49 protein-coding genes, 1 tRNA gene and 1 pseudogene (1 of these 51 running past the window's edge) are annotated in these 57,671 nt (G+C 45.8%); 22 read left to right on the plus strand and 29 right to left on the minus strand.

The features are described 5' to 3' along the window. Nucleotides 1–62 precede the first annotated feature (62 nt). The 3 genes from QUA44_RS18320 to rfaE2 all read right to left on the minus strand — a co-directional run bounded on the left by QUA44_RS18320 (nucleotide 63) and on the right by rfaE2 (nucleotide 2,013). Complete coding sequence (locus QUA44_RS18320) at nucleotides 63–452, minus strand: STAS domain-containing protein (protein ID WP_333253015.1); 390 nt, start codon at nucleotides 450–452, stop codon at nucleotides 63–65. A 55-nt stretch (nucleotides 453–507) separates the two neighbouring features. After that, entirely contained in the window at nucleotides 508–1,377 is an 870-nt protein-coding gene (locus tag QUA44_RS18325) for an STAS domain-containing protein (RefSeq protein WP_333253017.1), read from the minus strand. Between the two features lie 141 nt (nucleotides 1,378–1,518). Then, the gene (gene rfaE2 / locus QUA44_RS18330; protein WP_445243682.1) at nucleotides 1,519–2,013 is read right to left on the minus strand and encodes a D-glycero-beta-D-manno-heptose 1-phosphate adenylyltransferase; all 495 of its coding nucleotides are present in this window, start codon (nucleotides 2,011–2,013) and stop codon (nucleotides 1,519–1,521) included. 792 nt (nucleotides 2,014–2,805) lie between these two features. Between rfaE2 and hpsJ-B the strand changes: the two genes are divergently transcribed. Together hpsJ-B and QUA44_RS18340 are read left to right on the plus strand one after the other, a co-directional pair. Beyond that, the gene (gene hpsJ-B / locus QUA44_RS18335; RefSeq protein WP_333253021.1) at nucleotides 2,806–3,636 is read left to right on the plus strand and encodes a hormogonium polysaccharide biosynthesis protein HpsJ; all 831 of its coding nucleotides are present in this window, start codon (nucleotides 2,806–2,808) and stop codon (nucleotides 3,634–3,636) included. A gap of 86 nt (nucleotides 3,637–3,722) precedes the next feature. Next, complete coding sequence (locus QUA44_RS18340) at nucleotides 3,723–4,640, plus strand: glycosyltransferase family 2 protein (RefSeq protein ID WP_333253023.1); 918 nt, start codon at nucleotides 3,723–3,725, stop codon at nucleotides 4,638–4,640. Nucleotides 4,641–5,330: 690 nt separating this feature from the next. Here the strand turns inward: QUA44_RS18340 and glgB are convergent. Together glgB and QUA44_RS18350 are read right to left on the minus strand one after the other, a co-directional pair. Further along, a complete protein-coding gene (glgB, locus tag QUA44_RS18345; RefSeq protein WP_333253025.1) occupies nucleotides 5,331–7,625 on the minus strand; it encodes a 1,4-alpha-glucan branching enzyme in 2,295 nt (764 codons plus the stop codon). A gap of 839 nt (nucleotides 7,626–8,464) precedes the next feature. Continuing rightward, nucleotides 8,465–8,665 (minus strand): serine protease, encoded by a 201-nt coding sequence (locus tag QUA44_RS18350; RefSeq protein ID WP_333210036.1) that lies wholly within the window; start codon nucleotides 8,663–8,665, stop codon nucleotides 8,465–8,467. A gap of 337 nt (nucleotides 8,666–9,002) precedes the next feature. Here QUA44_RS18350 and QUA44_RS18355 point away from each other — a divergent pair, with 337 nt between their 5' ends. Both QUA44_RS18355 and QUA44_RS18360 read left to right on the plus strand, forming a co-directional pair. Next, nucleotides 9,003–9,578, plus strand: coding sequence for a hypothetical protein (locus tag QUA44_RS18355; protein WP_333253027.1), 576 nt, complete (start codon nucleotides 9,003–9,005; stop codon nucleotides 9,576–9,578). Between the two features lie 297 nt (nucleotides 9,579–9,875). Further along, nucleotides 9,876–11,801 (plus strand): penicillin-binding protein 2, encoded by a 1,926-nt coding sequence (locus QUA44_RS18360; RefSeq protein ID WP_333253029.1) that lies wholly within the window; start codon nucleotides 9,876–9,878, stop codon nucleotides 11,799–11,801. 61 nt (nucleotides 11,802–11,862) lie between these two features. On the opposite strand, the gene QUA44_RS18365 is transcribed toward QUA44_RS18360, so the two are convergent. The 3 genes from QUA44_RS18365 to QUA44_RS18375 form a co-directional block, all read right to left on the minus strand. Further along, nucleotides 11,863–12,093, minus strand: coding sequence for a hypothetical protein (locus QUA44_RS18365; RefSeq protein ID WP_333253031.1), 231 nt, complete (start codon nucleotides 12,091–12,093; stop codon nucleotides 11,863–11,865). 14 nt (nucleotides 12,094–12,107) lie between these two features. After that, the gene (locus tag QUA44_RS18370; RefSeq protein ID WP_333276653.1) at nucleotides 12,108–12,671 is read right to left on the minus strand and encodes a transcriptional regulator; all 564 of its coding nucleotides are present in this window, start codon (nucleotides 12,669–12,671) and stop codon (nucleotides 12,108–12,110) included. A gap of 318 nt (nucleotides 12,672–12,989) precedes the next feature. Beyond that, nucleotides 12,990–14,068 (minus strand): ISKra4 family transposase gene (locus QUA44_RS18375; RefSeq protein ID WP_333253035.1). Its coding sequence is split into 2 segments (ribosomal slippage): nucleotides 12,990–13,897 and nucleotides 13,897–14,068, totalling 1,080 coding nucleotides; the frame shifts between segments, so codons are not numbered across the junction. 566 nt (nucleotides 14,069–14,634) lie between these two features. Here QUA44_RS18375 and QUA44_RS18380 point away from each other — a divergent pair. Both QUA44_RS18380 and QUA44_RS18385 read left to right on the plus strand, forming a co-directional pair. After that, nucleotides 14,635–14,889, plus strand: a pseudogene (locus QUA44_RS18380) (precorrin-6A/cobalt-precorrin-6A reductase); the annotation flags it as partial. A gap of 411 nt (nucleotides 14,890–15,300) precedes the next feature. Next, nucleotides 15,301–16,836, plus strand: a complete 1,536-nt coding sequence (locus QUA44_RS18385; protein ID WP_333253039.1) for an NAD(P)/FAD-dependent oxidoreductase — start codon at nucleotides 15,301–15,303, stop codon at nucleotides 16,834–16,836. 427 nt (nucleotides 16,837–17,263) lie between these two features. Here the strand turns inward: QUA44_RS18385 and QUA44_RS18390 are convergent, their stop codons facing one another. Next, entirely contained in the window at nucleotides 17,264–18,460 is a 1,197-nt protein-coding gene (locus QUA44_RS18390) for a CapA family protein (RefSeq protein WP_333253041.1), read from the minus strand. Nucleotides 18,461–18,523: 63 nt separating this feature from the next. Between QUA44_RS18390 and QUA44_RS18395 the strand changes: the two genes are divergently transcribed. Together QUA44_RS18395 and QUA44_RS18400 are read left to right on the plus strand one after the other, a co-directional pair. Continuing rightward, nucleotides 18,524–19,501, plus strand: coding sequence for a hypothetical protein (locus QUA44_RS18395; protein ID WP_333253043.1), 978 nt, complete (start codon nucleotides 18,524–18,526; stop codon nucleotides 19,499–19,501). 79 nt (nucleotides 19,502–19,580) lie between these two features. Next, nucleotides 19,581–19,931: a Uma2 family endonuclease gene (locus QUA44_RS18400; protein WP_333253045.1), complete on the plus strand. Its 351-nt coding sequence runs from the start codon at nucleotides 19,581–19,583 to the stop codon at nucleotides 19,929–19,931. A gap of 322 nt (nucleotides 19,932–20,253) precedes the next feature. On the opposite strand, the gene QUA44_RS18405 is transcribed toward QUA44_RS18400, so the two are convergent. From QUA44_RS18405 to QUA44_RS18415, 3 genes are all read right to left on the minus strand, one after another. After that, nucleotides 20,254–20,649, minus strand: coding sequence for an SH3 domain-containing protein (locus QUA44_RS18405; protein WP_333253047.1), 396 nt, complete (start codon nucleotides 20,647–20,649; stop codon nucleotides 20,254–20,256). Nucleotides 20,650–20,698: 49 nt separating this feature from the next. Beyond that, entirely contained in the window at nucleotides 20,699–22,492 is a 1,794-nt protein-coding gene (locus tag QUA44_RS18410) for an N-acetylmuramoyl-L-alanine amidase (RefSeq protein ID WP_333253049.1), read from the minus strand. A 189-nt stretch (nucleotides 22,493–22,681) separates the two neighbouring features. After that, nucleotides 22,682–24,364 carry an NAD(P)-binding protein gene (locus QUA44_RS18415; protein ID WP_333253051.1) on the minus strand — a complete coding sequence of 561 codons (1,683 nt, stop codon included), beginning with the start codon at nucleotides 24,362–24,364 and terminating at the stop codon, nucleotides 22,682–22,684. A 367-nt stretch (nucleotides 24,365–24,731) separates the two neighbouring features. Here QUA44_RS18415 and QUA44_RS18420 point away from each other — a divergent pair, with 367 nt between their 5' ends. After that, a complete protein-coding gene (locus QUA44_RS18420) occupies nucleotides 24,732–25,346 on the plus strand; it encodes a COP23 domain-containing protein (protein WP_333253053.1) in 615 nt (204 codons plus the stop codon). Between the two features lie 100 nt (nucleotides 25,347–25,446). On the opposite strand, the gene QUA44_RS18425 is transcribed toward QUA44_RS18420, so the two are convergent. Further along, a complete protein-coding gene (locus tag QUA44_RS18425; RefSeq protein WP_333253054.1) occupies nucleotides 25,447–29,370 on the minus strand; it encodes a cobaltochelatase subunit CobN in 3,924 nt (1,307 codons plus the stop codon). 231 nt (nucleotides 29,371–29,601) lie between these two features. Between QUA44_RS18425 and cobJ the strand changes: the two genes are divergently transcribed. Both cobJ and QUA44_RS18435 read left to right on the plus strand, forming a co-directional pair. Continuing rightward, nucleotides 29,602–31,431 carry a precorrin-3B C(17)-methyltransferase gene (gene cobJ, locus QUA44_RS18430; protein ID WP_333253057.1) on the plus strand — a complete coding sequence of 610 codons (1,830 nt, stop codon included), beginning with the start codon at nucleotides 29,602–29,604 and terminating at the stop codon, nucleotides 31,429–31,431. 557 nt (nucleotides 31,432–31,988) lie between these two features. Next, complete coding sequence (locus tag QUA44_RS18435) at nucleotides 31,989–32,777, plus strand: hypothetical protein (RefSeq protein ID WP_333253059.1); 789 nt, start codon at nucleotides 31,989–31,991, stop codon at nucleotides 32,775–32,777. Nucleotides 32,778–32,957: 180 nt separating this feature from the next. Here the strand turns inward: QUA44_RS18435 and QUA44_RS18440 are convergent, their stop codons facing one another. Continuing rightward, nucleotides 32,958–33,719, minus strand: a complete 762-nt coding sequence (locus tag QUA44_RS18440) for a nucleotidyltransferase domain-containing protein (protein ID WP_333253061.1) — start codon at nucleotides 33,717–33,719, stop codon at nucleotides 32,958–32,960. Between the two features lie 31 nt (nucleotides 33,720–33,750). Then, a complete protein-coding gene (locus QUA44_RS18445; RefSeq protein WP_333253063.1) occupies nucleotides 33,751–34,692 on the minus strand; it encodes a DNA polymerase beta superfamily protein in 942 nt (313 codons plus the stop codon). A gap of 257 nt (nucleotides 34,693–34,949) precedes the next feature. On the opposite strand from QUA44_RS18445, the gene QUA44_RS18450 reads away from it, so the two are divergent. Beyond that, the gene (locus tag QUA44_RS18450) at nucleotides 34,950–35,144 is read left to right on the plus strand and encodes a type II toxin-antitoxin system HicA family toxin (protein WP_333253065.1); all 195 of its coding nucleotides are present in this window, start codon (nucleotides 34,950–34,952) and stop codon (nucleotides 35,142–35,144) included. Further along, nucleotides 35,144–35,350, plus strand: coding sequence for a type II toxin-antitoxin system HicB family antitoxin (locus QUA44_RS18455; RefSeq protein WP_236506884.1), 207 nt, complete (start codon nucleotides 35,144–35,146; stop codon nucleotides 35,348–35,350). The genes QUA44_RS18450 and QUA44_RS18455 overlap by 1 nt, the downstream gene beginning before the upstream one ends. A gap of 37 nt (nucleotides 35,351–35,387) precedes the next feature. Here QUA44_RS18455 and QUA44_RS18460 read toward each other — a convergent pair whose 3' ends face one another. From QUA44_RS18460 to QUA44_RS18490, 7 genes are all read right to left on the minus strand, one after another. After that, complete coding sequence (locus tag QUA44_RS18460; protein WP_333309837.1) at nucleotides 35,388–35,609, minus strand: hypothetical protein; 222 nt, start codon at nucleotides 35,607–35,609, stop codon at nucleotides 35,388–35,390. A 52-nt stretch (nucleotides 35,610–35,661) separates the two neighbouring features. Continuing rightward, a tRNA-Val gene (locus QUA44_RS18465) sits at nucleotides 35,662–35,733 on the minus strand. Between the two features lie 126 nt (nucleotides 35,734–35,859). Further along, complete coding sequence (locus QUA44_RS18470; RefSeq protein WP_332970082.1) at nucleotides 35,860–36,072, minus strand: DUF2839 domain-containing protein; 213 nt, start codon at nucleotides 36,070–36,072, stop codon at nucleotides 35,860–35,862. Between the two features lie 65 nt (nucleotides 36,073–36,137). Next, nucleotides 36,138–37,646 carry a helicase C-terminal domain-containing protein gene (locus QUA44_RS18475; protein ID WP_333253069.1) on the minus strand — a complete coding sequence of 503 codons (1,509 nt, stop codon included), beginning with the start codon at nucleotides 37,644–37,646 and terminating at the stop codon, nucleotides 36,138–36,140. Nucleotides 37,647–37,668: 22 nt separating this feature from the next. Continuing rightward, nucleotides 37,669–39,198: a pentapeptide repeat-containing protein gene (locus tag QUA44_RS18480; protein ID WP_333253071.1), complete on the minus strand. Its 1,530-nt coding sequence runs from the start codon at nucleotides 39,196–39,198 to the stop codon at nucleotides 37,669–37,671. Nucleotides 39,199–39,277: 79 nt separating this feature from the next. Next, the gene (locus QUA44_RS18485; RefSeq protein WP_333253073.1) at nucleotides 39,278–40,840 is read right to left on the minus strand and encodes a pentapeptide repeat-containing protein; all 1,563 of its coding nucleotides are present in this window, start codon (nucleotides 40,838–40,840) and stop codon (nucleotides 39,278–39,280) included. Between the two features lie 96 nt (nucleotides 40,841–40,936). Next, entirely contained in the window at nucleotides 40,937–42,499 is a 1,563-nt protein-coding gene (locus tag QUA44_RS18490) for a pentapeptide repeat-containing protein (RefSeq protein WP_333253075.1), read from the minus strand. Between the two features lie 38 nt (nucleotides 42,500–42,537). Between QUA44_RS18490 and QUA44_RS18495 the strand changes: the two genes are divergently transcribed. From QUA44_RS18495 to ccmS, 3 genes are all read left to right on the plus strand, one after another. After that, nucleotides 42,538–43,377 (plus strand): prephenate/arogenate dehydrogenase, encoded by an 840-nt coding sequence (locus tag QUA44_RS18495; protein ID WP_333253076.1) that lies wholly within the window; start codon nucleotides 42,538–42,540, stop codon nucleotides 43,375–43,377. Nucleotides 43,378–43,584: 207 nt separating this feature from the next. After that, the gene (locus QUA44_RS18500) at nucleotides 43,585–45,381 is read left to right on the plus strand and encodes an ABC transporter ATP-binding protein (protein WP_333253077.1); all 1,797 of its coding nucleotides are present in this window, start codon (nucleotides 43,585–43,587) and stop codon (nucleotides 45,379–45,381) included. 305 nt (nucleotides 45,382–45,686) lie between these two features. Further along, nucleotides 45,687–46,121: a beta-carboxysome assembly chaperone CcmS gene (ccmS, locus tag QUA44_RS18505; protein ID WP_333253078.1), complete on the plus strand. Its 435-nt coding sequence runs from the start codon at nucleotides 45,687–45,689 to the stop codon at nucleotides 46,119–46,121. 92 nt (nucleotides 46,122–46,213) lie between these two features. Here ccmS and QUA44_RS18510 read toward each other — a convergent pair whose 3' ends face one another. The 3 genes from QUA44_RS18510 to QUA44_RS18520 form a co-directional block, all read right to left on the minus strand. Continuing rightward, nucleotides 46,214–47,149 carry a fused MFS/spermidine synthase gene (locus QUA44_RS18510; protein ID WP_333253079.1) on the minus strand — a complete coding sequence of 312 codons (936 nt, stop codon included), beginning with the start codon at nucleotides 47,147–47,149 and terminating at the stop codon, nucleotides 46,214–46,216. A gap of 86 nt (nucleotides 47,150–47,235) precedes the next feature. Continuing rightward, the gene (locus QUA44_RS18515) at nucleotides 47,236–47,844 is read right to left on the minus strand and encodes an adenylate/guanylate cyclase domain-containing protein (RefSeq protein ID WP_333253080.1); all 609 of its coding nucleotides are present in this window, start codon (nucleotides 47,842–47,844) and stop codon (nucleotides 47,236–47,238) included. A gap of 11 nt (nucleotides 47,845–47,855) precedes the next feature. Further along, a complete protein-coding gene (locus QUA44_RS18520) occupies nucleotides 47,856–48,587 on the minus strand; it encodes a response regulator (RefSeq protein ID WP_333253082.1) in 732 nt (243 codons plus the stop codon). Nucleotides 48,588–48,912: 325 nt separating this feature from the next. Here QUA44_RS18520 and QUA44_RS18525 point away from each other — a divergent pair, with 325 nt between their 5' ends. Beyond that, the gene (locus tag QUA44_RS18525; protein WP_333253084.1) at nucleotides 48,913–49,275 is read left to right on the plus strand and encodes a hypothetical protein; all 363 of its coding nucleotides are present in this window, start codon (nucleotides 48,913–48,915) and stop codon (nucleotides 49,273–49,275) included. A 156-nt stretch (nucleotides 49,276–49,431) separates the two neighbouring features. Here QUA44_RS18525 and QUA44_RS18530 read toward each other — a convergent pair whose 3' ends face one another. The 3 genes from QUA44_RS18530 to QUA44_RS18540 form a co-directional block, all read right to left on the minus strand. Continuing rightward, nucleotides 49,432–50,340, minus strand: coding sequence for an ABC transporter substrate-binding protein (locus QUA44_RS18530; RefSeq protein ID WP_333253086.1), 909 nt, complete (start codon nucleotides 50,338–50,340; stop codon nucleotides 49,432–49,434). Between the two features lie 427 nt (nucleotides 50,341–50,767). After that, entirely contained in the window at nucleotides 50,768–51,553 is a 786-nt protein-coding gene (locus QUA44_RS18535) for an ABC transporter ATP-binding protein (RefSeq protein WP_333253088.1), read from the minus strand. A gap of 145 nt (nucleotides 51,554–51,698) precedes the next feature. Beyond that, nucleotides 51,699–52,697: an iron ABC transporter permease gene (locus tag QUA44_RS18540; RefSeq protein ID WP_333253091.1), complete on the minus strand. Its 999-nt coding sequence runs from the start codon at nucleotides 52,695–52,697 to the stop codon at nucleotides 51,699–51,701. A 473-nt stretch (nucleotides 52,698–53,170) separates the two neighbouring features. Here QUA44_RS18540 and QUA44_RS18545 point away from each other — a divergent pair, with 473 nt between their 5' ends. From QUA44_RS18545 to QUA44_RS18565, 5 genes are all read left to right on the plus strand, one after another. Beyond that, nucleotides 53,171–54,214 (plus strand): GTP-binding protein, encoded by a 1,044-nt coding sequence (locus tag QUA44_RS18545; protein ID WP_333253093.1) that lies wholly within the window; start codon nucleotides 53,171–53,173, stop codon nucleotides 54,212–54,214. A 200-nt stretch (nucleotides 54,215–54,414) separates the two neighbouring features. Further along, on the plus strand, nucleotides 54,415–54,861 hold the full coding sequence (locus QUA44_RS18550; RefSeq protein WP_333253095.1) for a SufE family protein: 447 nt from the start codon (nucleotides 54,415–54,417) through the stop codon (nucleotides 54,859–54,861). A 14-nt stretch (nucleotides 54,862–54,875) separates the two neighbouring features. Next, nucleotides 54,876–55,205 (plus strand): alpha/beta fold hydrolase, encoded by a 330-nt coding sequence (locus tag QUA44_RS18555; protein WP_333253097.1) that lies wholly within the window; start codon nucleotides 54,876–54,878, stop codon nucleotides 55,203–55,205. After that, nucleotides 55,183–55,785, plus strand: a complete 603-nt coding sequence (locus QUA44_RS18560) for a hypothetical protein (protein WP_333309840.1) — start codon at nucleotides 55,183–55,185, stop codon at nucleotides 55,783–55,785. The genes QUA44_RS18555 and QUA44_RS18560 overlap by 23 nt, the downstream gene beginning before the upstream one ends. A gap of 68 nt (nucleotides 55,786–55,853) precedes the next feature. After that, entirely contained in the window at nucleotides 55,854–56,810 is a 957-nt protein-coding gene (locus QUA44_RS18565; RefSeq protein WP_333253101.1) for a DUF6282 family protein, read from the plus strand. A gap of 72 nt (nucleotides 56,811–56,882) precedes the next feature. Here QUA44_RS18565 and QUA44_RS18570 read toward each other — a convergent pair whose 3' ends face one another. Continuing rightward, nucleotides 56,883–57,671, minus strand: the 3' portion of a protein-coding gene (locus tag QUA44_RS18570) for a hypothetical protein (RefSeq protein WP_333253103.1). Its footprint extends 144 nt past the window's final position; only the last 789 of its 933 coding nucleotides appear in the window; its start codon lies off the right edge, out of view — the gene reads right to left on this strand; its stop codon occupies nucleotides 56,883–56,885.

The raw sequence follows: 57,671 nt of genomic DNA on the forward strand, positions 1-57,671 counted from the left end.
CAACTGTCAACTGTCAACTGTCAACTGTCAACTGTCAACTGTCAACTGTCAACTGTCAACTGTCAACTGTCAACTGAAGATTGCTTGTCAGGAGAGAAACCCAAGGATTTTCTTAACAAAATCATGCCTTTTTCAACGCTTAAAGCTGTGCGAACTCCTGTCAGGGAAAGCCCCAACTCAACGAGCGTAATAGCAACCGCTGGCTGCATCCCGACCACAACTGTTTCCGCATCTAAAATTCGCGACATACTAGCGATATTGTTGATAATGCGACCGATAAAAGAATCAACAATTTCGAGGGAAGAAATTTCAATTAACACACCTTTAACACCTGTTTTGACGATGCGGTTTGTCAGGTCATCTTGCAGGGTCATTGCTAAGCGATCGTGCATATCTACTTGAATTGTTACTAGCAAAAATTCTCCCATTTGAAGGATCGGTATTCGTTCCACAAATTCACCTACTTGCTAACATTTACTTGAGTTATCATGTCAGAGCGCAATATTTTTATGTTTCCTCTTTAATATTTTTTATAGTTAAACCTTGGCGCTGCAACGCGACTTTAAAAGCATCCGCTAAAGTAGCTTTTGTGAGAATATCCTGCAAGTCTACTCCCAAGTGAACTATGGTTTGAGCTATTTGCGGGCGAATGCCACTGATGATGCACTCAGTACCCATTAAACGGGCGGCTGCGACAGTTTTTAATAAATGTTGAGCAACTAAAGTGTCCACAGTCGGCACGCCTGTAATGTCTAAAATCGCAAATTCTGAGCCAGTTTCCATGATTTCCTGCAACAGAGTTTCCATGACTATTTGAGTGCGGGCACTGTCGAGAGTCCCGATCATGGGTAAAGCGAGAATGCCTTGCCAAAGTTTGACTACGGGTGTTGACAATTCGAGCATTTCTTGCTGCTGGCGTTCGATGACTTCTTCGCGAGCTTTGAGAAAGATTTCTGTCACCCAAAGGCCAAGCTGGTCTAATAAACTGGTGGAAAGCCAAAGTTGTTCGACAAGTGCGTCGCGGTTTTCTGTCAGTTCATGACATAGCCGATCGAACAATGGCTTTTTGAAGCATAAAATGAAACTCGCTATCTCTGAGGGAGTAAAGCCTCTCTGAACGCGCGATCGCGAAACTTCCGCTAGTAGCAGCCGCATATTTTCCCATTCGGGTGTCTGGATGTCGCTAAAGTTACCGTGCCCCACTGCAATGTGGAGCAATTGCAGAAACTCTTGACACTCGGAGCGCAATTCTTTGGCTCTCATCAAGTCGTCCCGCCGCAGCCCGGTATTTTGCAGTTCTTTGAGCCAGTCTGCTAGTAACTCTGCTTTGTGTCTTTGTAGGATTTCCGCGATCGTGTTATTGCTTGTGAGTTCCATTAAAATTATCTCCTGCTTAGCAATTGGGATGAAATTGTACGAGCGATTCCCTACGGGATAGCTTCGCCGCGCGTACCAAGCGTGTTTTTTGATGGGGCAACTTCTGAGTTTAGCTCACTGTTTGCTGTTTGCGATCAAGGGTTAAGTACCTAATTGTAAAATGCGTTTGACGATCGCACTGGTAGAACTCGGAACTTCTATTTCGATCAAGGAAATCTTGCCACCTCCGGCGATAACGGCCGGTGCTTCCGGCAGAGTTTCGACTTGATAGTCGCCTCCTTTAACGTATATATCAGGCTTCAGGATATTTATCAGTTTAGTTGCTGTAATCTCGGAAAAAATTACTACGGCGTCTACTGGTTTGAGGGCGGCTAGCACTTCGGCTCGCTGATTTTCCGGTACGATCGGGCGGGGCGGCAATCCTGGCTGCTGCGGTTTGATAGCTTGCACGCTGGCGTCGCTATTCAAGCCCACCACGAGCGATCGCCCCAAAGCTTTTGCAGCCTGCAAATAGCGAACGTGGCCCGCGTGCAGGATATCGAAGCAGCCGTTAGTAAACACGATCGGACGCCAATTGTCCGGATCGGATGCGATCGATCTTTCAAGTTCTCTCAAAGTGTAAACATCAGAAATCATTGCAGTCATTACCACCCAATTTAAACAGCGCTCAAAATTATCCTACCAAAGAATGTGATGGTTTGCACTTTCGATATTAAAAAATAAATCAGTCAATCTCCCACTAATTAATAGTTGTTTTTGAGCAAATATTAATTAGTAAATGCTAACTTTTAAGCCAGAATGGATAAGTAAAAATTACCGACGGGGAAGCAGACATGGAAAACATAATCCCTCCGTCAAAAACAGCTACTCCTCTATGGGTGACAGCAGTATCCTGCTGTTGGTAACCGGAGGTTAAAAAGGTTGGTAAACAATTATTTATTCCCGCCCTCTCTTATATCAATTACTATAAGACAAGGGATTTAGTTCCACCGCCTCGGGCAGGCGATCGGGTAGTGAGAGCCCTAGGGGGTGAAACCCAACGAAACGCGCTCCTGTGTCTATTATTTCTGACACCGCCGCGCGAGCGAAAGCTAGTTAAAAGCTGGAACCTAAGCGTGCAGAGCTCATCTTTACGCTGGATTCGTCAGACTATAGAAGAAGCCAGCAGTTGCTTGCTGCAGTTTCTAGGCGCTATCTTGACCAAGCTTTACAGCCAACCCAGAAGCGCACAGCCTCCTGTGTCCAACTCTATATAGCTGTGCAGAAACTCGACCTTTTGGCTCGCAACCGCAGCCTGTGAAAACCCAGAGGAAAGTCGAGTTCGGTACCCGAAACAGCTATTTTGGTGGAAAATAGCTTAACTCGTTCAACAAAATCCACTCAACTACCCCCTTAAATCTAACGGTGTAGAATTATCTAACACGAATTATGAAAGCAAGTAATAGCCGTCAATTTTCTTCAGTAGCTGCTCGAACTCTCAAAGTAGTCGGGATTATCTTGATTCTCTCTGCTTTGCTTGACTGCATTGTTCTGTCGCTGCCGGGAGAAACTTCAGACCTTCTCAATCGAGGCTGGCAGTTGACTGCAACAACTCAGATAGTTGACAAGGGCATTATTCCTTTGATCGGTATCGCCCTCCTGATGACTGGCTTTTGGGTTGACAGTAGCAGTGGAGTCTCTATTGAGCGACGCAAGGTTTGGCTGGACTTGCGATTCTGGGCACTGTTGATTTCCAGCTTGTTAGGTTTAGTTTACCTATCTCTGGTTCCCGTTCACCTCAACAATACTCGTTTGGAACTCAAGGATGCTCTGGCTCAAGTCGATCAAGAAGCGGGACAAGCGGAAGGTCAACTTGAGGCACAACTTAAAAGCCCTCAATTTAAAACTCAGGTAGAACAGCTCAAAAGCCAGCGTCGCACCCAGATAGGGGCGCTGCTGGAAGACGAGGGGAAGCTGCAACAAGCACTCAAGAGTCCAGAGGTTCCCAAGGAATTGAAAGCTGTGCTTCAGGAGTCGAAAAATGACCCTAAAGCCCTTGACAAGTTCCTGGAACAGCAAGCTCAAGAACTTCCTACTCAAGCTCGCAACGAGATTCGCACCCGCAAGCAACAAAAAGAGAAAGAGTTAAGAACTCGATCGAGAAATTCGAGTTTGCAGACGGGAATCACCAGTTTGCTGCTAGCGATAGGCTACATTACTGTTGGTTGGACGGGATTGAGAAGTATGGGAATTCTGCGGTTCGGCCGCCGCAAAAATTGACCGGCGCTGGCAGGGATCGCGCCGGTCGAGACATCCCTGAGAAATAGTTTGTTTACCCAATAGTTTGCCCTTACTGAAAGCTGGGAATGTTCTCAATTTATATTCTGACTTACAACGAAGAGATTGATATCGCCGCTTGCATTGAATCGGCACTGCTTTGTGACGATATCATTGTAGTTGATTCTTTCAGCACCGATCGCACCCTTGAGATTGTTCAGAACTATGCCGTGCAAACAGTGCAGCACCGCTTTGAAACTCACGGACGCCAGCGGACTTGGATGCTCCAAGAAGTCCCGTGCAAGTACGAATGGGTTTACATCCTCGAAGCTGACGAGCGGATGACGCCTGCACTGTTTGCTGAATGCTTAAAGGCGATCGAAAGTCAAGAATATATCGGCTATTACGTAGCTGAAAAAGTAATATTTATGGAGCGCTGGATTCGCCGCAGCACTCAATATCCCCGTTATCAAATGCGTCTCTTTCGCAAAGACCGAGTGTGGTTTTCTGACTACGGTCACACTGAACGGGAAGTCTGCAACGGGCCTACTCACTTTTTGAAGGAAACTTACCCTCACTATACTTGCAGCAAAGGTCTTTCCCGCTGGATTGAAAAGCACAACCGCTACTCCACTGACGAGGCGGCTGAAACTCTCCGTCAATTAGAAGCAGGTCAAGTAAATTGGTGGGATTTATTGTTTGGCGCGTCGGAGGTGGAAAGGCGTCGCGCTTTGAAAGATTTTTCTTTGCGCTTGCCTTTGCGGCCTGTGGTGCGCTTTTTCTATATGTATATTTTACTGGGCGGATTTCTTGACGGCCAAGCGGGATTGGCTTGGTGCACGCTGCAAGCTTTTTATGAATATCTAATTTTGCTGAAAGTTTGGGAAATGAAGCATATGCCACTGCCAACTTTAGACGCCGTGGAGGAACCGTCTATTTCGGAAGTAGTAAATGTTGAACCGTCTAAAGTTTCTTATAATCTTGGCGCTTCCGATACTCGGAATTAAAAATTGGGCATTAAAAATTGGCATTGGTAATTAATACAAGTTAAAAAAGAACATGATTTACGCACTTCACTGGATGACAACCCCGTCAAAACATAGATATAATCAAGAACATAGCCCTGATACACATCTGAAAAAATGGTAGTTTATTGCGCCTAATTATCATTAATTGGGCTTGGCACAAATGGAGGATGATTCTTGTGGGGAGTAGGGGTTAAGCGTCCCGCCTGCTGTGAAAATACACGCCTTCGGGCTCATGGGCCCACCCACAAAAAACATCAAAATCATCCCGCTATTATGCCACGTTCCGCCCTCAGTAGGTCTTTTGACGGGTTTGTCACCCCGCCCAGATATTCACCACAACAACAAAAAAAAAAAAAACCGATTTCTTGGAGAAACCGGGTTTCTGAATACCCTAAAATTTTTAGGTTTAATCAAGTTTTGATTCTTCTTAGGATCGCAAATTAAATAATTTACACTCTTGAAAGTGGGATGGGCGGGACGCCCATCCCACAAGAACTATCAAATTGTAAGTTATTTAATTCTCATTCCTTAACTCAAAACTCTCACGACTCATATCAAATCCGTTAGCATCGGAATAGTAAATTCGAGTTGACGGTTGACGGTTCACTGTCAACCGTCAACCGTCAACCGTCAACATCATTCCGGTGTAACCGGAAATGAGATCACAACTTAAAACTGTTGAGATTTGGCTGTTGTTTTTGCCCGATCGAGCTTTAAAATCAACACCCCCAAAGGTGGCAAACACAAGTCGATCGAATAAGCACTGTTGTGGAACCACCACTCCTCAGTCCACTTGCCCCCCAAATTCCCCATATTGCTGCCGCCGTATTCCCGCGCGTCGCTGTTAAACAACTCCGTATAGAAACCTGGTTCCGGCACTCCTACACGATAGTGAGAGTGTGGCTGGGGCGTAAAATTGCACACCGTCACCACAAACTCGTCGCCATCCTTCTCTCGGCGCACAAATGCCACGACACTGTGTCGGTTGTCGCTGCAATCAATCCAATCAAACCCATCCTCAGCAAAATCTTGACTGTAAAGTGCCGTTTCGCTGCGGTATAAATTGTTCAAATCTTTAAAAAACAGCTTCAACTTTTGGTGCGGCTCGAATTCCAGCAACTGCCACTGCAAATCTCCCCAAACGTTCCACTCGTGCCACTGACCAAACTCCATCCCCATAAAGATCGTTTTCTTTCCGGGATGAGTAAACATAAAAGTAAACAAACACCGCACGTTTGCAAACTTTTGCCATTCGTCCCCTGGCATTTTCCCGATGATGTGAGCTTTGCCGTGAACTACCTCATCGTGGGACAAAGCCAGCATGAAATTCTCGCTGTGGTTGTACCACATACTGAAAGTTATGTTGTTCTGGTGGAACTGGCGGAACCACGGGTCCATGTGGTAATAGTCGAGCATATCGTGCATCCAACCCATGTTCCACTTCAGGTTGAAGCCTAAACCCCCTACATAGGTCGGCCAAGATACCATCGGCCAAGAGGTAGATTCTTCGGCGATCGACAACGCACCTGGGAAATAGCTAAAAATGACGTGATTCGCCTGTCGCAGAAAATCTGCCGCCTCGATATTTTCCCGACCCCCGTACTGGTTGGTCAGCCATTCTCCGGGTTCGCGGCAGTAATCCAAATAAAGCATCGAGGCTACGGCATCTACGCGAATCCCGTCGATGTGGTACTTGTCAAACCAGAACAGAGCGTTTGATACTAGGAAATTCCGCACTTCGTTGCGCCCGTAGTTAAATACTAGGGTTCCCCACTCTTTGTGCTCGCCCTTGCGGGGATCGGCGTGTTCGTACAAGTGAGTTCCGTCAAAGAAAGCCAAACCGTGGCCGTCTTTGGGGAAATGTCCCGGTACCCAGTCCACGAGTACGCCAATGCCGTTGGCGTGGCACTGGTCAACAAAATACATGAAATCTTCGGGTGTGCCGTAGCGGGAAGTTGGGGCAAAATAGCCGGTGACTTGATAGCCCCAGGAACCGTCGAAGGGATGTTCGGCGATGGGCAGCATTTCGATGTGGGTGAATCCCAAATCTTTGACGTAGGGTATCAGCCGATCGGCTAATTCCCGGTAAGTCAGAAAGCGCGCCCCGGGATTCAGTTCCGAAACCTGCACAGCGGGTTCTATTTCCCCATTTGGTAGCACGGCGGGTTCGTCAGTAGCTGCGTGCAGCCAAGAACCGATGTGGCATTCGTAAACCGAAACCGGCTGCGTCAGTTGGTCTGTGTGCCGCCGCTTTTCGATCCAAGCGGTGTCGTGCCAAGTGTAGGTGTCTAAGTCGGTGACAATTGATGCTGTTTTAGGCCGCACTTCTTGCTGGAAACCGTAAGGATCGGACTTTTCGTAGGGATGTCCGTCTTGGTTTTTCACTTCGTATTTGTAGGAAGTTCCCACGGATAGTCCCGGAATAAATAATTCCCAGATGCCGTTTTGCGATTTCCGCATTTGATGTTTGCGGCCGTCCCAATAGTTGAAATCTCCTAAAACAGAGACATTGCGAGCATTCGGAGCCCAAACGGCAAAATATACTCCTGTGATGCCGCCTACTTCGGTGAGGTGCGCCCCGAGTTTTTCATAAATGCGGTGGTGGTTGCCTTCTGAGAATAGGTGCTGGTCGAATTCTGTAAGTTTGGGCGATCGAAAGGCGTAGGGATCGTAGATGAAGCGCTCGTGTTCCCCTTCTTTGACCCGCAATTGATAGTTTGCTAGTTCTGGGGTGTCGATCGTACATTCAAAAAAGTGAGGGTGATGCTCTGATTTCATCGGGTATTCGGCCCGGGCCTCCGGCAAAACTACGGATACCGCATCCGCATTCGGCAGATAAGCTCGGACGACCCAGACTTTTTTGCCATTTTCTTCGATCGCGTGAGGGCCTAGCACTTCAAATGGATCGTGGTGCTGATTCCAAACAATACGGTCAATCTGTTCAAAGGGGACGGTCGCGGGCATAAAACTACTTACCTCAATCTTTTAACTAAATGGCTTTCAAAACCTAGAGCGGCGCTGCACTTTACATTTCGATACATTTTTGATCGCTAATCCTACCACTGATTAGCATGATCTTGCCTGCTGCAGCTCCAGCGCGCGGCCTTGCACACACAGCAGGCTGTTGCCTTGCCGGCGGCCGAGCTGGGGGTTTACTGCTAACATCTAAGTATAGAAATATTAAAACAAATTAAAAAATTTATATTTTTTCCTAAATACCCTTGACTTTTTATTTAATATGTGATATGAGATTTTTTTCAACCTGTTGTCGATTTGCCACCGCAAGAGGGTCAACCCTGTAAGTGTTGGGCAGAAGTTAATAGTTTACCTGGAATTTTCAGGCAGGGACATCGCCCGATCGGTAGAATTTCACAGAAAAGCTCGGTAAGTGGGAAGCGAGCGAGACTTTAGTCCTGAGAGGGAAACGACCAGGCGATTTCAATCGCCTTGAATCCCCTTGCGGGGTAGAGGGGTATAGTTGCCCCTCCAGCGAGGATATGGTTGTCCTCAAGTAAACACCCATTACTGGGGTAAAGTTAGCTTCACCAATGTTATAAAGGCTTGAGTTTCAAAACGTGCAGGCCGGGAGTCAAATTTTCTAGTTGAAAGGGAATGCTCTTGTAACGCAGCGAATCAGGGGACTTTGCTGCGGTAACGGGACGTACTGAACTTTAGTAAAAGCAGCAGAGAATCACTAACACCCAACTTGAGACCTAGACCTATGAGATGAAAAAATGCGAGGAGCGAACCATTTTTCACCCCGAGGCTAGGCTCGTTGGGCACCGACTCGGACAGAGCCCTTGTTAGGGCTTTTTAGGAGTAGGGGCAGGGCTAGTAGTGGGAGTGGCCTTTGGAGATGGAGAAGAAGCAGCAGGAGGAGTAGTAGTAGTAGTGCCAGGTCCGCCCGGAGAAGGGCTGGTGGGGCTGGTGGTCTCACCTCCGCAGGCGCCGAGGGCTGCTGCCAAGCCCACTACCAAAGTCAAACGAATTAATCCCTTGTTCATAAAAACTCCTTAACATTGAAAACCCATCGCAAGGAAGGGAATAGTGTACTTGAGAAACAATGCTGGCACGAATAGCTCAACGATTCGCTCGTTGATTACAATACTGCATTTATTAATAAATTTCACATAGATTATCCCTAACCAGCAAAGATTTCTTTTTTTTTGCAAATCCTGAAGTCAAAGAGACCAGTGGTAGGATTGGTTGGTTGGCTTGTGAGGTATCCTTGGTAAGGATAACCGATCGAACGCAGATAGCCACCACTGGCGATCTCGGAGACCAAAAACTTTTAACCTCAATCAAGCTGAAGCTACCCCACTTTACGTATTGGTGAACTCTATGACCGCTGCTATCAGATCCCCCGATTCTCCCCGCTCCCGATCGACCCGCAAGCCCGCTGCTGGCGCTGCCAAAAGCAAAGTTACTTCTATTGCCCGAGCTAGGCGGGCGAAGACAGGCCCGGTATTGCCCAACTACTCACCAGCCGACGAACAGGCTCAGGCTCGGTCGTCCGCATCGGTGCTGAAAGTCCTGCCAACTCGCCAGCAGCAGCCAGTGTGGTTGCGATCGCTCCTGCAGGCACAGCGCGCCTCCTCAGTAGCAGCAGTTATGCTTTTGGGCGGCGCTCTGAGTCTTTACGGCTTGACAGTTTACGGCGAGCAGCGCTGGAGTCAGGATTATCAAACACTGGAAACTCTGCGCCTCCAAGAACAGCAGTTGAGTGCTGCTAGCGAAGTTTTGAAACACCAACTTGCTAAAGAAGCCCAAAATCCCGAAACCGGTTTGGCTCCGCAGAATCCTGGGGACACGATTTTCTTGCAGCCGGCCCCTGAAACTCGATCGCCCGTTGCGGCACCAAATTCTGAGCCCGCTTTCAAGAAGGGAGCCGGTGTGGAAACACCGCTGGGCTATTAAACCTGTGTCAAAGCGGAGAGCGCCCGAGGGCCTGAGTGTCCGAGGGCCTGAGAATTGGAGGCTCTAATTTCCTTTTAGACTTTTTTGCAAGTCGCGATCAATTTTCTGCTTCCCACCGCAAGTTACAGATTAAAAATAATTAAGACCACTTCTTCAAAAAACAGAATGCAACTGTAGATGTGATCCAAACCCTGATAGGGACTGCTCATTCCCAAGTGGTGAATTTTCTATTTTAAGATTTAAGTTATAAATTCTAAATTCTAAAACGCTCTAACTTGCTATTGAATTTTTAATGCCATGAGCTACGACCCCCGTTTTGACCGCTACAGATCGCCGAATTTCAAACGCACAAAACAGGCGGGCGATTCCCTACGAGATAGCTTCGCCGCGCGTACTGGGTGGGAAAAGCCAGCCAAACCTAGATCTTCCGGCAGTTTCGGCCGCTCGCCACAACAGACGGCTTCATCTTGGGGACGACCGGTGGAGCGTTTAAAGCGCAGCAAGTTCCGTTTGTGGGCCGTGTGGGCGGTGTTGATGCTGGGGGGGCTGGGGCTGGCTGTGAATTTGTTTTATTTGCAGGTGACACGAGCTCCGGCGCTACGTAAACAGGCCGAGCAGCAGCAAACTCTCAAAACGAAGCCGTTTGTACCGAGACGCCCGATAATTGACCGCGCAGGAAATGTTTTGGCGATCGACAGACAGGTGTACACGCTCTACGCTCACCCGAAGTTATTTAACCACTCGAAGGCGGAAATTGCTGCTAAGTTGGCTCCGATGCTGGCGATCGAACTGACTCCGGGCACTACGTCGGAAACTGAACTGATACGCAGGTTTAATCTTGCTGAAAGCGGTATTACAATTGCGGAGTCTCTACCTCAAGAGGTTGCCGATCGCGTCGCTGGGATGCAAATTAAAGAGAGTCTGGTGGATGGCTTGGAGTTGCTGCGACAGCAGCAGCGTTTTTACCCGCAGCAGGAGTTGGCGGCGGATATCCTCGGTTATGTGGACGGGGAACGGAAGGGACAAGCTGGGGTGGAATACAGCCAGCAGAATTTGTTGGAACGATCGATGCCGTCGATTCAGTTTAGCAGGTCGAGCAATGGGAATTGGGTTCCCGATCGGCTGACGGCGGGATTTGTGCAGCTTGATGACTTGAAATTGCAATTGACGATCGACACTCGCTTGCAGCGGGCTGCCCGAACTGCGCTTAAGGAAAAAATGAAGCAACACGATGCGAAGCGGGGCACGGTGATTGTAATGGATGCCCGTAACGGGGAATTGCTGTCAGTTGTAGCGGAACCTTCTTATGACCCGAATCAATATTTTAATTTCGATTTGTCGCGCTATAAAAATTGGGCTGTAACTGATGTTTATGAGCCTGGTTCGACTTTTAAAGCGATTAATGTGGCGATCGCCCTGGAAGCGGGTGCGGTGAAACCTAATACTGTGTTTAAGGACGAAGGTCGGATTTACATGGATGGCTGGACTATCCAAAATTCCGATTACAAAGTCGCAGGGGCGCGCGGCCCTTCGACTGTTACTGAGATTTTGAAACATTCTAGTAATGTGGGGATGGTGCACGTAATGAGAAGTATGAAAGCTTCTCTTTACTATCAAGCTTTAGAAAAACTCGGACTCGGACAAACTGCGGGAACAGATTTGCCTTTTGAAGTAACCAGTCAGCTTAAAAATCGAGAGCAATTTATTAACTCTCCGGTGGAAGTTGCTACTACGGCTTTTGGGCAAGGTTTTTCAATTACTCCGATGCAGTTGGTGCAGCTTAATGGAGCTTTGGCTAACGGTGGCAAGTTGGTGACTCCTCACGTTGTGCGGGGACTTTTTGATAGGGACGGTGAAGCTTATTGGAAGCTTCCGAGGCCGGTTCCCAAGCAGGTTTTTTCGCCGGAAACTACTAAACAGGTGTTAGAAATGATGGAAACTGTGGTTGATGGTGGTACGGGGAAAGCTGCACAAATTCCTGGGTATCGGATTGCTGGAAAAACGGGCACGGCTCAAAAAGCTAAGGCTGGTGGGGGTTATTCTGACAAGGCGATTATTACTAGCTTTGTGGGGATCATGCCTGTGGCGGCTCCTCGGTATGTGGTTTTGGCGGTGATTGATGAGCCGAAGGATGGTTCGGGGGGTACGGTGGCGGCGCCGATTGTGGAGTCGGTGATGGAGGCGCTGATTTCTATTGAGAAGATTGCGCCGAGTAAGAAGTAGTTGATTATATCTGAGATGTTGCGTCAGGAATTGACATTGAATATAACGATCGACAACAGGGCTATTGAGGACAGGGCAAGGCCGTTTCCCTACTCCAAAATGATTCGTAGCCCGATCGCATATCAGCATTGACAACAGGGCTATTGAGGACGCGGCAATGCCGTTTTCCTACCCCAAAATGATCGTAGCTTGCCTGGTTCCAGGCGATCGGGCGCTCAGATGTAACGATCGCCCAATTTGTAGGGAAACGGCACGGCGCTGATTTCGGGTAATATCGTTTTGCCTGACGCACCCTAAATCAGTGACTCAGTAACAATATCTTTTGTTTTCGTTGGGTTTTGATTGTCTTTTGGAGGTGCGTTTATGTCCTAAAAGAGTGGAGATGATGATGCAGCGTTGGCTGTTTCTTAAGTTGGGATGATATAGCGTTAGGGTTCCTTTGGCTCTTATACTCGTTAGCGTGCAGTCGTGGTAGCTTCGAGATACCGGGCAGCCTCGGTGGTTGAACATGACTCGCCTGATTGTTCCTTTTTCTTTTTCCTCGTTACTTTCATTGACTTTGAGCACTGTTGTTTCATCTGTATCTATTTGAATTTGCGGTTCTAACTCTTTCCATTGACTGGCTGGTACTTGGGCTGGGGGAATGTCGGCTGGATGAATAGCTATTTGTACATTGTTTCCTACTTCTTTGAAGCTGGCTTGCCATGAAATTTTGGATCGTTTGGCGTTGCTGTGGGCAAGTTCCATTGCCCAATAAGCTCGATCGAGCGATACCTTTAAACGGTGGTTGTTGATGAACATCAGCCAAGACGGGGTGACGATCGCACAAAATATCCCTATGATTAAAATAATTATCAATGTCTCAATCATTGTAAAACCTGCGGCAGGTTTAGTGGCTCTGCCTTTGAGCGTTTTATTTATTGACACGTAGATGCACTCCCTGATATTTAGCTGGCCAAAAAAACAGCTAGGAGGAGCTATTTTTTATTGGGTATATTTTAACTTTTGGGTTGGGTGACTGTGTAGATCGGTATTTACTGAAAATTTATGCGAATTAAAAAAAGCTGCGGGTAAAAACATGGCAGTGGCGTTTCCCTACAGCAATTTTGTCGATCGCCCGATCGCATCAGAGCCCGAAGGTATGGGGAGCATAACAGTTATGCAATCAGTATAAATACTGATGATAATTTAAGCTGCTGCTTTGAGATTGACACCAATCATTCCATTTAAGTAAGCTACTCGATGCGCCAAGACTTGCGGGACATTTTGCTCATTCCATTGTGCGCCAGAAATTTTGATACGACGACCAATTTGTTTGATTGCTGATTCTACAGCACCCGAGCCAATCGAACAAATCTTATTTAACTGGTAATAGTGGTAATTAACAATTCGTTCTTGGTGTTTGTTGAGATATAGGCAGAAATTCTTGGCAGCTTTTTTGGTCAGATTTGCAAAAAGTTGTTTCGCGTTCTCCACCTGTCCCATCCATAAATAAGCTTCGGCCTGATTGATTCTGCGTCTTCGACCGCCAACCTTATTCAGATTTTCGATCAGATGATACCAGTCAAGGATTTCTCGGCGTTGTCCATTAGGGGCGACTAATCCAATAATATTCCAAATTCCATCATGTCCATCTCCCAAGCAGGTAACAATGTTGGCTATCGGTTGACTGTTCACCCAATTAGTCAACCCAATATTATCTTGATAACCCGCGAGCAATCCGATATTGGTCTGAATTGCTTTATAGTCTTTGTAGGTACATTCTAGTCCTAGCGCAGTTCTTAATCTCACTTTTCCTCCATCTACAGATAATTCTTCAATTAGTTCTGTGGCTATCGGCAACTGAAACTCTTGCCGATGAACTAATCTTTGCTGTGACATGGCATTGATTTTGACACCTGTGATGTATTCTAAATCTACCGCCGTTTGCTCATATGACATATTGGCACTTAATCTCAGACAACATTGTTCCAAATGTGGACTAATTCTTGTGCAGGACTTAACTTCGAGTATTTTAGCTTGTTTTTCACTAATTTTTAGTATGCCTAAGGTACTGGTAAGTTTTCTGGTTCTACCGGCAGTTGTTCCGGTTGATTGCTTAAAAAAAAAGCGGCAATTTCGGGACTGACATACGGCTGTTGCTGTGTTTGAATAGTCTTTTCGATAATTTCGAGCGTGAACTGTTGTTCAGATTCAGCTTCTGTATATAAAATCTCAGCAATTGCTATGCTATATTCTTGCAGCTTTCTTTGTTGCTCTGGATTCATGATTTTTCTCTTAGTGGTAAACATATTTAATTATGGACTAATGAGGGGCATAGTATTTGTGAGTATTTGTACTCACTGCATAAGTGTTATGCTCCCGAAGGTATGTAGGGATAATCTCACTTTTGCAGCCAAGCTAGAAATTAGAGTTTTGAGGCAGGAGGCAGAAGGCAGGAGGCAGAAGGAAAGGCTCTCCTGAGTTTATGGCGTAAAATATAGCAATCAATACAGTTAGAGTGATGAATTTTCATTTAGTATGGATTAGACTTGCCTGGAGTTAAGGTGGAAACTTGTACTCAAATTGAGCGTCAAGAATAGTTTGTCATCACTGTGAGAATTATACAGAATAACTCCATCAGAATCTTGCGGAGTTCTGGGCGATCGCGCGATCGGATATAACGATTGCCCGGTTAATGGTAGGGAAACGGCACTGCGGTGTCCTAATTTCGGGTAACGGGTAAAATCAACCGGATCGGATGTAACGATCGCCCGATTTGTAGGGAAACGGCACTGCCGTGCCCTGATTTCGGGTAATATCGTTTTCCCTGACGCACCCTACATCAGTGACTATTTTGTTTTTGATGCGGGCGATCGATCCTCCTGCATTAAATACTCCTGTACCTAACGGTAAATTGTTATTAGCAAGGGGGTTTTTTGATACAATTGTTAGCAAAAACAGCGGCGGCGGTGCTACTTATCCTAAAATTTCTGTGGCTAGGGAACTGGAAATTCCGGTTGTGATGGTGCAGCGGCCGCAGATTCCCGATGTTGAGCAGGTTGCTGATGTTGAAGGGGCGATTTCTTGGCTAGTTGAGCAGTTATGAGTTATTAGTTATTAATTACATCCTTTTGGCGATCGGAATGTGCCAGATTCAGAAACTGAGGTTGTAGCAGCCAGACTGCAAGAATTGCTCTCCCTCTTAGGATCGCGAATTAAATAACTTACAATTTTAATTGTTATTGTGGGATGGGCGTCCCGCCCGTCCTTTTTGGACGGGCGGGACGCTCATCCCACCAACTTGTGGAAGTTATTTAATTCTCATTCCTTAGTGTCTAATCAGCTAGGCTACTATCAGCAGTTGGGGTTAAGGTCGCGGATCTGACGGGGTGACAACGCTTCTGTCTTTTTAAGAGCGATCGATTTAAACTCTTCTAAGTGCAAGGCTTTCCGGTTGCTGGCCACTGCCTCAGTAAAATTATTCTAATACCCATACCAAATAAGGAGACTCAAATATATGCAATACAAAAACGGTATGCCAATTGCCATTATTGGCGCGGGAATATCAGGCATTACGACAGCCCATATTCTCAAGAAAAATGGTTTCCAAGCAGTTGTTTTCGAGAAATCCCAACAGGTTGGCGGAGTATGGGCACTTGCATACCCAAACGTACACCTGCAAAATATCAAGGAACAGTATCATTTATCTGATTTTCCCTGGCCATTCACCCCTGATTTACATCCCACTGGAGAACAAATCCTGAATTATTTGGAGCAAGCGGTCAACCATTTAAATCTTGATCTGCGGTTAAATCACGAAGTTATCGAACTCAAAGAAACAGAAGATGGTTGGCTATTAAAATATAAAAACCAGGATGGCGTTCACGAAGAATTATTTGGATACGTCGTTATCTCAGTTGGGCAATATACAGAAGGAAAGTATCAACCTGAATTTCCAGGTATAGAAAATTTCGGCGGCAAAATCATCACTGAACGGGATGTCCACACCCTTGATATATTCGACAATCAACGAGTTGTAATCCTTGGCTTCGGAAAAAGTGCTTTGGACATGGCGACTTTCGCAGCTAAACAAGGCGCACAAGTAAATCATGTATTTCGTACACCGCGCTGGCTTATCCCAGAATGGATTTTGGGCGTACATTTTACCCACGCATTATTCAGCCGTTTTGGAACAGTGATGATGACAAGTTGGGCACATCCAACCGCCATTGAACGTTTCCTGCACAATCGCCTTGGTTTCATTGTTTCAGGTTTTTGGGATTTGATTGCATCCATCTTCCGCTTTCAAGTTCAGCGAAATGTTTCTGGAAAAGGTCAAGAGGCCCAGCGCCGCATCCAAGCTGTACAACCAGATCACAAACTATTGCCTGATTTACGTTCAGCCACAGCGGTTGCGCCTGAAAATTACTATCCCTTTATTGCAGAAGGAAAAATCTCGCCCCACCGTGCAGAATTATCTGGTTTTTCGCGAGAAGCAGTAAAGTTGAAAAATGGTTGCGAGATTCCATGCGATTTAGTCATTCTATCTTTGGGTTCGCAAGCGCCAATTTTTCCCTTTTTGCCTGATCAATATCGAAAAATGTTGGAAATCGAACCCGATGGCGTGCAGTTATATCGCCACTTGCTTCATCCTCGCATTCCTGGCATTGCCTTTGCCGGGTTCAATCATGGATATATGCACGTACCAGCAGTCGAAATTGCCACACAATGGCTGTGTGCTTACTTGCGTGGTGAACTTGAGTTACCTTCCAGCGAAAATATGGAAAAAAGTATTGAATATATCCGCCAGTGGAAACGCGCAAATATTCAATTTGAACCTTCGCGATCCTGTGCAATTAACACTCGCTTTCAACAATATATTGACATCATGCTTAAAGATATGGGTGTTTCTCCTTACCGAAAATTACCTAACATTTTCGCTGAGATATTCGGCAGATATCAAGCATCCGATTATCTTGGCGTATCGGAAGAATATAATCACAAAAAGAAAAGTCACTCTACTCCACTACACCCTCTTCCGTTGGATACTTGATTGCTTCCAAAGCTTACCAGGGGTCAATTGATATAAATTCCGGTTGCACCGGAATGATTGTTGACTGTTGACTGTTGACTGTTGACTGTCAGTCAACAAACTGAATGATAGTTGAGTATTGACTGTTGGTTCGATTGTACAATTCCGATGCTAGCGGAGTTGATATGACGCGCTATTCTGCTGTCCATTTTGCACTTATTGGAAAGGATATCCAAGCTTGGGTAAATTTATTTGCTGAAGATTCGGCATGATTGTTCGATCGCCAAAATCCAAGTTTTATACCCAAAATTTGAGTAAATTATGAGCATAATTGCTGATTGACAAATGCTTCCCTAGCTTAAGTTGTTAGCTTAGCAATGGACACTGCCTGGGAATATAAATCTCTCGGCTATGCCTTCAATTCCAATCAGCAATTCTAAATACCAAATTACTTTGATTTTTTCTGACTATTCAAAGAATTAAGATGATTGTTCATATCCTGCAAATATTTTGATAAAATTGGATACTGTGAAGTTGCTAGCAGTGCATCTTTTTTCTGGCTGACAGTTGTTTCTAATGGCAAAACGCGATAGTTCGTTTTATTGTTTAGAGTATAGCGGTGCACCCAAGTCGGAATGGTTTTGATGCTGGTAATTTCTGTGGTTTTTTCGGGAAATGTTTTGCGAATATTTACTTGCAAAATTACGCCTAAGTCTGTATATTTTTTATTCTGACCGGAAATGAAGTTTCCCATTGAATAAATTGCTACAGCTTTGCGGGTTTTGCCATTTTTTCCGGGGAATTTAAAAATTTTGTAAGGTTGGACGACGTGGGGATGGCTACCGAGAATGATGTCTGCACCGGCTTTTAATAGGTTTTCCACTAATTGTTTTTGTTGGGGGTTTGGCTGTCGCTGATATTCGTCGCCAAAATGCAGGGAAATTGCGATTATATCTGCTCCTTGTTTGCGGGCTTTGGCTATGTCTTTGACTATTTTTTTTTCGTCGATTAGGGAAACTAAGTAATCTTTGCCTTTGGGTATGGGGATGCCGTTTGTACCGTAGCTGTAGGCTAGCATGGCTAGTGAAATATTGTTTTTGGTGATGATTAAAGTACGTGAAGCCTCGGCGGTAGATGTGGCTGTTCCTGTTGAGGCAATTTTGCGATCGCCCAAATTTGCGATCGTCCTAATTACCCCTTTTTCGCCACGGTCTAAAGCATGATTATTCGCGGTTGTCAAGATATTAAATCCGGCTTTTTTAGCAGCATCTGCTAATTGAGCCGGTGCGTTAAATAGCGGATAGCCCGTATATCCGCCTGCATCTTTGCCCGCTAAAGGTGTTTCGAGATTTCCGATGACCCAATCGCCTGTTGATAGGATACTTTTAACTGGTGCGAAGAAATTGTCAAAATTGTATGTTTGCTTTTTTGCGTCGTAGCCCGATCGCGTTTGGGTACTGTGCATCATGATGTCGCCGACAGCAATTAGTTTTGCTTCTTTGATTTCAGACTGGGGTTTGGCGGGAACAGGTGTTGCTATTGGCGATCGACTTTCTGTAGGCGGTGTGTTGGTTTGTGGCGTTTGAATATTGCAGCCTGCGATCGAAAGCATGGCAATTACTGAGATCAACCGACGAAAATTCATGATTTTTGAGAGTAATTTTTCGGCTTATATGATATCATAACTAATTTAGTTACGGCTCAAAAGATGAAAAAAAATTATCTAATTCTTGCCTTGATTGTTTTTGTAGCAATTATGGGTTTTGGGGTTTTAACTTACGCTCAAACTTCGGGAAATCGACCTTTTGAATTTGCCTTGATTGGCGATTTGCCCTACAGTGCCGAACAGGAAGCACAATTTCCTAGTTTGATTGCAGATATCAATCGATCGCCCGCAGCGTTTGTAGTCCACGACGGCGACATTAAAAACGGTTCTAGTGTCTGCGATGATGCAACTTTTGTCAGCCGCAAGCAGTTATTTAATAATTTTGATATGCCGTTTATTCTCGCCTATGGCGATAATGAATGGACGGATTGCCACCGATCCAAAAACGGCACTTATGATCCAGTCGAAAGACTCGCTAAACTGCGGGAAATATTTAGCAACGGTAATCAAAGTTTGGGAAAGCGCACCTTAACTCTCACCCGTCAAAGCGAAAACCCGAAATTTGCTAAATTCCGCGAAAATGTTCGCTGGATTTATCATGGAGTTGTGTTTTTGGCGATTAATATGCCGGGAAGCAACAACAATTTTGGCCGCACTCCCGAAGCAGATGCAGAATATGCCGATCGCAATTCAGCTAACTTAGCCTGGATCAAAGAATGTTTTGCTTTAGCCAAACGCAGCAACAGCAAAGGAATTGTGTTAGTTGCACAGGCAAATCCGGGATTTGAACTCGATCCGACGGACAAAAGAAGAAGTGGCTACAACGATTTTATCGCAACTCTGGAAACAGAAACAGGCAATTTTCCAGGGCAAGTTGTATTCGTCCACGGCGATACTCACTATTTCCGCATCGATAAACCTTTACCCTATTTTACCGATGAAACTCAACTACCGAGAATGAAAAATTTTACTAGAGTTGAAACTTTTGGTTCTCCTAACGTGCATTGGTTGCGGGCTTTTTATGACCCTACAAATCCTAATTTGTTTGAGTTTAAACAGCAGATTGTTCCGCAAAATTAGGCGATATTACACCAGTTTTATGCAAGATAACTATTTTTTTTGCTTACACTGAAGATAGGTAGCCTTGAGCAATTTATTTATGATGATCGCAATTGAGCGCTTTACCCTCGAAGAATTTCTGAAACTGCCAGAAACCAAACCTGCCAGCGAATACATTCAGGGCGAGATTATCCAAAAACCTATGCCGAACACAAAGCATAGCCTATTGCGATCGAGAGCCTGCAATGCAATTAATCGTGTGACTGAAACTCTCAAGATAGCCTATGCTTTTCCTGAGTTGCGGTGCACCTTTGGCGGGCGATCGATTGTTCCAGATGTTGCGGTACTATTGTGGACACAAATTCAATTTGATCAGAAGGGTGAACCGTTGGATGATGTGCTAATTGCACCCTATTGGGCGATCGCAATTCTGTCGCCACAACAAAGCTAAAATCGCGTTACTAAAAAAAATATTTACTCTCTGCAACATAATTGTCAGTTGGGATGGCTAGTCGATCCAGACGATCTATTTTAGCATTTTTGCCCAACCAACAACCACAATTCTGCGAAGGTAGCAATGTCGTTCCGGTCCCCGAAATGATTCCCCTGAGTATCACCGCCGAACAGGTGTTTAGCTGGTTGAGAATGCAAGAATGAATCAGGGCGATCGTCTTTTTTGTACTACTTTTAAAAATCTTCCGGTGTGGTTTGTAGTGAGGACTTTAGTCATCATCAAAACTCAGGAATGAAGTCATTACTACAAACCAAATTGTTTATTGCCGCCACCGGTCAAATTGGTCTTCGGAACAGCCATTAATAAATTGATTGTTCACCCAACCGTCAAGGATTGTCAAAGTTTCATTAGGAGGATTCCCCGAAAATCTGGCTGCAATTTTCACCCAATCACCTTGTCTGCTGACAGCCCGAACTCCGTCTCCTCTTTTGAGTTTAGCTACAACCGGGTAGTTATTGCCTGGGCCTTTGCGAATGTTAACAGCGCCGCCTTCACCTGTAATAAACGAGCATTGAGTTTGCTTTTTTAAAGCTTCTGCTTTTGCGGGAGCAAGACTTTGCTGCTTGCCGAAAACAGGAAAACTGTAAAGTGAGAAGCTAAAACTTGCAACGACGGCTGCAATAAAAAAGGCTTTTGATTGAGTAAAACTTAGCATTTATTTAATTTCCTTGTGTTGGAAGGACTTTAGTCCTTATTACTAACTGTTATTTGACAGAGGCAAACCATTCGGTGATGCCTTGGGCGATCGCCTCGGCTAACTTCTGCTGTTCTGTCGGATTCACAATCCATTCAAACTCTTCGGGATTGATCAGAAATCCCAATTCCATTAAAACAGATGGAGTAACGGCAGGACGAGTCATGGCTAAGTTATTCCAGAATACACCATAGCTCGGACGGTTCAACTTGGCAACTAAATAATTGTGCAAAAAAATTGCCAAACTGTGCGCTTGCGGGTGAAACCAGAAAGCGCCGACGCCTTTAGTCTTAATGGCATCGCCGTTATCTGGCAAAGCATTGTAGTGAATTGAAATTGCGATCGCCGGTTCTTCTTTTTGAATCATTTCCACCCTCGGCGGCAAATCCAAATCGACATCTTCCACCCGCGTCATTACCACATTTGCGCCCCGATTTACCAATTCCTGTTGCACCAATTTCGACACCGTTAAAGCTACTGTTTTTTCCCTAATTCCTACTGGACTCACTGCACCACCATCCTCCGGGCCGCCGTGTCCCGGATCGATGAGAATCTTAATTCCCGATAAGGGTTTTGCTTGCGAATTCGGCATCATGCTTGTATTCGCCGGCGGGTGTTTTAAAGACAATACTAAAGTTGTGCCATCGTATCTCAGCTTATAGCCCCACTGCTGGGCAGATTTGAGATTAAAAGTGTATTGTACTTGCAGCGGCGATATTTGTTGCCATTCCAAACGTGAAATTACCGGATCATCAGAGACGCGAATAATGTCAGTTTGAGCGGTGGTATTGTACAGCGTTAAAGTGAAGGTGCGTTCTCCTTCTTGCACGGTGACTGGAACGGGTATTTCTAAGGGGAATAACACCTCTGTCCAGCCGGAAACTTGACGCGAACTGGCACTGCGAATAATCGATCGCGGAGGCACTGAATCCTTGATGATTCGCACTTCTGATGCTTTAATCCAAGCACCGTAATCGAGGCGAATCCATTCTCCCTCGCGCCCGATAATTGTTGCTCGTGTTCCCTTCGGCAGCGGTGTCATCCGAGAAAAATCTGTACTCGGCCCGGTTCTGGCGACACCAGGATCTGCTGTTACTTCGGCTATTTCTAAGTCAGCCGGAGAAAGAATAGAAATCTTGCCAGTACCTTGTTGGCTGATAGTTTTATCATTCATTGTTAGCTCAAATACTGGCACTCCTAAATCCACTTTTTGTCCCTGAGATGAGATGGAGTTTTCAGGGGTTTTCCCGCAGCCTTGATACTGTTGGCTACCGTCTTTTTTGAGCGGGGAGTTTTCACCTAAAAGTATAGAGTTGTTGGCGGGTAGTTCGACTTGCGATCGCGCTTTTAAAGGAATAGTAACACCAGCCAATTTGACCGCAACTAAAGCATTCACCGCGGCGATCGCCCCAAAGCAAATATATTCCCCCGGTAAACTCGCCACATCGACTTTCGGCGTCAGGGAATCTTTAGCAAAAGCCAATCCTACAGGGGATTCCGGCTGATTCGACTCGCGCGTCACCTTGATTTTGACTTCCTGATTTTCGTAACGAAATGTAAAGAGATTTTCTCCGATTTGCAGCGGAAAAGTCGGGGCGAAATGCCCGGATGCGGTGCGCGAAATTTTGTTGCCATTTACCGATACTTGTCCCGGTGGGGGCGCTGTGCCGATTAAAAAGATGCGATCGGCTATTGTTTTGTGGTTGGGGGGAGGATAAGCGACGAACAAAGGTTGAACGGCGACAGCTACAGAGGCGATCGCCATTATCAAGCCAAACGCACATAATCCTAAAAATTTTCTCATTCTATATCGCAACTAATTGAGACTCTGTTGGTTATTTATACTAGGACTTGCGCTAAACCCGGGAGAAATCTGGGAAGAAACCAGGTTTCTGAGGATTAGCCGTAAGTCCAATTTACTCTACTGGCTCAATTTTATCAGGTTTGTAGTTGCAATTGAGCGATATGCAACATAAATTTCCGCGTCAAACCATTAAGTTTTAATTAATTCCGAGGTCGTTCTCCACAGTTGCTCCAACCGATTCGCCGGCATCGTCAAATACAAAACATCCCCCGTACTCAAACAACAATTCAGTAAATCCCAGCCGTGGAGAGTTTGACACTTAGTTTCCACATAAAGAGGCACAAAGTCCGCCGACTTAGCAGCATCTTGAATACGGTGGCCACAGAAAGGATGTTTTGGCGTAATCAATGTGGCTAAGCAAACCCAGAGACTATCAGCAGTCATTCCGTTGCCCAAAATTCTGCCTCCAATCGCCGCCGCCGCGAAAGCAGGAGCCGCCAATTCCGTCGGGTTAAAAACTCCTTCAAACTCAAAAACTTGCTGCACCATCAAAGCAAAATGTGGGTCTTGATTGCGAACAATAACTGATAGTTTGGGCGCCAAGCCTTTAGCGCTCAAGGCAATTTCGACATTAGACATATCGCTGCTTGTTACCGCCAAAAGTGCTGCCGCTTGCTTAACATTAGCAGCTTCCAAGGTTGCAGGTAAACTGGCACTTCCCTGAATGACCGGAATTTTCATTGAGCGAGCCGTATTCAGAAACCGGCAGTTTGGATCTTGCTCAATCGCCACAATATCGTAACCGTTAGTGTGCAGTTCTTTAGCAATTTGGATGCCGAGTCCTCCGAGTCCGCAGATAATGTAATGATTGCGCTGCGGAACTCGCGCTATATCCCAATATTCGGTAAAGCGAGTTCCCAATACATAATCGTTGAGCAGGGCGTAGCAGATGCCGATGATGCCCGCTCCAACTAACATCATCATCACCGTAAATAATTTAATATTTTCTGGAGCTTGTTCGGCAACTTTTTCATAGCCTCCGGCGCCAGTAATCATCCCTACCGAAAAATAGAGAGAATCGACAATCGAGATATTTTCATCAACACAAATATAGATAGAAGTAGCTATTCCAATCATTGCCAGCAGAGTCAGTACCACAATTACTGCTTGGCTGTGCTGCTGAAATCGGCGCAGGCTAGTTAAGGTTTTAAGCAGTTTTTGAATCAAAGTTTTTTGGGGGCTGCGGAGAGTCGGCTCCGAGGCAACAATTAGCCGATCGCCCTGCTGACACTGCCGGCCCGCAAGCACCGCCGATACTAAATCAGTTTTGTTAGCAGCCGGGAGATAATAAATCAACATTCGCGAGCGATCGTCCCACAAATCGCTGAGATTTCGATCGAGCCAAGGATGATTTTCATCGATATATTCTTCGTGAATCGGCCAAGTGCGATCGAACAAACGCAACTGTCCGATCGCCTGACTTCCGAGAGCCGCAAAAGCAAAAACCGGAGCCGCCAATGATGAAACGCTCATGGAAGCGTGATCGGGCAAAGTGTGGTCTATTCTGTCGCCCAAGCTAGTATTGAACAATCTGTTGATGATGCGAATCTGAGGATTGAGAATCCTCGCCTGCATCAAAATTGCCAAATTCACAGCATCATCGTCTGCTGCAATTACTAAAGTGTGGGCTTTTTGAATACCAGCCGCCAACAAGGTAGAAGCTGCTTGCAAATTGCCGACAACCACATCAGAAGTTTCGCTGCGAATAGGGCGATCGCTAATACCAACCACAATCGCTCCTTGCTGTCTCAACAAACAAAAAATCTTGTGTCCCGTGTGGCCCAACCCGCAAACAATGATTCGAGGTTTCATAAAAAGTTATTTGCCAGCCAATTTCGGAGCTGTCCTTTGTAATTTTACTTACCATTGTTGACTGCCCAGGCTTTGCAGAATGTAGCTAAAAACACTATCTCGGATGTTTGTGCCGCAGTGGTATCGAAGTATTGAAACAAGGACACCGCAGAGCCGTGTCTCTACAGCCGCGTTCCCAAGTTTTAAAACAAGGACACCGCAGTGGCCTGTACCTAAAGATATGAGGTGCAACTAACCTAATTTAATATTTGAAAAATATCCGGGTGTGACACCCAACGAGCAGAATCTGAATAGGCAGGAACAGGACACTGCTCTGTCCCTACAACTATGACTTCCTACATTAGCTGCCTTAGCGGCAGGAGTTATTATGAAATTGACTGCACCCTTATTAGCATCCGCTTTAGTGTTCGCCGGTACTGTCGCCTTTGCAAGCCAAGTGCAAGCAGCTCCAGCCAGCAACTCTGGGAATAGCACTAAAACAACATTTCAGTGCGTTACTTCCGGTCGCAATATTGTGACAATTGCGCGGCGGGGAAATGTCACCACAGATCCGATGATTCTTTGGAAATCTACCGAGTTCGGCCGCGAATATACACCTTGGCAGCGCTGTCAAATTGTTTCCAATCGATTGACCAAAGCTGTTGCCCAGAATGGCGGAAGATTGAGCAACTTGCAGTTAACAACAGGAATTCTTAATAACTTGCCAGTAGTTTGTTACGTAAACGGACGGGGGCGCTGCAACTCTCAAAATCTGCTGTTCACCCTAGACAAGCGCAATGCTAAAAATCCCGGTGATGCTTTAACGAGATTGATTAATTTTGCCCAAGACGGCAGCGGACCCGTGACAACGTTCAGAACCGGAGGTCAATCATCTGCACCGCAGTTTGTTCCCTTTGGAGATATGGTCGATCGAGCTTTTAATTCTCCCAATAAAAAACCGTCAGTTCCTGTGGCAAAACCGCAGGGCGATCGGGGTATTTAATAGCCGCGCCCCTAACTTGCACCTAAAAATTTTTGAAACTATTGTGGGGAGTAGGGGTTGGGCTTCTAGCCCGCCCCTAAATATTTAGACTAAAAAAAAACTACACTGTCACCCCTTCAATTTTCTCATCTGTTAACTCATACAACTCGCGCAACTGCTGCAACTTATCCGCCTCCGGCTGCCAAAAACCCCGCCCGTTAGCCTCCAACATTCGCCCTACAATATTGCGAAAAGCTTCAGGATTTGCCTCCCGCAACTTCTGCGCCATTTCCCGATCTAAAGCATAAGTATCCGCCGCCTGATCGTAAACCCAACTATCAGTAAAATCAACCGTTCCGCCCCAACCAATTAACGCCGTCATCCGCTGCGAAATTTCATAAGCGCCGCCAGAACCTTGATTGACCATCGCGTTAGCCCACTTAGGATTTAATAGCTTAGTTCGATATTCCAAGCGCAGCAAATCTTCTAAATTGCGCGGAGTCGTATCCTGAGAAAAACTTTCTACAAAACTCGTGTTAACCTTTTTGCCGCACTGCTTTTCGGCGGCTTTCTTCAAACCGCCAGTATTCGCATAATACTCTTGAATATCAGTCAAACCATATTCAACAGAATCAATTTCTTGAATAATGCGATCGCACCCTTGCAACAACTGAGTCAAAACCTCCGGCCTCGCTTCCCCCTTATCCTTCCTCCCGTAACTAAAAACATTGCGACTTTCCCAAGTTTTCCCCAACTCATCCCCCGATTCCCAACTACCATCAACAACCCTATCGTTAACCAAAGAACCAAAATCCCCAGCCGGATTTGAAAACAACCTTGCCGAATAATTCTGCACACCTTTTGCCTGCAAAATTAAAGCGTGTTTGCGAATAAAATTCTCCGATTCCGGTTCATCAGCATCCGCCGCCCGCACGAACAAATCATCCAACAATTCAATAATATTCACAAAGCTATCACGGAAAATCCCCGAAAGATTTCCCAACACATCAATCCGGGGATGGCCGACATCAGCTAACGGTTTTAATTCATAGCGAACAATGCGGCCAGTACCTTCTTTTAGAGGCTCAGCCCCCACTAATTCTAGCAGAATTCCAATAGATTCACCGCGAGTCTTAATAGCATCCAAACCCCACAACATCACCGCCACAGTCTCAGGATATTTACCCTGTTCCTCAAGGTGCTTATCAATAATTTTTTGAGCAATTTCGCGCCCCCTTTCAAAAGCAGCCGGAGAAGGCATCCGATAAGGGTCTAAAGCATGAATATTCCTGCCAGTGGGCAACACCCCAGCCCCATCCCGCAACAAATCCCCACCAGGTGCAGGCAGAATATATTCCCCATTCAAACCCCGCAAAAGATTAGTCAACTCATCCGTCGTTTGCAACAACAAATCCCGCACCAACAAACCCTCCTCAAAAACCCCATCAAACCCCTCTTTCTCTTCCTCTCTGCGCCCTCTGCGCCTCTGCGGTTCATTTTCTTCAAAAACCAGTATTTGCACCTGTTCCTGTGATAATCTATCCCCAAAATAAGCCTCAATATAAGAGGTCATTTCCTCAGAATTAGGCGCTTCTCCAAGGACGTGCAAACCAGAAGAAAACAAGCGACATTCCACCACCTGCAAATACTCGTAAAGCTTCACCAAATAGCGGTTAAAAGCATCAGCACTGAACATTCCCACATTCTCGAAACTAAAAGGAATCCCCAACTTGCGAGCATCCTCAAACGGACAATCAGCCTCCAAACCGCTATCTAAAATTTTCTTACAAATAGCCTCTTTTAGCACATAATTCTTTGCTGTATCTTCCCGATATTCCGCAATCAAATCTCGCAAAGCCATCAATTCCTTGTACAAACCAGCGCGACCGTAAGGCGGCACATTGTGAGAAATTAAAACACCGTAACCGCGCCGTTTTGCCAGCATCGATTCCGAGGGATTGTTGGCGGCATAGATATAAAGATTAGGCAAACTTCCCAACAGAATATCCGACCAAGAATAGCCAGTATTTCCCAGAGGAGAACCGGGCAACCATTCAACAGTGCCGTGCATTCCGAAGTGAACCACAGCATCAGCTTGCAAATCATTTTGCAGCCACTTGTAAAAAGCAGCGTATTGAGGGTGAGGCGTCAAATCGCGATCGAACATTAAGCGCATCGGATCGCCCGAAATTCCCAGCGGCGGCTGCAAGCCTATCCAAATATTACCCAGTTGAATGCCACCAATTTGGAACTCGTCGCCGTTTGTTTTAATTCCAGTACCAGTTAGAGAATGCCACTGTTTTTCGATACGACTTGTTAACAGATAGCCCAGCCATTTTTCTAAAGTTTTCACATTAACAGTCTCTTTTGTGGTACGGGCATCTTGCCCGTCACAAGTAGCTTCATCCGCCTCTTTCACCCTGCGAATTAACTCCTCACCGTCAGCCGGAATTTCTCCAACTGTATAACCTGCTGCTTGAAGTTTGTGCAGGAAATTTAGCAGCGATTTCGGTACATTTAATAAAGCAGCCGTACCCGCCCCCCCGTAACCGGGAGGAAACCCGTAGAGAATAATCGCAATTTTCCTTTCAGATGGCGGAGTTTGCCGCAGTTTCACCCAATTGTTAATTCTACTTGTCAGGCGTTTGGCGCGATCGGGCACCAGATAAATATCCTCACCCACCAAACCGCCCAGGGGAACAGGATCGATCGCGCCATCCAACTCAGGCAAAGCATACAATACCACACTTTGCAAACCCCCAATCCCCTGACGAGTCCAAGAATGGATATCCTGAATCAGCAGAGGTGCGGACACAAAATAAGGTACATTTTTAGCAGTTAAAATGCGCTTAGCAACTTCCACCTGCCTTCCACCCTCCATCGAACCAGCAGGCCCGCCAACCAAAGGAAAGCCAATAGTAGAAACAATTGCATCAACTTCCACAGCATCTTTAGAAAGCGAAAGAGTTTCAATATTGCCTTGTTTTCGCCGCGCAGTTTCATCAGCAGTCGTCATCCAATCCCGCACGGCCACATGGCCTTCAACGCCATTAATAAAAATCGGCAAAGGTATAATTCCTGCAGCTTCAAAATAGCGAATTAATTGAGGAATATAAGGCTGCTTGGTGATAACGTGCTTGCGGTAAAGCAAGATGCCCACAACTGGAGATTTTATTTGATTGGAATTAGGGAACCAATTGGTTCCCAATTTTGTGGAACGGGCATCTTGCCAGTTAGAAACCCGATCTAAATTTTGAGACAAATTGGTTCCCAATTTCGTGGAACGGGCATCTTGCCCGTTAGAACCATTTCTATCAAGATGTCTAGCCTCTTTTGTGGAACGGGCATCTTGACCATCCCTAGCACTTTGATTACCGAGATACCAATCCAAATATTGCCGAGGCGATTCAAAATAACCATTATAATCAGGATGCAATAAACCCATATTGGGAGTTTCTACAGGCGGCGGAATTTCTGCAACCTTCAGCCCCAAATACTTTTCGGCAATAATCCAAAACATCGAGACAACATTATCCGCACCGCCGGCATTCCAGTAACCGTAAATAATCAGCCAGTTGCGTAAATCCTGCACTTTTTGCACCGGTACATACTTTAATAACTTCGGCCCCACCTTCAAAAAGCTGATGTAACCAGCTAGCTTATCTTCTTCTCGCCCATTGCTGAACTTATCCAGAATAAACTTAACCGGTTTCGGCATTCCCTTCGGCTTGTCGCCAATTTTAAAAGCGCCAATTTTAGTAAGACTCATCAATTCCAAAGCCGACTCAAAAATTAGGCGAATGGGAATGTGTTGCACCCTTTCTCGCAGCCACATTACTGCATCGTAATCAAACAACAAACTCCCGAAAAATACGTCAGCATTCGAGAGGGCAGCTGCTACAGCGTCGGACTCATCTGCAAGGGCGCGATCGCTAAAAACGCGCACTTCCAATCCCTGACACCCGGAAACAGCCAATTCAGCCGCTTTCCGGTACAAATCAGCATTAAAAGATTCAAACCCTGCAATTAAAACAATCCGTTTCACAACCAAACCTCGGAATATTTGCTTATTTTAATGATAAACTAATCGCAGAGATTCACAGGCAAGATGCCTGTGCCACTGACAGAGAATAAAAAAGATAAACTTCTCCTTTCTCTTCCTTATTTTCTTTCTCTTCCTTCGCGCCCTTCGCGCCTTCGCGGTTCGTCAAATACGCATTCGTGAAACAACGAGAGATAAAATAAAACCCATCCAAACACAGCCATATATAAAACCGTGAATCGAGTTCCTCCCGCAATAGTTATCTTAGGTCAAAACAGCCAGCCGATCGCCAAAAAAATCTCCGCACATTTCCCAGGTTCCCAGATTTACGGTTTAACCGATCGCACATCCAACACAAACATCAACTTTAGCAACTTCGGCGAAACATTGCGGGAATTGTTCGCAACAGAAACCCCAATCATCGCCATCTGCGCCGCCGGAATCATCATCCGCACCCTCGCCCCGCTGCTGTCAGACAAACGCGCCGAACCGCCAGTTTTAGCAGTCGCAGAAGACGGAAGCGCCGTAGTACCGCTGCTGGGCGGTTTGCACGGCGTTAATGACTTGGCCAGAGAGATTGCAGCAGCCCTCGGCGTGCAGCCTGCAATTACAACAACCGGAGATATTCGGTTTCGCACCGCCTTGCTAAGTCCTCCCCAAGGCTATTATTTGGCGAATCCAGACGATGCGAAAACTTTTATTTCAAATTTGCTCGCCGGGGCGAAAGTACGCCTAGAAGGTGCTGCAAGCTGGCTTTCCGAGAGCAATTTGCCGTTAGCGCAGCCCGCCCCTACGGGGGCTACGCCAACGGAGAGGATCGCCATTGATGCAAAATTGACTATCCGCGTCACCGAAAAAGCAGTTTTACCAACAGCAGATTGTTTAGTTTACCATCCGAAAAAGCTGGCAGTTGGACTTGCGAATCTATCGAATATGCAGCCAGAAATAGCCCTGTCTTGCGTGCGGGAATTACTGGCAAAAACAAATTTAGCGGCCGCTGCAATTGCTGGATTTTTTGCCTTAAAAGATGAGATGGGAAATCCGGCATTAGAAGCAGTTTCAGCATATTTTAAAGTTCCCGTCCGTTTTTTCAATCGATCGGAACTTGTCGAATTAAACTCTATGGAATTCATCGAAAATCAGGCGGCACAAATTGCGCTGACAGCAGCCGGCGCAAACAGTCAGTTAATCGAATGCGATCGCACTTTAGCCCTGAATTGCGCGATCGCCCTGGCTGCAGAACCGATTGATGCAAGCGCGATCGGAGTTAGCCGCGGCCAACTCGCGATCGTCGGTACCGGGCCCGGAGGCGCGCCCTGGATGTCGCCGGAAGTCAAACAAATCCTGCGGGAAGCCACGGATTGGGTGGGTTACAAGTTCTATCTCGACTTAGCCGGAACCCTGCGGGAAGGACAAAACAGGCACGATTCCGACAACCGCGAAGAGATCGATCGCGCCCGTTTTGCCCTAGATTTAGCAGCATCAGGAAAATCTGTCGCCGTCGTTTCGTCGGGAGATCCGGGTATTTTTGCGATGGCTGCGGCGGTGTTTGAGGCGCTCGACTTTGATGCCAAACCCGAATGGCAAGGCATCGATATTCGGGTAGCACCGGGCATTTCAGCGATGCAGGCGGCCGCTGCGGCGATCGGAGCACCCCTCGGACACGATTTTTGCGTGATTTCGCTTTCGGATATTCTCAAGCCTTGGGAGGTCATTGAACAGCGGATTTCGGCCGCTGCGATCGCAGATTTCGCGATCGCATTTTACAATCCGATCTCGAAACAGCGGATTTGGCAACTTGCAAGGGCGATCGAGATTTTGTTGCAAACTCGCGATCCTAAAACCCCCGTCGTACTAGGGCGAAACCTCGGCAGGCCAGGCCAATCCGTGCGCGTTTGCACCCTCGGCGAATTCCAGCCGGAAGATGCGGATATGAGAACTTTAGTAATTGTTGGTTCGAGTCAGACTCGGATTATTCCCCGCAAATATGGAGGAGATGTTTGGGTGTACACGCCGCGCAGGTACGATTTAAGTTCGCAGTCAGGACTTCATCCCGATCTTTAAAGACTGGCTTTTGTGACTGCGAACTTAGTTAATTAGTCCTGGAGGCATGGGTGCTCGGAAACCGGGTTTGATGGACGAAAATTATGGGTTTTGACAGAAAGATTAGGTCAAAAACCCGGTTTCTTTGGTCTTAATGCGTCTAGGAGTTTGAATGTCCGGTTAATTCTGCCTCTTGTTTCATCTCAGAGTTTTCACTGAGATTGGCGATCGCCTTTGATGGCAGAAATCCTCCGTACTTAGGGCAATCGGCTGTCTGAAGCCGAGTTTCTCTGTCAGAGATCGATCAAATTTAGAGCTCTACTCAACCGCTGTAAGGATTTCAGCTTCATTTTTGGAGAGATCTCATTTACATCTCAATAAATAAATTTCTATTAATTTGCAAAAATAAAATTGCGGGCGATCGATCTCTGCTACATTTCTTAATCCCAGGATAATTTTACAATAAAAAAAATAAATTTTTCACCGCGATGACTCATCTATGCCCGTAGATATACCCAGAAAAGATTTTTTGGGATAACATATGCTTAATCAAAAATTAAACAAACGGTTAAGAGAACATGAAATTCCAAATTCCTTTAGCTCCTGGGGCTGTAACCCAATTTTTGCTTCGAGTGGTGACCTGTCTAGCTGTACTTTCTTTCTTAAGTGAGATGACTGTGTACTTCTTGCCTGGTAGCCCGTCTGACAACTACTTAGTAAAAGTATTCAGCGTTGATTCCGAGCGGAACATTCCAACGGCATACTCAGTTTTGGCATTGCTATTTAGTTCTCTCTTGCTGGGTACGATCGCTTATGCGAAAAATTTGGATAGTTCTCCGTACAAGAATCACTGGAAAATTTTATCATTCATATTTTTATATATATCTATAGACGAAGCTGGTCAATTGCACGAAAACTTGATAAATCCAATGCGAAGTCTCCTAAATGCCACCACAGGATTTCTTTACTTTACTTGGATTGTGCCGTTCGGTTTTCTAGTAGCGATATTTCTCATATCCTACAGTAAGTTTCTGTTGCACCTTCCTGCTCCTACAAAAAAATTGTTTGTTGCAGCCTGCGCTCTTTATATTGGAGGAGCATTGGGGATGGAACTGGTAGGGGGATACCAAGCTTCTACAGTGGGAGAGGATAATATAGTTTACCAGATAATAGTGACCCTTGAAGAGTCATTAGAAATGGTGGGCATCGTCGTATTTATTCACGGCTTGATTTCATATATCAAGACATATTTAGGCGGGGTAAGTTGGAATATTTACATACCAGAAAAAAACCCACAATTTACCGACGGTCGAAATATTGGCCTAGCTGCCATTAGCGAACCAGCAAACACAAGGGTATCAAGGTAAATCAGTTGAAACCGAGTTTGAGCGACAAAATACTGCATTCAAGCCTTTAATCGCGATAAAAAACCCGGTTTATTTGCTACTGATGCCTCCTGGGCTGGAGGTTCTGCGCTATTTGGCGCACACAACGACTAATATATAGGCTACTTGCTGCACCAAAAGACTAATTAGATGTGGAACAGCTTAGTTCACAGATGACATTCTCACCTTGACCAGAAAATCGCTAAGAGCAACCTTTGCATTAGGATTTGATGGTAAATGGCTTGTCAAACTTGCCTCTTCTAATACATTGATTAGCCGATCGCGCTCCTGCTGATAAAATTCAATATCTGTATCTTGGAGCACAGATTTTTCCGCACCAGCCAGCTTGCGATCGATCAGATCGGGAATATACGACAACTGGAACTTGTCGTTAAGTTTAACCAAATTCGCCTCAACTTCCCCCGTTTGCATCAAATGAATCCCCGCCAGCAACACCCGGTAAACGTACAGCAGCGGTTTCACCCGACGCGGGCTTTGTTTCTCAAACAATCTCCATTGAGTCTGAGCAAAACCGAGATAGTGGTGGCTGTGGTGCTTGGTAATGCAGTTCGAGGCGAGTTCTTTTAACTCTTCGTGTTCCTTGGTAGTGTAAACTATGAGTGGCGAATACAGTTGTTCCAACACGTAGCCGTTGCGCTTCAACAGCAACTCAAGAAACTTTTTAATATCGTGAGTGACTAAATCGAGTTCCATTTTCTCCCGAACTTCCGAAACTTCGATTGTTTCTTCTCCCGAAATCAGTCCAATTACTTTCGGTAGCGGCAAGATATGTACTCCCCGCAAGTCGAAATCAGAATCTGCTGAAGGAAAACCGTATAAGTGCGATCCGCTGACAGTCGCAAACAGCAGCGGATAAGGTCGAACTGAGATAATTTGGGCTAGATTAGAGATGTATTCTACCATGATTTTCTATGTTATTTGCCCGATCGCACTTTTAGCCGATCGCACTTTTACGAGATTTAATCAAAAACTGATTAGCTTTCTCGTAATTAGGACGTTCTGGTAAGGAAGTTTCTGCAAAAGCGCGATCGAACTCTGCGTGCAAGCTCAACCGCCAGCGATTCACCTCATCCCAGGATATTTCTTGATTGCGGATTGATAGCAATTGCGATCGAAAATCCTGCACCCGCACCGGCACAAACCCCTCCTTCAGCACCGTAATTCCCGACAGCAACAAGCGAATTAAGTGCATAGCGTGCTTCGATCGCACTTCTCCTGTATTCCGCAAGTCTTGCTCCATTTTTTTAAATTGAGACAAAACGTAGCTATTGTAAGTTTGATAAATTAATTGAGACAGAAAGATTTCCCGAATTTCGAGCAATTCTTGTGCTACAGGAGAAACTGTTTCTACTAAAGGCGTGTACAAACATTCTAGCACATTTGGATTAGCTTTTAGTGCCAAAACTAAAAACTTTTGCAGCTCCCAATAGCATTCCTGATTTTCCTTGTTTTCCAATTGTTCTGGAATGCCGTAAAGCGACCAATGAAGGATTGCCGGCGGCAGGTAAATCCCGCGCCTGTCTGTATCGGATTGCTCGTTATCCAAACCGTAAGCTCTGGAACCAACAATGCAGCGGTAAATTACAGAATCATACAGGTTGTATTCTGCAAGAAAATCTCCTCCTGACTGCAATCCTTCGCTCTGAAACTGCTTGCGGATGCTGAGTTCGTGCCGCCGCAGACTAACTTCTGTTCCGTCTGGGAATTTGACTAAATATGCGTGGGAATTGTCCGTAGGCGATTGAACGATGACACCTACTAATCCCGGTTTCCAAGATTCGCTAGTTGCAGGATTTTTGACTTCAATTTTGGTGACAATTTGGGTTCCTGCGGGGATGATTAAGTTGAAATTTTGGGAAATATTGGCATTTGCCATGAGGGAACCTCCTGCGGGGCACGAGCTACAATGTTAGTGTAACATAGGTGTAGTATAAACAAAAGGGGGTTTTGGGCGATCGCGTCCCGCTTGCAGCCCGTGCTAAGGCTGTTTTGGCCGTGTTAAACATTGTCTTCGGATTGAGCAGGATGAAGTTTTTATCAGTCGCGCAGGTTACAATGGAGAGGTTGCTGAAGTTAGAGCATATTATGGGGATAGAAGTGCGGGAGTTGATTAGTTTTATAGATAGATGAACAATGAAAGTTAGAGAAGTTATTAAAATGTTAGAAGATGATGGTTGGTATTTAGCTAGAACAAGGGGCAGTCACCGTCAATTTAAACACCCAGAAAAGGCTGGAACTGTAACTGTGTCAGGTAATTTAGGCATTGATATGCCAATAGGTACGCTTAAAAGTGTTTTGCGACAATCTCAACTAGAGGAGGAAGATTAATGCGTTATGCTGTTGTAATTGAAAAAGGTGAAACTAGCTACGGTGCGTATGTTCCCGATTTACCGGGATGTGTAGCTGTGGCTGAAAGTTTAGAAGAGGTGAGAAATTTAATTAAAGAGGCGATCGCATTTCATATTGAAGGACTACAAGAGGATGCTTTTCCTATTCCCGAACCGGTCTCTATTTGCGAATATGTTGAAGCTTAAGCTAAACACCAATTCCTTTTTATTTCCCGTCCGTTTCTCATTCTCCTCTCCGATAAACTGCAATTTCTTCGGCAATTTCTTCATCAGTTAAAGGAGAATCGGCGTGTAAAGCCTGGGTTCCTTCACATGAGTTGTTAAAATCTTCAGCTAAAGCTTGTCGGTGCGGATCGGGCTGATAACTATTCTTAAGTTTCCCGCTCATGTTAATTTTTTCTGCTAGTAACTGTTCTTGTTCTGAGTTCAGAATTATTTGTATCATAGAGTTACCTCTATCCCGGCGATCGCCTAAATGAGTCGCCATAAATTTTGAATGGGCAATACTGGATTTGAACCAGTGACCCCTTCCGTGTGAAGGAAGTGCGCTACCACTGTGCTAATTGCCCGCAGATCGTTAACATATCACACTCACTCCAAATGTGCAACTAAAATTTTCCTAAAAATTCAGCCGCTGGTTTCCGAGTTAAAACTCGACACAATGCCAAGAATACAGGCATTTGTCGAGTCTGGCATCAATCAACCACCCACCAACCCGCCGCAGGGCCGACAAACCGCACCACAATCCACCAACCCACCAACAGGCTAATCCCGATCCAGCTTCCGCGAGATGTCCACCTCACAAAATCTTCGCTTTGGGTTTTCGTGATTGGCAGCCACGAAACGATGCGCTCTTCTTTACCGAATTCGTCGCCGATCGACTCTTTGCGACGCTTAGCTTCACCCATAATCTTTGTCTACTAAATTAGATTTCAACTCGATACCTAACCAAATTATAGGCCAACAGGTCATCTCAAGCCTGCGTCAGCCACGTCGTATCCAAATAATCAATCCTCGCAAAAGGACTCAAAGCTGCTAAAACCTGCTGTCCGTAACTGCGGTGAATCACCCTGCTGTCGAAAATCGCCACAACCCCTTGACGTTCTCGCACCGGCGCGATCGCCCGTTGCAACTCATTCAGCGCCGCCGGCAGCAAATACAACCGAAACCAATCCCTGCGCTGCTCCTTATAATAAGCCACACGCGCCGTCACCAAAGGATTCTCCAAAGAAGGTAGCGGCAAAGTTGCGATCACCAGCAAATGAGGCGCCCTCAATTCCCCCTGATGTTCCCGCCAAAACTCCCACCCCGTCACCAAAATCGCATTCTCGCCCACATCAGTCTTTTCTACCTGCACGCGAGAACCGAACTCAGAAGCCAAAATCGCCGCCAGCCGAGCCTTGAGCGGTACATCACCAACAATCAGCACCGTTAAACCCGCCACCGACGCGCTCATCAACAGCAAAGTCCGAATTTCTTCCATTAAAACTCCCTGAAATTCCGGCGTATTTGGCAGCGGCAGCCAATTGGGAATGTACAGTTGAATTAATTCGCTTTGTCGATCGGGCGAAAACTTAACGCTCGTCAATTCTGGCAGTCCCAGCATTTGCCGGAAGATCGGAGCCTTCGGTTCCACATCCACCGCCCCCCCAATCAACACCACAGGCTGACAATCCCAAATTTTGCTCAAAACCTCAGCCACCTGAACCGGCGCGCAGAACAGAGAAAATGAGCCAGCCTCCCGATGAATTTGCGCCCACCGCAGTTTTCCGTTTGCTTCCCACCGCTGCCAAAAATTGCTCCAAGCAGCCGGAATCAGCGAATTCGGCTCGATCCTTTCAAACAGCCCCTCCAATATCTTTTGCTCTGCCGTTTCCAGCAAATAGCACTCCTCTGGTTTCGCCGGATGCCGAAACAAAGCCCGCGTTAGCATTACCCGCCCTTGGAGGATTGCATCGGCTTCCAAAGGCTGAGATTGCATTAAATCATTCCAATCAGCCGGTTGCAAACCCGCCGTCAATTGCTGGCGCGTCCAAACTTCCAAGTCATCCACACCGTCAATAATTGTCGGAATATTGCTGTGAAGTGGCGAATTCACCGCCAAGCGAGCCGCCAGCCAAGACTGCGGATCTACTAGCGTCAATCCTCGTCCAGTGGCATGATCCGAATAAATCTCGATCGACTTATCAGTTTGCAGCCACTCTTGCAAACGCGGAATTTCCACTCCTCTCAAATGCTCGATCACCCGTGTCGGCGCCACTAAAATCACAGGCTCCGGCCACATCAAAATCGGCATCAAATAACTGACTCGATACCGCTGTCGGTAAGCTCCAGCGGGAAGCCCCGTTTGGATCAGAGCGCTGCGCCCCAAGCGCAAAGCCCGCGCCACGAGCCGCGCCATCGTTAAATGGTGGGGCCAGTGCGGCTCGGAGTTCGATCGCAGGAAGCGGAGCAATGAGTTGTGGACTTCTACCTCAATCAATCGGTTTTAAAATTGACATTTCTCACTCAACATAATCAAAACTTGCCAGAAAATCAACTACTTTTTGACCGAGAGGCAAACAGAATTTACTCGGCTGATGATTTGCACCTCCCTTGCCAAAATTCCCGTGAGAATTCACCATCAAACTCTCCTGTCCCGAACTAATTAAAATAGTTTGGGTAGGTGACTCAAAAAACTTTGTTGGCTGACTAACCTGTGATATATTATAAACCAAATTTATCAACTCATTTAATTTATTTGTAGCTGTACTCAATGCTTTACGCAACTGCAATATTCGTTTTTCATCCAAATTTTGACTCTCGATATTTTTGCCAATAACCATAATATTGATCTGAGTTTCTACAGCATCCTTAAAAGGAAGAATCGCTAAAAAAGCTGCTGGCAATAAATGCTCATCGCTCTCAAATCTAAAAGTTAGAGTTGTGCGGCGGTAGCCGACTTCAATATTAGGAGGAAAATTCATTGCCCGGTAATGCCGAGCTATTTCGCTATACGCTGTTGCTAAAGTGATGTTTGCTGAGTAATCTAAAACTGCATCAACCACAATTCGCACTAACCCCGGCGTGTGATTTAAGAATTTTCTCGATTCTGACGGCGAATTAAATTGTTGAATCTGAGTGAGATCGCCAGCAGAGCTGATGTCAACCCACTCGCAACTAATATTATCGGCGATGATGCCAAACCTGGGAACCAAATAGAGTTTGGCCCCAGTTAAAATTGCCCCCGTCAAATCTGCCCCCACCCAATCTGCGTTAATCAAATTAGTTTCTGTCAAATCTGCGTGAACCAAATTAGCATTTGCTAAATTAGTATTTCTTAAATCCGCTCCGTTGAGGTTAGCTCCGTTGAATTTAGTATCGATCAGATCTGCGCCGTTGAGGTTAGCTCCGCTCAAATTGGCCCATTTGAGGTTAGCTCCGCTCAAATTGGCACCACTGAGATTCACCCGCTGCAAACAAGCTTGTCTCAGATCCGCATCGATTAAATTCACGCCGTTAAGTTCTGCTTTTGTCAAATCCGCACCGTGCAAGTTAGCTTCTTGAAAATTAGCTGAAGCAGCCGAAGCACCTCTGAGATTTGCACCGGAAAGATTAGCACCGCACAGGTTAGCTTCCGTCAGTTTTACCTCTCTTAAATCTGCTTCAGTCAGGTTAGCGCCGCTGAAGTTAGTTTTGCTGAGTTCGCAGCGGACTAATTCGCCTCTAATCAGCGATGCTCCGATTAATTGAGCTGCAGTTAAATCGGCTCTCACTAAGTTTGCTACGTTGAGATTAGCCCCGTTTAAGATTGCCCGCGAGAGATTGGTGCTGCTGAGTCTAGCCACATTCAGGTTAGCTTCGGTCAAGTCAGCGTCGCTCAAGTTAGCGCCGCTGATGTTGGTGATAAATAAGCTAGCCCGCCTTAAAATTGATTGGCTGAGGTTGATGCGGCTGAGATTAGCTTCATTCAGGTTGATTCCTGTGAAATCTCTGTCGCCTTCAGTGTATCTTTTGACGATTGCAAATCGTTTGAGAAGTTCTTCAGCTTCCATTTGTTTACCTGAATGAAAGGGCAATCGGCTAACTTTTATATGGCATAAACAGAAATAATATCAAAGTAATTTATAGTATTTACTCACCGAGCTGATAAAAGCTTTTGACAAACTCAATGACCGTATTTAGCGGCGGGGTGGTAAATCTTTGGGCTTTAATTGCAGGACTGATAGACGTTTTGTTGACTCCGGGCAAATTTGTCAAGTTTCTACCAAAATCTGGGTGATAGTGAATCATCAAAGTTTCGGCGCTGGAGTTAGCCAGTACAGTTTGGGTGGGCGATTGGAAAAAACTTGACATCGGTTCGCGATCGAGGCGAATCGGCTGAATTTTCATTTCCCCTATTTTTCTCATTGTTTTGGTCAGGCCTACGTTTAATTGCACTACCATATTTGAGACTCTGACGCCCAGGTTATTACCACTTTGGGGTTGAATCATCTTGATCAAAGTAATCAAATTTTTCTGAGTAAATGCTGCATCACTAAAGGGAATAATCGCAACGAAAGCGGTGGGAAATAGTTGCTCGTCCTGTTCTATTCTAAATGATATGATTGTGCGTCGGGAATTAACTTCGATACTGGGAGGATGGTTCAAAGCAGGGTATTGACGGGCAATTTGGCGGTAGGTAGCTGCCAGGACAAAGTTAGCATCCGGGTCGAGGGGTCGATCGACAATAATTTGAACTGTCGGCGGTGTAGCATTGAAAAACCTTTGAGATTCTTCGGCGGTAAAGCGCTGAATGTGGCTGCGATCGCCGTTAGGACTGAGGTCAACCCAATCGCAGGTAATGTCATCTGCTTTCACACCAAACCGGGACACCGCGTAAATTTTTGCCCCCGTCAAAGCCGCCCCCGTCAAATCAGCGCCCACCCAATCAGCGTGAATCAAATTCGCTTGAGTCAAATCCGCGTGTACCAGAGTAGCGTTCAACAGGTTGACATTGCTCAAATTTGCCCCGTACAAGTTGGCCCCGCTCAATCTCGCTTCATCGAGGTCAGCACCGGTCAGGTTCGCCCCGCTGAGGTCAGCCCACCGGAGATTAGCGCCTCGCAAGTCAGCGCCGCTAAGGTTTGCCTGAGACAGATTAGCTTGTCTGAGTTCGGCATTGCAGAGGTTGACTCCTCGCAAGTCTGCCCTGCTGAGGTCGGCTCTGTGCAAGTTGGCCCGTTCCAAGTTGGCCGCTGTTAGAAAAGCGCCTCTCAGGTGAGCGCCGCTGAGGTCGGCTTGCTCTAGATTGGCTTCTCTGAGGGTTGCTTCTCTCAAATCTGCTTCGCTGAGATTTGCACCGGTCAAGTTGGCACTGCTGAGGTTGGCTCGAATCAGTTCGGATCTGATCAGTGTAGCTTCGACGAGTTTGGCTTCGCTGAGGTCGGCTCTAATCAAGTTAGCCACGTTGAGGATAGCGCCGCTGAGGTTGGCTTTGTGGAGATTAGCACCGCTGAGTCTGGCAACATTGAGTTTGGCTTTTCTCATGTTGGCGTTTGACAAATTGGTGCCGCTCATGTTGGTGAGGCTCAAGATTGCCTCACTGAAATTAGCCCCGCTGAGATCGATCCTGCTGAGATTTGCCTCGCAAAGGAGGATGGCAGTAAAATCTCTTTCTCCTGCTGCATATTTGGTGATCAGTTCTTCGGCATCCATGCTTTTCAATTTCCCTGATGTCTTAGCTAGAACAAAGCTTTATTGTGCCAACCTTTAAACTAGAATAAGCATTTTTTGTAACTTGATGCAATATGCCTAGACATCTATATTGTGGAAGCCTTTTATAAAATCCAAAATGCTAGTGATATTAGCTTGAGCCAATTTTGTGCTTTCGGCTAACTTAGCCGATGTTGAGTTACTCAGATCGTATTTTTTAATCAGGCGCTTGCCGAAGCCTGGGTGGTGATATACGCTGAGTCTTTGATCGCGGGAATTAATTAAGCTCATCTGTGTGGGTATTTGAAAGAAATTGATGCTTTCACCGATTTTTGGAAAAGAACTGGAAATTTTGATTTGGTCTACTTTGCTGATAGCTTGGTTGAGAGCTTTGCTACATAACTGGACGTGTTTAGATTCTTTGACGTTAAGTTTGCCTGCATCGTGGGATTGAATCATTTTCATCAAAGCTATTAGGTTTTTTTGAGTTATGGCAGCGTCGTTAAAAGGAATGATGGCAACGTAAGCGGTGGCAAATAATTTATCGTCGCTGTCCATTTTAAAGGCGAGTACGGTGCGTCTGGAGCTGACTTCGATCGTGGGAGGCTGACTTAAACTCGGGTATTGTTGGGCAATTTGGTAATAAGTTGCTGCTAGTGCAAAATGAGCGCCTTGATCTAAGGGCGAGTCAATCACAATCCGAACTGTGGGCAAGGTTTCGTGAAAAAAGTCGTGGGTTCCTCCAGAGTTCAACCAGTAAATTTGGCTGTGGTCGCCGTTGGGGCTCAGATCAACCCACTTGCAGGTCATGCCTTCGGTTTTGATGCCGAGCCGCGAAACTGCGTGAAGTTTCGCTCCGGTTAAGGTGGCTCCGGTTAAGTCGGCTCCAATCCAGTCGGCGCGGATCAGATAGGCATTTGACAGGTCGGCGTGAACTAAGCTGGCATTCAGCAAGTTGGCGTGGCAGAGGTCGGCTCTGCTGAGGTCGGCACCGCTCAATTTGGCTTCGCTGAGGTCTGCCCAGCGGAGATTGCAGCCGCTGAGGATGGCCCAGCGCAAATTAACGCCGCTGAGGTCGGCGCCGCTGAGTACGGCTTGAGTGAGGTTGGCTTGTCTTAGTTCTGTGCCTCGCAAGTCGGCGCCGCTGAGGTCGGCTCGGCTAAGGTCGGCTCCTTGCAGGTTGGCTTGTTCTAGGTTGGCTTCTGTCAAGCACGCGCCGCTGAGGTGAGCGCCTCGAAGGTTGGCTTGAGCGAGGTTGGCTCCTCGAAGGGTGGCTTCGGTGAGGGTGGCGCCGCTGAGGTTTGCGCCGCTGAGGTTTGCGCCGCTGAGTTCGGCTCGAATCAGCTCGGCTCTGATCAGTTTGGCTCCTGTGAGTGTGGCTTTTTTGAGGTCAACTCGCACTAGGTAGGCGACGTTGAGGTCGGCGTCGGTGAGGTTTGCGCCGCCGAGATGGGCGCCGCTGAGTCTGGCGATGTTGAGTTTGGCACCGGTCAGGTCTGTTTTGCTGAGGTTGGCTCCGCTCAGGTTTGCTACACTCAGATTCGCACCCTTGAGGTTGGCTCCGCTCAAGTTGACGCCGCTGAGGTTGGCCTCAGTCAGGTTGATTCCGGCAAAGTTTCTTTCTCCGGCGGCATATTTTTTCAGGAGTTCCTCGACTGTCATGGGGGCGGCACCGTATCAAATATCCCCATTTTATTGCTATGAATATCGGTATTGTAGGACTGGGTTTAATTGGTGGCTCGATCGGGCTGGATTTGCGATCGCGCGGGTTTAATGTTTTTGGGGTTTCGAGTCGGCAGCAGACTTGTGATCGGGCGCAAGCTCGCGGTGTTGTCAATGAAGCCAGCATACACCTGTCTCTAATGGCAGCAGCCGATGTGGTTTTTATTTGCACGCCGCTCTTGTCGATCGAGCCGATCGTCCGAGAGTTGGTGCCCTATCTTTCCCCTGATACTATTGTAACGGATGTCGGTTCCGTAAAAACACCCATAGTGCAGGCCGTGTCTCCTCTGTGGCCAAATTTTGTGGGGGGACACCCGATGGCGGGGACTGCTGAAAGCGGAATTGAGGCGGCGGTGCCGGATTTGTTTGTGGGCCGGCCTTATGTGGTGACGCCGACTGCCCAGACGCCGGCGCTTGCGGTGGATAAGGTTGAGGAAATTGCGCGGTTGCTGGGTGCTAAAGTTTACCGATGTGAGCCGGAAGAACACGATCGAGCTGTGGCTTGGATTTCTCATTTGCCGCTGATGGCGAGCGCGACGCTGGTTGCTGCCTGCGATCTTGAGGGCGCTCGGGATATTGTTAATTTAGCCCAACATTTGGCGAGTTCAGGTTTTCGGGACACGAGCCGGGTTGGGGGCGGCAATCCCGAGCTGGGAGTCATGGTGGCAAAGTACAATCGAGAGGAATTGTTGCGATCGCTCTCTATTTACCGCGACTGTCTCGACGGGTTCATCAGCGATATCGAAGCCGAAAATTGGCAAAGTCTCGAACACAAGCTGAAGCAGACTCAACAAGCAAGACAGAAGTACAACTTGTGAGCCAAAAATTACAACCCAATTCAACCAGTAATTCACATTCTGATTGAGGCGCAAATAGTTGGTGTAGTCGCTAAAATGAAGCGAGTGTTAACGTTTAAAGCCTAGGAACCGGGCTTTTGAGAATTAAAAATTAAACAATGGTAAGGTGCGCGCCGAGCACCCTACTAATTTCTAATTCTCGGCCCTATTTCCCATGCCCCATGCCCTATGAATGATTCTCAAGCATCACCAAATCCATCAAAACCTGTTCATCCCCTAAAGCGGCTGCTAAAGTACGGGCGCCGCTACCGCGTGAAAGCTTGGCTAGCAAGTATTTGTTCGTTGCTGAATAAATTCTTTGATTTAGCGCCGCCAGCATTAATCGGTATTGCCGTTGATGTGGTGGTGAAACAGCAAGATTCTATCCTCGCTCAGTGGGGCATAAAAGATGTCTTTTGGCAACTGGCAATTATCACTCTTGTGAGCGCGATTGTTTGGACGTTGGAATCGGTTTTTGAATATGCCTATGATTATTTGTGGCGCAATTTGGCTCAGGATATTGAACACGATTTGCGTCTGGAAGCTTACAGCCATTTGCAGGAATTAGAATTAGCTTATTTTGAAGAACGCAGCACGGGCGGTTTGATTTCTATTCTCAATGATGATATCAATCAACTCGAACGTTTTTTGGACGACGGCGCTAATGAGGTGATTCAGGTAATTACAACGGTTATTGTGATTGGCGCGGCTTTTTTTGCTGCATCTCCTGGTGTGGCTGGGCTGTCAATGCTACCGATACCTTTTATTATTTGGGGTTCGATAGCCTTTCAAAATCGCCTTGCTCCTCTGTATGCTGACGTGCGGGACAAGGTGAGTTTTCTGAACGGGCAACTGTCGAATAATTTGATGGGAATTACTACTATTAAAAGTTTTACTTCCGAAGATTATGAAATTAAGCGCATCGAAACACAAAGCCAAGCTTATCAGCAAAGCAACCGGCGGGCGATCGTACTTTCGGCAGCTTTTATTCCGCTGATTCGGGTTGTGATTTTCTTGGGGTTTATTGCAACACTATTTCTGGGTGGTTTGGAGGTGGTGGCGGGCCGATTGTCTGTGGGAACTTACAGCGTTTTGGTGTTTCTGACGCAGCGGTTGCTGTGGCCGCTGACTCGTCTGGGAGATACTCTCGATCAATACCAACGCGCCATGGCTTCTACTAATCGGGTGATGCAGTTGTTGGATACTCCGATCGCCATTCGCACGGGCGATATTCGGCTGCCGGTTAGTTCGATTAAGGGCGAGTTGGTATTTAAAAATGTTACCTTTTCTTATAATCAAAGAAAACCGATTTTGCAGTATTTTTCCTTGACTCTGCCGGCGGGAAAAACTACTGCGATTGTTGGGGCTACTGGTTCGGGAAAAAGTACGCTGGTGAAGCTAATTTTGAGGCTGTACGAGGTACAGTACGGCAATATTTATCTCGACGGTATAGAATTAAATAACCTGAATTTAAAAGATTTGCGGAGATCGATCGGATTGGTGAGTCAAGATGTGTTTTTGTTTCACGGTACGGTGGCAGAAAATATTGCTTACGGCAGTTTTGAGACAAGCAATCGAGAGATAGTAAATGCTGCGAAAATTGCGGAGGCTCACGAGTTTATCGCCCAATTGCCGGATGGTTACAACACTATTGTAGGGGAACGCGGTCAAAAATTGTCGGGGGGTCAGCGGCAGCGAATTGCAATTGCCAGGGCTGTTTTGAAGAATCCGCCGATTTTGATTCTTGACGAAGCTACTTCAGCGGTGGATAACGAGACTGAGGCGGCAATTCAGCGATCGCTCGAACGAATTACCAAGAATCGCACTACAATTGCGATCGCCCACCGTCTTTCTACTGTCCGCAATGCCGATTGCATTTGTGTCATGGAAGAGGGGCTGGTGGTAGAATCGGGGCAGCACGAACAACTGATCGAACAGGACGGAATTTATGCGGCGCTCTGGCGCGTGCAATCTGGTATAAGATAGAAACGCAGCGGTTTTGAATAATTGGGAATTGGGAATTGGTAATTGGTAATTGGTAATTGGTAATTGGTAATATCATGTCTGGTAGCATCATAAGTATATGGGCGGGGCGGGTTTATGAGATAATTAGTTTGACAGGTAGATTGTTGGTAAAACCCGCCCCTACGAGATCGAAAATTATCCGATCGCGAATCAACCAGACATGATATAGTTGGTAATTTGAATCCTAACTAATGACAACTGCCAACTGCCAACTGCTAACTGACAACTGACTGCAAAATATTAGTTTATACAAACAAGAAGAGAAAATGTTTCTATTTGATAGCCCTGAGTCCAAACCCAACGAAAATAGCTGGAGCCGCAAATTAGATAAATTCGTGAAAGCTAATCAACATGAATTGGCTGCTTTGGCTTGGGGGCTATTTCTGGAAAGGGGAGAGGAAAGCGAGGAGATTTTAGCAATTGATATTGCAGAAACTGCGCGTTTTGTGTATTGTAAGAAAGAGGCGGTTGAGGAGTTGAACCGTCAAGTAAAAAGTCATATTCAGGAAGTTGTAGGTGTGTTGAACGCTCACAAACCTGAGAAGGAAGTGGCGATTTTGGCGATCGGCGAAGGTCAAATTAAGTTGATTTTTTTTGAACCTAAGCCTGAACCTCCTGTTTGTTTTGAGGAAGCCGCAACAGATGTTGATACATTGTTGGCTAAGCTGGAACAGCAGATGGGTGAATGTATGAAAGGATAATGTAAAATGAATGCAATTGCTGTTCGATACCTGCAGCCCTTACAGTGCTGCGGGGTTCAGGATATCCTGTTTTTTGAGCCGTTGCTCACTTATCAGAATAACCAGCAATCAAAATAACCAGCGGGCGGCGAATTGTCATGAAAAATTTGAGCTTTGTTTAAAGTAGGTACAGCCTCCGCCAATTCTCTACCTACTTTTACCTCAAGCGCCCTGTCTGTTAATGGAAAGGAAAATTGATGGCTATCTTGCAAATGTTTTGCCTTAGCAACAATCTCATCTTTCTCCAAAATCTGGCTGTTGCTACCAATTAAAATGCTATTACTTTCCTGGCAAACACACACGCACACGTGAGAAAACACACTTTGAAAAGTCTTGATTTTATCGGCATAAAACTTATCTCTTTGCAGCATATTTACTAGCACAACTCCCTCGCTTGACAAGCGTTTTTCGCAGAGGTGATAAAATTCTTTGGTGGCTAGGCGGTGCGGAAAGTAGCCGTTGCCAAAAGCTACGTCGATCATGATGATATCGTACTGAGTATCTGATTTTTGCTGCTCTAAATACTCTCTGCCGTCTTGAATTGTTACAGTCAGCCGATCGTCAAACTGCACCCCGAAACACTGTGTAGCTGCTTGGATCGCGATCGGATCGACATCCGTACATTCTATAACAGTTTCCGGCAAATAGTGGTGCAAAACTAAGGGAATTCTGCCGCCGCCAAATCCAGCTATGTAGATTCTTTGAGGTTGGCTTTGCCACACTAAACCCAACATCATCGCCTGAGTATATTCAGACACTAGATGTAAAGGATTGTTTAAATCCAAAACAGATTGTAGTAAATCTGTGTGCTGATTTACTTTTTCTACTAAAGATAGCTTAATGTGTGATCGCTCTTTTGTGACTGCAACATAGTGAACACCAGACTCTTTGCAAAAAATAACTTTGTCTGGCTGTTGCTGCAGCCAAGCCAGCCGCTGTTGAATGGCAGCTAAATTCATAAGTTGCCAATTTTTGCGATCGTCAATCATTTAATACCAAATCCCACTTATTTTTTAGTCTGTACAGGCGGACGAGAGTTTGTGTAAATGCGATTTTAATCGCCGATATGTATAAATTAAGCAGACAGTATCCGTTTATATGCCACCAACTCCAAACCTGAAACCGAAAGTTCCACTTTTTCCCAGTCTTCCTTGTCACCTTCCAACTTTTCAAAGGCTGCTGAGGTGAGCAAAATCTCTCCGCGTTCCGCCAAATCCTCTCCCAGCTTTGATGCCAGATTAAATTCCGATCCGTACATATCCTCTCCTTCCAGCATCAAAACATCGCCACAGCCAATACCAATGCAGAGGTAAATATCCATTTCCGGGGGCAGTGTCGTGTTGACAGCCGCCGTGTGTTTCAAAGAGTCTATCGCAGCTTCCACCGCTGATTTTACATCTGGAAAAACTGCAAAAATATTGTCTGCTTCCTCCTTAACTACAGTGCCACCGTATTCGGAAATTAGCGGTTTGACAATTCCGTGCATCCGGTGAATCATTGCCAAAAAATGAATAATTCCGTAGCGGACTGTCGTGCGCGAAAATCCCGACATATCCATTACTAAAATGGCGTAATTTTTGCGAAAAGTAACATTAATTTTTTCATCAATTTCAGCAATTCTTTCGGGATATTCGTTTCTTTCTTGCAGCAACTTTTCCAAGTTAGCGCGGTTATTTGTTTTCATTTTGGTTTAGTTTAATTAAATTCCCAATCGCGACACAGTTCTTGAGGGCGGCCAGCAGGATGCACTGCACAAGTGATGCCATCCCTGCCGTAATAATAATCGCACACTTTGCAGGGTTTAGTTTGCTCTAATTTTTTCATCAAAATTGCCCGAATTGTCTGGACTCGGTTGCGATACTTGTTGGCATTCGAGTGACTCGGTTCAATTGCCAACGCTTGCTCGAAAGCTGCTAAGCTGGAATCGTACAATTTAATAATTTGAGAACTGTATTTTGTCCAAGCATCGGCATGGCTTTGATACAGTTCGACTGTACTTAAATTTAAAATTCCGTATTCTGTCCAAGCGTCCGCTGAAGCTCGATCGAACTTAATATTGGCATTGAGCAAAACTTTTTTGATCGTTGCCAAAAGTTCCCTTGGCTGCCAAGGTTTGCTAACATAAGCCTCCGCGCGATCGCCCTGGAACCTCGCAAATAAAGCTAACTGCTGTCCCTTGCCTGTTAAAAATACCACGGGTATGTTCCGAGTTTCGGGATTAGCTTTAATTAAACGACAAACCCCGTAGCCGTCCAGACGGGGCATTATGACATCTAATAATACTAAATCAGGGCAATTTTTCTCAAGTTTAGCCAGCGCTTCCACACCGTCAGATGCCTGAATTACATTCAATCCGCTGCATCTCAACTGATGTGAAATGCACTCCCGCTGGCTGCGGGAATCTTCCACCACTAAAACTGTACTCATCACTACCCACCTGGTTTCTGAGGTAAACTTGTTCGCTGCTTCGAGTAACCCTTGCTGAAATCAGTTTACCCGCCTTGGATGAGTTTGTTATCACTGGCAAGCTAAACTTACTCAAATTGCAACAAATCTTAAACTGGGGAGGCAAAGTGATACTTATCAGAAAATGCTGGTTGCTAATACCCGGAAAAATATTCGATATTTGGGCGACAAATATTGGGCTTTTAAGCCTTAATAGCGGCAAAATGTACTGATTTCGGGCGAAAACCTTGTTGAATTGCAACAGATAATCCGCTACTGTATACGTTGAACTTCTGAAGGACGACAAATGAATCGATTGCTCCTCACTTTATTGGTAAGTCCGACGCTGTTTGGATCTGTGATGTCTTTGAGCGCGATCGCAAATCCCGCTCAAATTGGCGAAACACCAGGCAAATCGGCTGATTCGCCCAACTGCGTGCGATCGCCTCACACTCAGCGCCTGACTTGCGTGCGGCTTCCTGGCAAGTCTGCTGCTGCGGCTTCTAAGCCGAGAATTAGTTGGCAGCGCCCGGGCGAAGAACGGGTGGCGATGCTGGATTTTTCGGAAGAAGAAAGTGATGCGGCGGCGGTGCTGTTTGGCTGCGACTGCCAGGCGTGTATCAACAGGCTGCGACAGTTACGCGGTGTGCCGCCTCTGGATCTGACTTGAGGCCGATCGATCAAACAGCATTGGGAGTCAGTCTCAAAAACCTGGTTTCCGATCGCTGCGGGCTTTGGAATGCCTTTAGCTTTCTCACTTTTAAAGAAATTGTAGTCAATTTGTTGCAGGATTTCTAGAGATTTTTTATCTCTCAAAACCGGGTCTCTACTTTTTAGCTAGAACTTGTTTAAGTTGAGCAGTTGCTTGCTCAATTTTTTCTATACTACCTGGGTTGACCAATCCGTAGTAGTCAAAAACGTAAACTCGATTATTTTTTGTGGCTGTTAGTTTATTCCAAAATGAATCAGATTTAAATTGATCTAAAATTCCTTCTCCCCGATCGACTATAATGATTACTTCAGGATTAGCCTCTAAAACCTTTTCCGCTGAAAGCGTCACGTAGCCTCGCATAGGGCTATCTCCTTGCAATTGGGCTGCGACATTTTTCACGTTAAACTTACCCAGCAAATCTCCAGCCCAACTGCTTTGATTCGGCGATAAAATCGGTTGTCTGCTTACCAAAACTAAAGTGGCGGGGCTTTGATTCGGAATGTCTGTTAAAAATGTTTGGTAGCGTTTTAACAGAGGTTCGGGATTCGTATTGAGGGATTTAGCTAAGGTTGTTGTTAACTCTTCTAGGGATTTCCAGCTATCAACTTTAGTGAGTAAAGTTTTAATTCCAAGCTGCTGCAATTTTTGCATTGTTTGGTCATGAAATCCCGACGCACCTACTACCAAATCCGGTTTCAATGCGATGATTTTTTCTAAATTAGGAGGGGTGCGTTCGGCAGTGACTGCGGTAATCCCTGTAAATTTGGGGTTGCTGCTGACTAATGCGCTGCCGGGAATTCCTACAAGTTTGGTTGGGTCGAGTTGATGGATAATATCGGCAGTTAAAGGTGTTAAAGCTACAACTTTTTGTGCTGATTCCCTGTTAGTTGTTTGTGGTTGATTAACTGGCGGCGAAACAGTAGGAGTTGATGGCTGAATTTGGGGTGAAGTGGCGGCGGAGCAAGCGGTAAATGCTAAACTCAGCAACAGGATAGCGGTACGAGAAAACAAAGTTTTGTACATAGTTTAGGCGGGAGTTACAGCAAGTGTAGGCCAGGTTGAGACAGAATTGACGGGAAGTTCGATCGCACGAAATGATTGTTGACTGTTGACTGTTGACTGTTGACTGTTGACTGTTTGGATATTTGAACAATACCGATGCAACCGGAAACGATCGGATGGGAAGTTCGATCGCACTTTAGCGCTTAATGATTTAAATATCAATAGTTTACGGTAGATTTTGTATAAAAAACCGCCTTTCTTGCCTGCACTCGGATTTTTTAAGTATCTCTTAAGTTTTATTCTACCCTTTAGAACCACTACTAGGCAATAGTTTAAAGCCTGTGGCACTCAGTATAGAATAGCGGATTGGGGCAATAAGTTAATAGAAATAATTCTGAATAAGTTTGGAACTTAGTGCGAGGAAAAGGTTATACTTATCATAAAAGTATTAAGTGTGAAGAGTGGGAGCGATCGCACAAATCTGCAAGCCTACAGAAGTTTCTAAAATGATAGCTTCTACGCCAAAAATTTTAGCTAAATTATTAGGAGTTAAAACTTCTGCGGGAGTTCCTACACAAAAAAGTTCCCCTTTATTTAACATGGCAATCCGCGAACTGTACCTAGCCGCTAAATTAATTTCATGCAGCACCGTAATAATCGTCAATTTTTGTTCTAGATTTAGTTGGTTAAGCAGCTCTAACAATTGCAACTGATAGCAAATATCTAAATAAGTAGTAGGCTCATCTAATAGCAAAACTTGCGGATTTTGAGCCAAAGCTAAGGCGAGGAAAGCGCGCTGGCGTTCGCCTCCTGAGAGTTGTTCTACAGGGCGATCGCGAAATTCCTCAATCCCAGTTTGACTGATAGCAACCTCCACCTTTTCCGCATCTTCCTTGCTCAATTCCCACTGCCACCAACCCTGATGAGGAGAACGCCCCAAACTAACTAATTGTCTTACCGTCAAACCTTCAGGTACTGTTTGCTGCTGCGGCAAAATCGCTAATTTTTGAGCGACAACAGCCGCAGGTTGAGTATGAATTGCTTTGCCATCAAGCAACACACTTCCTTGCTGCGGAGTTAGGATGCGGCTAACTAACTTCAAAAAAGTAGACTTACCAGAACCGTTGGCACCGATGAGACTCAACCACTCACCAGGTTGTAAAGATAAAGTGATGTTGTGGGCGATCGCAACTTCGCCGTAACCACCAGTTAAATTTTGAATTTCTAAAGACATAAGATACAGTTGACAGTTGACAGTTGACAGTTGACAGTTAACAGTTGACAGTTGACAGCTTGCCCTGAGCTTGTCGAAGGGTTGACAGTTGATAGTTGATAGTTGACAGTTGACAGTTGAAGCGCTAGTGACTAATGACTGATGACTACTGACTAGAACGCCGATAAAGCAGCCAAACAAACAGCGGAGAACCCAACAAAGCCGTAACCGTACCCACAGGCAATTCTACCGCACCCAAACGAGCCAAAAAATCAGCAAAAGTCAACACCCAAGCACCGCCGAGCGCACTCAGCGGCAATACAAACCGATAATCATTACCAACCAACAAACGCACCCCGTGAGGCACAACCAATCCCACAAAACCAATCAATCCGCCGATGCTGACAGCACTCGCAGCTAGCAAAGTAGCAACACCCCCAATCAACAAGCGCGATCGCACCAGCGAAACCCCCAAACCAACAGCTAGATCGTCGCCCAAAGCCAGCAAATTTATCGATCTGCCCAAAAAACATCCTAACAGCAAAGCCGTCAAAATATAAGGTGCAGCCACCTGCAAATCCGACCAACCGCGACCGTTCAAACTACCGATCAACCAATTCAAAGCAGCTTGCAAGCGACTGTCTTCAGCTAACAGCAACAGTGTAGTTTGTATAGCCCCAAAAAGAGAACTCACAGCCACACCAGCTAAAACCAAACGTTCCACAGAAATTCCCGTTTTAGTTTTTCCCAAAAAGTAGACCAGCATCGAAGTTAAAATAGCACCTATCCAAGCCGCCAAAGGCACCCAAGTTTGAAATATTCCCAAAGTCAGCATGGTAATCGCAACCAACCCTGCACCAGCCGAAATTCCTAATACAAAAGGATCGGCTAAACCGTTGCGGAGTAAACCTTGCAGCAAAGCCCCCGACATTCCTAAAGCCGCACCAACAGTCAGCGCTGCGGCAACTCTGGGCAAACGCAATTCCCATAAAATAGTTTGATTGACAGCATCACCTTGGTGCAGAAATGCTTGCCAAAGTTGAGTTGCACTCATCGGCACTGCCCCGAAAGAAAGTGAAAGAGCAACTGTTAACAGCAAACCCAATCCTAAGAATACAACTGCCTGAAAGACTCGATATTTTAACCATATTTTTGGCAAATCCACTCAATTCTACCGCTTTGTTTAATAGTTCCGAATTTATATTATTAACTAGAATAACCTATCTCAACCTTACCTGACACGCTGGCAGTGAATGGGCCGGGCTATCGGCAAACTCTACGGCTGGCAATACAATAATCATGATTATTATTGCAAATTATGCAGGACTTACGCGCTCCCGACAAAGAAACCGGGTTTTTACCCTTACTGCGTACTACGGCGAAGGATTTTTGTAAAAAAACCCGGTTTCTGACCACCCGTGCGTAAGTCCTAAAATTATAGGACTTGCGCGGAAACAACATATCGGGTACTATGAGAATGATTATCACCACCGTGCGATCGCCCGTGGGTTGTGCGTCGCACTTGGTCGCTCGCACGGTGGTTTAGTCTGTGAAGTGCGATCGGGCTACAATTACCTTGCGATGCTTTGCGGCTTTCCAAGTTCAAACAGGGCCTCTACAATTAATAGATGAGGAACAATGACTAATCTCACTGTACAAACCCCAGATTTAATTTACGACATCCCCAAAAGAGGAATGCCCGTAACTATAATTACCGGATTTCTCGGCAGCGGAAAAACAACTTTACTTAATCAAATTCTCAAAAATCGCCAAGACTTAAAAGTGGCAGTTTTAGTTAACGAATTTGGCGATATCAATATCGATTCACAGCTTCTAATTTCTACCGAAGACGATATGGTAGAACTCAGCAACGGCTGTATTTGCTGTACCATAAATGAAGGATTAGTTGATGCCGTTTACCGAGTATTAGAACGGGAAGACCGCATCGACTGCATGGTGATTGAAACCACCGGAGTTGCCGACCCGCTGCCGATTATCCTGACATTTGTCGGCACCGAATTGCGAGATTTGACCCGATTGGATTCTGTACTTACAGTAGTCGATAGCGAAACATTCACACCAGACCATTTTGACAGCGAAGCAGCTTTTAAACAAGTAGCATTTGCAGATATTGTGCTGCTGAACAAAACTGATTTAGCCCCTCAAGCCAAAGTAGAAGAATTAGAAGCTTACATCAGGACAGTCAAGGAAGGAGCGAGAATTCTCCACTCTCAACACGGTCAAGTTCCTTTACCGTTAATTTTGGGTGTAGAGTTGACCTCTGCCGAGGATTTTAACAATCTTGAAACTGAGGAAAAACACGAACACCATCATCACGAACACGAACATCATCGCCACGAACACCACGGACACCACGGACATGAATCTCACCACTTAGACAATGATGGATTTGTATCGCTATCATTTCAGAGCGATCGACCTTTTGATGTCCACAAATTTCAAGAATTTCTCACCGAAAAAATGCCCTACGATGTTTTTCGGGCAAAAGGCATTCTCTGGTTTAAAGACAGTGAGATGAGACACATCTTTCAACTCAGCGGCCCCAGATACGAACTAGATGCAGGTGAATGGCGTTCCATACCTAAAAATCAACTCGTAGTCATCGGCCGCAACTTAGATACAGATGGAATTCTAAAACAGCTCAACAGTTGTTTAGTTTAAGATTTCATCAGTCTATAACTTGGCTGTTTGTAATTGCGAAGGTTCTTCGCAGCTACACGGACTCCACTTTTGCCAAAAGTTGTGGTTTTGGGTTTTTAACCGCAGATGAACGCAGATAAACGCCGATGTTGCAAATCGATCGCACCCGTCGGCAAAATTAAATGTATAATATTAACGCAGTAAACCGCTACGAGTGAATCATGTCCGCAAACACCGCGCTACCCGCAGCCCTAGCTAAAATCGTCCAGCGCTTTCAGCGACACTCCGATCCGAAACAGCGCTACGAACAACTGCTGTGGTATGCCAAGCGACTCCCAGCATTTCCCGAAAGCGATAAACTGCCGGAAAACAAAGTTTCTGGCTGCGTATCGCAAGTTTATATTACTGCAAATTTGGCAGACGGAAAAGTTTTGTATCAAGGCGATTCTGACGCTCAGTTAGTCAAAGGATTAGTTGGGTTGCTGGTGGAAGGTTTGAGCGGATTAACTCCTGCTGAAATTGTCACCATTACCCCAGATTTTATTCAAGACACGGGCTTGAATGTGAGTCTGACACCTTCCCGCGCTAACGGATTTTACAACATCTTTCAAATGATGAAAAATAAAGCCGTTGCTTGCGAATTAACTAATCGAGCCGAAGCAAATTAACAGGATGACTAGCCGTGACCCAAACTACAAATTTAACAACAACCAATTCTAGCAACTATCCGGCGACTGTTCAGGAATATCTCTGGAACTGGAAAGAAACTCAGATAAAAGTTATTTACGAAACCAAAGGACAGGGAAATCCTGTATTGCTGCTGCCGGCATTCAGTACAGTTTCCACGCGAGAAGAAATGCGTCCTTTAGCAGAATTTTTAGCTTCTAACTTTCAAGTGATGAGCTTAGATTGGCCTGGTTTCGGCGAATCGGATCGCCCGCGCACCGACTATAAACCGCAATTATACCATCAATTTATCAAGGATTTTGTTGAGGCAATTTTTAATAAATAGTCCTGTTGCTGTAGTTGCTGCTGGTCACGCTGCGGGTTATGCGATGCAGTTAGCGCAATCAAAGCCGAATGTTTGGTCAAAGATTGTGTTAGCTGCGCCGACTTGGCGCGGGCCTTTGCCGACGATGAGCAAACAGCAAAGCGGGTGGCATGGAATGGTGAGAGAATTAGTACGATCGCCCTTACTGGGACAATTCCTCTACAAACTCAACACTGCGCCTTCTTTCCTGAGTTTTATGTACCGCCGCCACGTCTACGCCGATGCAGGTAAAGTCACGCCGGATTTCATTCAAAGCAAATGGCAAGTGACGCAAAAACCCGGTGCTCGGTACGGTTCCGCTGCCTTTGTGACTGGTGGTTTAGATCCGGCTAAAGTGCGATCGGAATTTACAGATAAATTTCAAAAATTAGCAGTGCCGGTGATGGTTGTAATTGCTGAGAATGCGCCGCCAAAATCAAAGGCTGAAATGGAAGCATTAACGGAATTACCGGGCGTTGAATCGCGAGTTATTTCTGGTTCTTTGGGTATGCACGAAGAAAATGCAGCAGCTTTAGCAAATGCGGTTAAATCTTTTATTTGAGAGGATTAAGAGGGAATGAACCGCAGAGGGCGCAGAGAACGCAGAGTGGAGAAGGGAAGAGGGGAGGAATGCAAGCTGTTTTTTTAACGTTAGTTTGGATTGTTTGCTATTGGTTTTGTCTGCCAGTTTATGCTGTTGGAGATTCGCCGATGGTCAATTTGCCAAAGAGTACGATCGAAGGTGCGATCGACTTTCACATTCATTCTTCTCCTGATGTGATTCCTCGCAGGTTGGATGATTTTGAAGTAGCGAAATTAGCTGCTACGGCGAAGATGAAAGCTGTGGTATTGAAAAATCATTATGCCAGCACAGCAGCGCGGGCAGTTTTGGTTAATAAAATAGTACCAGAAATCCAAGTTTTCGGGGGAGTTGTTCTCAATCATTCTGTCGGCGGCATTAATCCCGACGCTGTAGACGCAATGCACCGCATCGGCGGCAAATACGGTAAAATAGTGTGGCTGCCAACGGTTGATGCTGAGAATCATTTGCAGGTTTTTCATAAGTCGGGAATTGGGATTAAAGTTGCGGAAAATGGCAAGGTTTTACCGGAAACAGCAGCGGTGTTGAAGATTGTAGCAAAAGAGAATTTGGTATTGGAAACCGGTCATATTTCCTCAGAAGAAGTGATGGCGGTTGTCTGTGAAGCCAACCTTCTCAACATTAAGAACATCCTGATTACCCACGCAATGGCGGATGTACCCGGTTTGTCTCTAGAAAATATGCAAACAGCCGCCGCAGCCGGAGCTTTCTTAGAACTCGCATTTGTCAACGATTTGATGGGAGAAAATGCCGCTGATGAGGCACACAAAAACTGGCATCAAGTTTCTATTAGTCAGATGGTAGCAGCGATTAAACTAATTGGAGCCGAGCATTTTATTATGAGCACGGATTTAGGAAGAAAACCCGATCCTTTACCTGCGGAAGGTTACAAATTATTTGTAAAAAAATTGATGTCGGAAGGTATTTCTCAACCTGAAATTGATTTAATGATGAAGGTAAATCCCGCTCGATTGTTAGGAATTTAGGAGTAAATATGATGTCCGATTGCCTAAATATTCTCCTGTTTGTACTGAGGATTTCTTTCCTTTGATTTCTACTCAAGTAGGCTCTACTTCAGGTTCTGGAGATTCTCGATCGCCCGCTGGGGAGTTTGTTGGCAATTCTGATAGCTGCGAATTTAGCTGCAAACGTTCTTGATAAACGATTTCTAAATGATTTTCTAATTCCGCTACTTGAGATTGCAGTTGATTTTGAGCCTGATTAGCTGTATCGATTTGGCTTTGAAATTCCGATATTTGAGAGTAAAGGTACGATCGCTCTCTGTTAGCTGTTTCTAACTGGGATTGCAGTGGCGATCGCTCTGCTACGCCTAATTCCAGTTGAGCTTGCAAACCCGACAGTTGAGACTGAAGTTGCTGCCGCTCTTCAATCGAGCGATCGAACTTAATTTGAATTTCCGACAACTGGTACTGTACCTGCAACCTGCTTTGGCTAGCCGTTTCCAACTGACTCTCAAATTCCGACAGCAGAGCGTGAAATTGAGAACGTTCTGCATCCACCGTCTCTAACTCTGCTTGCATTTCCAGCAATTGAGCGTTAAGTTGCGATCGATCCTGCTCCGCAACTTCTAACTGATATTGAAGTTCTGCCACTTCTGCTAACTGCGACTCAGCTTGTTGAGCATTTTCTAACTGCAACTCAGCAATCAGAGAATCAATTTGCGATCGCTCCTGGGCAATTCCTCCCAAAACTTCTTCCATTTCCGACACTCGATTATTTAAAAAATCTTGCTCGCGAGTCACTGTTTCCAACCGATTTTGCAACTGGGACAATTCAGAATTTAGCTGATTTTCATTCTGCACCTTTTGCCGCAATTCCGAATTTCT

Source organism: Microcoleus sp. N9_A2 (assembly GCF_036701775.1).
Lineage (GTDB): Bacteria > Cyanobacteriota > Cyanobacteriia > Cyanobacteriales > Microcoleaceae > Microcoleus.

Excerpts from the sequence above, each read along its gene's own strand:
- QUA44_RS18340 (WP_333253023.1), top strand. The coding sequence starts at position 3,723 with ATGTTCTCAATTTATATTCTGACTTACAACGAAGAGATTGATATCGCC.
- QUA44_RS18545 (WP_333253093.1), top strand. The coding sequence starts at position 53,171 with ATGACTAATCTCACTGTACAAACCCCAGATTTAATTTACGACATCCCC.
- QUA44_RS18535 (WP_333253088.1), bottom strand. The coding sequence starts at position 51,553 with ATGTCTTTAGAAATTCAAAATTTAACTGGTGGTTACGGCGAAGTTGCG.
- QUA44_RS18410 (WP_333253049.1), bottom strand. The coding sequence starts at position 22,492 with ATGAGAAAATTTTTAGGATTATGTGCGTTTGGCTTGATAATGGCGATC.
- QUA44_RS18350 (WP_333210036.1), bottom strand. The coding sequence starts at position 8,665 with ATGAACAAGGGATTAATTCGTTTGACTTTGGTAGTGGGCTTGGCAGCA.
- QUA44_RS18525 (WP_333253084.1), top strand. The coding sequence starts at position 48,913 with ATGAATCGATTGCTCCTCACTTTATTGGTAAGTCCGACGCTGTTTGGA.
- QUA44_RS18485 (WP_333253073.1), bottom strand. The coding sequence starts at position 40,840 with ATGGATGCCGAAGAACTGATCACCAAATATGCAGCAGGAGAAAGAGAT.
- ccmS (WP_333253078.1), top strand. The coding sequence starts at position 45,687 with ATGTTTCTATTTGATAGCCCTGAGTCCAAACCCAACGAAAATAGCTGG.
- QUA44_RS18400 (WP_333253045.1), top strand. The coding sequence starts at position 19,581 with ATGATGATCGCAATTGAGCGCTTTACCCTCGAAGAATTTCTGAAACTG.
- QUA44_RS18420 (WP_333253053.1), top strand. The coding sequence starts at position 24,732 with ATGAAATTGACTGCACCCTTATTAGCATCCGCTTTAGTGTTCGCCGGT.
- QUA44_RS18370 (WP_333276653.1), bottom strand. The coding sequence starts at position 12,671 with ATGATTGAGACATTGATAATTATTTTAATCATAGGGATATTTTGTGCG.
- QUA44_RS18450 (WP_333253065.1), top strand. The coding sequence starts at position 34,950 with ATGAAAGTTAGAGAAGTTATTAAAATGTTAGAAGATGATGGTTGGTAT.
- QUA44_RS18470 (WP_332970082.1), bottom strand. The coding sequence starts at position 36,072 with ATGGGTGAAGCTAAGCGTCGCAAAGAGTCGATCGGCGACGAATTCGGT.
- QUA44_RS18360 (WP_333253029.1), top strand. The coding sequence starts at position 9,876 with ATGAGCTACGACCCCCGTTTTGACCGCTACAGATCGCCGAATTTCAAA.
- QUA44_RS18385 (WP_333253039.1), top strand. The coding sequence starts at position 15,301 with ATGCAATACAAAAACGGTATGCCAATTGCCATTATTGGCGCGGGAATA.
- QUA44_RS18495 (WP_333253076.1), top strand. The coding sequence starts at position 42,538 with ATGAATATCGGTATTGTAGGACTGGGTTTAATTGGTGGCTCGATCGGG.
- QUA44_RS18435 (WP_333253059.1), top strand. The coding sequence starts at position 31,989 with ATGAAATTCCAAATTCCTTTAGCTCCTGGGGCTGTAACCCAATTTTTG.
- QUA44_RS18500 (WP_333253077.1), top strand. The coding sequence starts at position 43,585 with ATGAATGATTCTCAAGCATCACCAAATCCATCAAAACCTGTTCATCCC.
- QUA44_RS18405 (WP_333253047.1), bottom strand. The coding sequence starts at position 20,649 with ATGCTAAGTTTTACTCAATCAAAAGCCTTTTTTATTGCAGCCGTCGTT.
- rfaE2 (WP_445243682.1), bottom strand. The coding sequence starts at position 2,013 with ATGATTTCTGATGTTTACACTTTGAGAGAACTTGAAAGATCGATCGCA.
- QUA44_RS18565 (WP_333253101.1), top strand. The coding sequence starts at position 55,854 with ATGCAAGCTGTTTTTTTAACGTTAGTTTGGATTGTTTGCTATTGGTTT.
- QUA44_RS18355 (WP_333253027.1), top strand. The coding sequence starts at position 9,003 with ATGACCGCTGCTATCAGATCCCCCGATTCTCCCCGCTCCCGATCGACC.
- QUA44_RS18325 (WP_333253017.1), bottom strand. The coding sequence starts at position 1,377 with ATGGAACTCACAAGCAATAACACGATCGCGGAAATCCTACAAAGACAC.
- QUA44_RS18480 (WP_333253071.1), bottom strand. The coding sequence starts at position 39,198 with ATGGAAGCTGAAGAACTTCTCAAACGATTTGCAATCGTCAAAAGATAC.
- QUA44_RS18415 (WP_333253051.1), bottom strand. The coding sequence starts at position 24,364 with ATGAAACCTCGAATCATTGTTTGCGGGTTGGGCCACACGGGACACAAG.
- QUA44_RS18440 (WP_333253061.1), bottom strand. The coding sequence starts at position 33,719 with ATGGTAGAATACATCTCTAATCTAGCCCAAATTATCTCAGTTCGACCT.
- QUA44_RS18445 (WP_333253063.1), bottom strand. The coding sequence starts at position 34,692 with ATGGCAAATGCCAATATTTCCCAAAATTTCAACTTAATCATCCCCGCA.
- QUA44_RS18455 (WP_236506884.1), top strand. The coding sequence starts at position 35,144 with ATGCGTTATGCTGTTGTAATTGAAAAAGGTGAAACTAGCTACGGTGCG.
- hpsJ-B (WP_333253021.1), top strand. The coding sequence starts at position 2,806 with ATGAAAGCAAGTAATAGCCGTCAATTTTCTTCAGTAGCTGCTCGAACT.
- QUA44_RS18460 (WP_333309837.1), bottom strand. The coding sequence starts at position 35,609 with ATGATACAAATAATTCTGAACTCAGAACAAGAACAGTTACTAGCAGAA.
- QUA44_RS18515 (WP_333253080.1), bottom strand. The coding sequence starts at position 47,844 with ATGAAAACAAATAACCGCGCTAACTTGGAAAAGTTGCTGCAAGAAAGA.
- QUA44_RS18510 (WP_333253079.1), bottom strand. The coding sequence starts at position 47,149 with ATGATTGACGATCGCAAAAATTGGCAACTTATGAATTTAGCTGCCATT.
- glgB (WP_333253025.1), bottom strand. The coding sequence starts at position 7,625 with ATGCCCGCGACCGTCCCCTTTGAACAGATTGACCGTATTGTTTGGAAT.
- QUA44_RS18390 (WP_333253041.1), bottom strand. The coding sequence starts at position 18,460 with ATGAATTTTCGTCGGTTGATCTCAGTAATTGCCATGCTTTCGATCGCA.
- QUA44_RS18520 (WP_333253082.1), bottom strand. The coding sequence starts at position 48,587 with ATGAGTACAGTTTTAGTGGTGGAAGATTCCCGCAGCCAGCGGGAGTGC.
- QUA44_RS18530 (WP_333253086.1), bottom strand. The coding sequence starts at position 50,340 with ATGTACAAAACTTTGTTTTCTCGTACCGCTATCCTGTTGCTGAGTTTA.
- QUA44_RS18395 (WP_333253043.1), top strand. The coding sequence starts at position 18,524 with ATGAAAAAAAATTATCTAATTCTTGCCTTGATTGTTTTTGTAGCAATT.
- QUA44_RS18550 (WP_333253095.1), top strand. The coding sequence starts at position 54,415 with ATGTCCGCAAACACCGCGCTACCCGCAGCCCTAGCTAAAATCGTCCAG.
- QUA44_RS18490 (WP_333253075.1), bottom strand. The coding sequence starts at position 42,499 with ATGACAGTCGAGGAACTCCTGAAAAAATATGCCGCCGGAGAAAGAAAC.